The organism is Halorubellus amylolyticus, from assembly GCF_034808145.1.
Taxonomy (GTDB): Archaea; Halobacteriota; Halobacteria; order Halobacteriales; family Natrialbaceae; genus Halorubellus.
In genome coordinates this window covers 1-56309 of sequence record NZ_JAXHGM010000016.1, presented here as the reverse complement: position 1 = coordinate 56309, position 56309 = coordinate 1, and the positions used below count along the sequence as shown (strand labels likewise).

General features: G+C 65.4%; 54 protein-coding genes, 4 tRNA genes and 1 other RNA gene (1 of these 59 running past the window's edge). 36 read left to right on the top strand and 23 right to left on the bottom strand.

The features are described from left to right. Positions 1-1346 carry the 5' portion of a CCA tRNA nucleotidyltransferase gene (gene cca / locus SM754_RS20055; RefSeq protein ID WP_323677915.1) on the bottom strand. The gene continues 43 nt to the left of window position 1, outside the view, so the window shows 1346 of its 1389 coding nt (coding positions 1-1346); its start codon is at positions 1344-1346; its stop codon lies beyond the left edge, outside the window. Between the two features lie 152 nt (positions 1347-1498). Here cca and SM754_RS20050 point away from each other — a divergent pair. From SM754_RS20050 to SM754_RS20030, 5 genes are all read left to right on the top strand, one after another. After that, positions 1499-1571: transfer RNA gene (locus SM754_RS20050), tRNA-Asn, on the top strand. Positions 1572-1736: 165 nt separating this feature from the next. Beyond that, on the top strand, positions 1737-2474 hold the full coding sequence (locus SM754_RS20045) for a homing endonuclease associated repeat-containing protein (RefSeq protein ID WP_323677914.1): 738 nt from the start codon (positions 1737-1739) through the stop codon (positions 2472-2474). A 67-nt stretch (positions 2475-2541) separates the two neighbouring features. Beyond that, a tRNA-Ile gene (locus SM754_RS20040) sits at positions 2542-2669 on the top strand. 73 nt (positions 2670-2742) lie between these two features. Further along, on the top strand, positions 2743-2877 hold the full coding sequence (locus SM754_RS20035) for a hypothetical protein (RefSeq protein ID WP_323677913.1): 135 nt from the start codon (positions 2743-2745) through the stop codon (positions 2875-2877). Positions 2878-2971: 94 nt separating this feature from the next. After that, the gene (locus tag SM754_RS20030) at positions 2972-4075 is read left to right on the top strand and encodes an aminopeptidase (RefSeq protein ID WP_323677912.1); all 1104 of its coding nucleotides are present in this window, start codon (positions 2972-2974) and stop codon (positions 4073-4075) included. Between the two features lie 9 nt (positions 4076-4084). Here the strand turns inward: SM754_RS20030 and SM754_RS20025 are convergent, their stop codons facing one another. Beyond that, positions 4085-4663, bottom strand: a complete 579-nt coding sequence (locus tag SM754_RS20025) for a class I SAM-dependent methyltransferase (protein WP_323677911.1) — start codon at positions 4661-4663, stop codon at positions 4085-4087. 115 nt (positions 4664-4778) lie between these two features. Further along, positions 4779-5151, bottom strand: an RNA gene (gene rnpB / locus SM754_RS20020) — RNase P RNA component. A gap of 94 nt (positions 5152-5245) precedes the next feature. Here rnpB and SM754_RS20015 point away from each other — a divergent pair. Then, positions 5246-5851 carry a TIGR00296 family protein gene (locus SM754_RS20015; RefSeq protein ID WP_323677910.1) on the top strand — a complete coding sequence of 202 codons (606 nt, stop codon included), beginning with the start codon at positions 5246-5248 and terminating at the stop codon, positions 5849-5851. A gap of 213 nt (positions 5852-6064) precedes the next feature. Here SM754_RS20015 and SM754_RS20010 read toward each other — a convergent pair whose 3' ends face one another. The 3 genes from SM754_RS20010 to SM754_RS20000 all read right to left on the bottom strand — a co-directional run bounded on the left by SM754_RS20010 (position 6065) and on the right by SM754_RS20000 (position 10230). Continuing rightward, positions 6065-7210 carry a nicotinate phosphoribosyltransferase gene (locus tag SM754_RS20010; protein WP_323677909.1) on the bottom strand — a complete coding sequence of 382 codons (1146 nt, stop codon included), beginning with the start codon at positions 7208-7210 and terminating at the stop codon, positions 6065-6067. A gap of 83 nt (positions 7211-7293) precedes the next feature. Further along, the gene (locus tag SM754_RS20005; protein ID WP_323677908.1) at positions 7294-8634 is read right to left on the bottom strand and encodes an Hvo_1808 family surface protein; all 1341 of its coding nucleotides are present in this window, start codon (positions 8632-8634) and stop codon (positions 7294-7296) included. A gap of 63 nt (positions 8635-8697) precedes the next feature. After that, positions 8698-10230: an Hvo_1808 family surface protein gene (locus tag SM754_RS20000; RefSeq protein WP_323677907.1), complete on the bottom strand. Its 1533-nt coding sequence runs from the start codon at positions 10228-10230 to the stop codon at positions 8698-8700. 235 nt (positions 10231-10465) lie between these two features. Between SM754_RS20000 and SM754_RS19995 the strand changes: the two genes are divergently transcribed. Next, on the top strand, positions 10466-11035 hold the full coding sequence (locus tag SM754_RS19995; protein ID WP_323677906.1) for a cysteine hydrolase family protein: 570 nt from the start codon (positions 10466-10468) through the stop codon (positions 11033-11035). 45 nt (positions 11036-11080) lie between these two features. Here the strand turns inward: SM754_RS19995 and SM754_RS19990 are convergent, their stop codons facing one another. The 3 genes from SM754_RS19990 to SM754_RS19980 all read right to left on the bottom strand — a co-directional run bounded on the left by SM754_RS19990 (position 11081) and on the right by SM754_RS19980 (position 12602). Beyond that, entirely contained in the window at positions 11081-11533 is a 453-nt protein-coding gene (locus SM754_RS19990) for a DUF5807 family protein (protein ID WP_323677905.1), read from the bottom strand. A 104-nt stretch (positions 11534-11637) separates the two neighbouring features. Next, positions 11638-12075, bottom strand: a complete 438-nt coding sequence (locus tag SM754_RS19985; RefSeq protein ID WP_323677904.1) for a DUF7112 family protein — start codon at positions 12073-12075, stop codon at positions 11638-11640. Positions 12076-12197: 122 nt separating this feature from the next. Then, positions 12198-12602 carry a 30S ribosomal protein S6e gene (locus tag SM754_RS19980; protein ID WP_323677903.1) on the bottom strand — a complete coding sequence of 135 codons (405 nt, stop codon included), beginning with the start codon at positions 12600-12602 and terminating at the stop codon, positions 12198-12200. Positions 12603-12854: 252 nt separating this feature from the next. On the opposite strand from SM754_RS19980, the gene SM754_RS19975 reads away from it, so the two are divergent. Together SM754_RS19975 and SM754_RS19970 are read left to right on the top strand one after the other, a co-directional pair. Further along, positions 12855-13175 (top strand): WNWW family protein, encoded by a 321-nt coding sequence (locus tag SM754_RS19975; protein WP_501993833.1) that lies wholly within the window; start codon positions 12855-12857, stop codon positions 13173-13175. A 237-nt stretch (positions 13176-13412) separates the two neighbouring features. Beyond that, complete coding sequence (locus SM754_RS19970; RefSeq protein ID WP_323677901.1) at positions 13413-13985, top strand: DoxX family protein; 573 nt, start codon at positions 13413-13415, stop codon at positions 13983-13985. Positions 13986-14019: 34 nt separating this feature from the next. On the opposite strand, the gene SM754_RS19965 is transcribed toward SM754_RS19970, so the two are convergent. Both SM754_RS19965 and SM754_RS19960 read right to left on the bottom strand, forming a co-directional pair. Further along, positions 14020-14919, bottom strand: coding sequence for a diacylglycerol/lipid kinase family protein (locus SM754_RS19965; protein WP_323677900.1), 900 nt, complete (start codon positions 14917-14919; stop codon positions 14020-14022). A gap of 99 nt (positions 14920-15018) precedes the next feature. Further along, positions 15019-15540, bottom strand: a complete 522-nt coding sequence (locus SM754_RS19960; RefSeq protein ID WP_323677899.1) for a DUF21 domain-containing protein — start codon at positions 15538-15540, stop codon at positions 15019-15021. A 72-nt stretch (positions 15541-15612) separates the two neighbouring features. Here SM754_RS19960 and SM754_RS19955 point away from each other — a divergent pair, with 72 nt between their 5' ends. The 12 genes from SM754_RS19955 (at position 15613) to SM754_RS19900 (ending at position 29902) form a co-directional block, all read left to right on the top strand. Beyond that, on the top strand, positions 15613-16269 hold the full coding sequence (locus SM754_RS19955; protein ID WP_323677898.1) for a DUF502 domain-containing protein: 657 nt from the start codon (positions 15613-15615) through the stop codon (positions 16267-16269). A 109-nt stretch (positions 16270-16378) separates the two neighbouring features. Beyond that, positions 16379-17671 carry an MBL fold metallo-hydrolase gene (locus SM754_RS19950; RefSeq protein ID WP_323677897.1) on the top strand — a complete coding sequence of 431 codons (1293 nt, stop codon included), beginning with the start codon at positions 16379-16381 and terminating at the stop codon, positions 17669-17671. 154 nt (positions 17672-17825) lie between these two features. Further along, on the top strand, positions 17826-20768 hold the full coding sequence (locus SM754_RS19945; RefSeq protein WP_323677896.1) for a bacterio-opsin activator domain-containing protein: 2943 nt from the start codon (positions 17826-17828) through the stop codon (positions 20766-20768). A gap of 192 nt (positions 20769-20960) precedes the next feature. Next, positions 20961-21104, top strand: coding sequence for a rubrerythrin-like domain-containing protein (locus tag SM754_RS19940; protein WP_323677895.1), 144 nt, complete (start codon positions 20961-20963; stop codon positions 21102-21104). 1 nt (position 21105) lies between these two features. Next, positions 21106-22398 (top strand): glutamate dehydrogenase GdhB, encoded by a 1293-nt coding sequence (gene gdhB / locus SM754_RS19935; RefSeq protein WP_323677894.1) that lies wholly within the window; start codon positions 21106-21108, stop codon positions 22396-22398. 69 nt (positions 22399-22467) lie between these two features. Then, positions 22468-22863, top strand: a complete 396-nt coding sequence (locus SM754_RS19930; protein WP_323677893.1) for a hypothetical protein — start codon at positions 22468-22470, stop codon at positions 22861-22863. A gap of 138 nt (positions 22864-23001) precedes the next feature. Continuing rightward, on the top strand, positions 23002-23397 hold the full coding sequence (locus SM754_RS19925; protein WP_323677892.1) for a hypothetical protein: 396 nt from the start codon (positions 23002-23004) through the stop codon (positions 23395-23397). Positions 23398-23575: 178 nt separating this feature from the next. Next, the gene (locus SM754_RS19920) at positions 23576-23992 is read left to right on the top strand and encodes a CopG family ribbon-helix-helix protein (RefSeq protein WP_323677891.1); all 417 of its coding nucleotides are present in this window, start codon (positions 23576-23578) and stop codon (positions 23990-23992) included. 92 nt (positions 23993-24084) lie between these two features. Next, positions 24085-25581, top strand: a complete 1497-nt coding sequence (locus tag SM754_RS19915) for an FAD-dependent oxidoreductase (RefSeq protein ID WP_323677890.1) — start codon at positions 24085-24087, stop codon at positions 25579-25581. Between the two features lie 143 nt (positions 25582-25724). Next, on the top strand, positions 25725-28052 hold the full coding sequence (locus tag SM754_RS19910; RefSeq protein ID WP_323677889.1) for a nitric-oxide reductase large subunit: 2328 nt from the start codon (positions 25725-25727) through the stop codon (positions 28050-28052). 92 nt (positions 28053-28144) lie between these two features. After that, positions 28145-29347 (top strand): MBL fold metallo-hydrolase, encoded by a 1203-nt coding sequence (locus tag SM754_RS19905; RefSeq protein WP_323677888.1) that lies wholly within the window; start codon positions 28145-28147, stop codon positions 29345-29347. Positions 29348-29443: 96 nt separating this feature from the next. Then, complete coding sequence (locus SM754_RS19900; protein WP_323677887.1) at positions 29444-29902, top strand: hypothetical protein; 459 nt, start codon at positions 29444-29446, stop codon at positions 29900-29902. Here the strand turns inward: SM754_RS19900 and SM754_RS19895 are convergent. Beyond that, positions 29875-30867: an oxidoreductase gene (locus SM754_RS19895; RefSeq protein ID WP_323677886.1), complete on the bottom strand. Its 993-nt coding sequence runs from the start codon at positions 30865-30867 to the stop codon at positions 29875-29877. The two genes, SM754_RS19900 and SM754_RS19895, sit on opposite strands and share 28 nt — an antisense overlap. A gap of 124 nt (positions 30868-30991) precedes the next feature. Here SM754_RS19895 and SM754_RS19890 point away from each other — a divergent pair, with 124 nt between their 5' ends. The 4 genes from SM754_RS19890 to SM754_RS19875 all read left to right on the top strand — a co-directional run bounded on the left by SM754_RS19890 (position 30992) and on the right by SM754_RS19875 (position 33669). Further along, positions 30992-31414: a hypothetical protein gene (locus SM754_RS19890; protein ID WP_323677885.1), complete on the top strand. Its 423-nt coding sequence runs from the start codon at positions 30992-30994 to the stop codon at positions 31412-31414. A gap of 164 nt (positions 31415-31578) precedes the next feature. Then, positions 31579-32430: an aldo/keto reductase gene (locus SM754_RS19885; protein ID WP_323677884.1), complete on the top strand. Its 852-nt coding sequence runs from the start codon at positions 31579-31581 to the stop codon at positions 32428-32430. 33 nt (positions 32431-32463) lie between these two features. Next, a complete protein-coding gene (locus SM754_RS19880) occupies positions 32464-33327 on the top strand; it encodes a ZIP family metal transporter (protein ID WP_323677883.1) in 864 nt (287 codons plus the stop codon). A 108-nt stretch (positions 33328-33435) separates the two neighbouring features. After that, positions 33436-33669: a DUF8106 domain-containing protein gene (locus SM754_RS19875; protein ID WP_323677882.1), complete on the top strand. Its 234-nt coding sequence runs from the start codon at positions 33436-33438 to the stop codon at positions 33667-33669. A gap of 17 nt (positions 33670-33686) precedes the next feature. Here SM754_RS19875 and SM754_RS19870 read toward each other — a convergent pair whose 3' ends face one another. From SM754_RS19870 to SM754_RS19860, 3 genes are all read right to left on the bottom strand, one after another. After that, positions 33687-33983, bottom strand: a complete 297-nt coding sequence (locus tag SM754_RS19870; RefSeq protein ID WP_323677881.1) for a DUF6360 family protein — start codon at positions 33981-33983, stop codon at positions 33687-33689. Between the two features lie 34 nt (positions 33984-34017). Next, positions 34018-35811 carry a nitrite/sulfite reductase gene (locus SM754_RS19865; RefSeq protein WP_323677880.1) on the bottom strand — a complete coding sequence of 598 codons (1794 nt, stop codon included), beginning with the start codon at positions 35809-35811 and terminating at the stop codon, positions 34018-34020. A gap of 132 nt (positions 35812-35943) precedes the next feature. Further along, positions 35944-36258, bottom strand: a complete 315-nt coding sequence (locus SM754_RS19860; RefSeq protein WP_323677879.1) for a DUF8134 family protein — start codon at positions 36256-36258, stop codon at positions 35944-35946. A gap of 217 nt (positions 36259-36475) precedes the next feature. On the opposite strand from SM754_RS19860, the gene SM754_RS19855 reads away from it, so the two are divergent. The 3 genes from SM754_RS19855 to SM754_RS19845 all read left to right on the top strand — a co-directional run bounded on the left by SM754_RS19855 (position 36476) and on the right by SM754_RS19845 (position 37612). Then, on the top strand, positions 36476-36616 hold the full coding sequence (locus SM754_RS19855) for a hypothetical protein (protein WP_323677878.1): 141 nt from the start codon (positions 36476-36478) through the stop codon (positions 36614-36616). A gap of 149 nt (positions 36617-36765) precedes the next feature. Further along, positions 36766-36882, top strand: a complete 117-nt coding sequence (locus SM754_RS20660; RefSeq protein WP_501993834.1) for a DUF8595 family protein — start codon at positions 36766-36768, stop codon at positions 36880-36882. A gap of 40 nt (positions 36883-36922) precedes the next feature. Then, the gene (locus tag SM754_RS19845; protein WP_323677877.1) at positions 36923-37612 is read left to right on the top strand and encodes a DUF7119 family protein; all 690 of its coding nucleotides are present in this window, start codon (positions 36923-36925) and stop codon (positions 37610-37612) included. Positions 37613-37614: 2 nt separating this feature from the next. On the opposite strand, the gene SM754_RS19840 is transcribed toward SM754_RS19845, so the two are convergent. After that, positions 37615-38877 carry a M20/M25/M40 family metallo-hydrolase gene (locus tag SM754_RS19840; protein WP_323677876.1) on the bottom strand — a complete coding sequence of 421 codons (1263 nt, stop codon included), beginning with the start codon at positions 38875-38877 and terminating at the stop codon, positions 37615-37617. An 84-nt stretch (positions 38878-38961) separates the two neighbouring features. Between SM754_RS19840 and SM754_RS19835 the strand changes: the two genes are divergently transcribed. Beyond that, positions 38962-39035 (top strand) — tRNA-Lys (locus SM754_RS19835). Positions 39036-39433: 398 nt separating this feature from the next. On the opposite strand, the gene SM754_RS19830 is transcribed toward SM754_RS19835, so the two are convergent. Next, entirely contained in the window at positions 39434-40288 is an 855-nt protein-coding gene (locus tag SM754_RS19830; RefSeq protein WP_323677875.1) for a head-tail joining protein, read from the bottom strand. 170 nt (positions 40289-40458) lie between these two features. Between SM754_RS19830 and SM754_RS19825 the strand changes: the two genes are divergently transcribed. After that, complete coding sequence (locus SM754_RS19825; protein WP_323677874.1) at positions 40459-41703, top strand: site-specific integrase; 1245 nt, start codon at positions 40459-40461, stop codon at positions 41701-41703. A gap of 7 nt (positions 41704-41710) precedes the next feature. On the opposite strand, the gene SM754_RS19820 is transcribed toward SM754_RS19825, so the two are convergent. Further along, entirely contained in the window at positions 41711-41893 is a 183-nt protein-coding gene (locus SM754_RS19820) for a hypothetical protein (RefSeq protein WP_323677873.1), read from the bottom strand. 709 nt (positions 41894-42602) lie between these two features. Here SM754_RS19820 and SM754_RS19815 point away from each other — a divergent pair. Further along, positions 42603-42749, top strand: a complete 147-nt coding sequence (locus SM754_RS19815; RefSeq protein ID WP_323677872.1) for a hypothetical protein — start codon at positions 42603-42605, stop codon at positions 42747-42749. 24 nt (positions 42750-42773) lie between these two features. Here SM754_RS19815 and SM754_RS19810 read toward each other — a convergent pair whose 3' ends face one another. From SM754_RS19810 to SM754_RS19800, 3 genes are all read right to left on the bottom strand, one after another. Then, entirely contained in the window at positions 42774-43910 is a 1137-nt protein-coding gene (locus SM754_RS19810) for a DsbA family protein (protein WP_323677871.1), read from the bottom strand. Next, complete coding sequence (locus tag SM754_RS19805; protein WP_323677870.1) at positions 43894-44775, bottom strand: hypothetical protein; 882 nt, start codon at positions 44773-44775, stop codon at positions 43894-43896. Before SM754_RS19805 ends, SM754_RS19810 begins: the two co-directional genes overlap by 17 nt. 215 nt (positions 44776-44990) lie before the next feature. Further along, positions 44991-46412, bottom strand: a complete 1422-nt coding sequence (locus tag SM754_RS19800) for a hypothetical protein (RefSeq protein WP_323677869.1) — start codon at positions 46410-46412, stop codon at positions 44991-44993. Positions 46413-46558: 146 nt separating this feature from the next. On the opposite strand from SM754_RS19800, the gene SM754_RS19795 reads away from it, so the two are divergent. The 5 genes from SM754_RS19795 (at position 46559) to SM754_RS19775 (ending at position 53801) form a co-directional block, all read left to right on the top strand. Next, positions 46559-48124: a type I restriction-modification system subunit M gene (locus tag SM754_RS19795; protein ID WP_323677868.1), complete on the top strand. Its 1566-nt coding sequence runs from the start codon at positions 46559-46561 to the stop codon at positions 48122-48124. Next, positions 48121-49485 (top strand): restriction endonuclease subunit S, encoded by a 1365-nt coding sequence (locus SM754_RS19790; protein ID WP_323677867.1) that lies wholly within the window; start codon positions 48121-48123, stop codon positions 49483-49485. The genes SM754_RS19795 and SM754_RS19790 overlap by 4 nt, the downstream gene beginning before the upstream one ends. A 3-nt stretch (positions 49486-49488) precedes the next feature. Next, positions 49489-52461, top strand: coding sequence for a type I restriction endonuclease subunit R (locus tag SM754_RS19785; protein ID WP_323677866.1), 2973 nt, complete (start codon positions 49489-49491; stop codon positions 52459-52461). Then, on the top strand, positions 52458-53174 hold the full coding sequence (locus SM754_RS19780; RefSeq protein WP_323677865.1) for a M48 family metallopeptidase: 717 nt from the start codon (positions 52458-52460) through the stop codon (positions 53172-53174). The genes SM754_RS19785 and SM754_RS19780 overlap by 4 nt, the downstream gene beginning before the upstream one ends. A 90-nt stretch (positions 53175-53264) precedes the next feature. Further along, entirely contained in the window at positions 53265-53801 is a 537-nt protein-coding gene (locus SM754_RS19775) for a DUF1643 domain-containing protein (protein ID WP_323677864.1), read from the top strand. 259 nt (positions 53802-54060) lie between these two features. Here SM754_RS19775 and SM754_RS19770 read toward each other — a convergent pair whose 3' ends face one another. Further along, on the bottom strand, positions 54061-55695 hold the full coding sequence (locus tag SM754_RS19770) for a DUF7845 domain-containing protein (protein WP_323677863.1): 1635 nt from the start codon (positions 55693-55695) through the stop codon (positions 54061-54063). Positions 55696-55791: 96 nt separating this feature from the next. After that, positions 55792-55868, bottom strand: a tRNA-Cys gene (locus SM754_RS19765). Positions 55869-56309 lie beyond the last annotated feature (441 nt).

Genomic DNA, 56309 nt, shown 5'->3' with positions numbered 1-56309 from the left:
TCGTCGGCGAGCGTCGCGACCGCGTCGCCGGCGTGCACGTCGTACGCCTCGCGGAGTGCGGTCTCGACGTGCGTGCCGAGACGGACGTCGAACACGGCGTCGCTCGCGAGGAGGTCGACGGCGGTCGTGAACTCGCGGTCGCGTTCGACGACGTACCGGTCGTCGTCGACGAACGGCCCGTACGCGTCCTCGTCGGTGACGTACGTCTCGTAGAATCCCTTCGCGTGCGCGTCGACGTGCACCGGCGGGCCGTCGTGGCGCGTCACCGTCGGGCGCTCGGCGACCTCGAGTTCCGCGAGCAGCGCCGCGGCGTCGCGGTCCTCGGTCGCGAACGCCGCCGACCGCAGGACGTCGAACCCGCGACGGTCCAGTTCGTCGACGACGCCCGCGAGCGACCGGCGGAGCTGGGGCCAGAGCTGGTCGTCGACGAGGTCCGGCGGCGTGAACGCGAGCGCGACCGGCGTCGTCCCGCGGCGTGCGACGTGCTCGCGGACGCCAGCCGCGTCGAGCGGATTCGGGTCGTTCGACCGGAATCGGTCGACGGTCGGCTCCGCGAGGAGCGCTCGCGCGTGATGCTGGAGGCGCGCGACGTTCCGCGTCGAGCACACCGCGGCGACGTTCCGCTCCGGGTCCGTCGGGTCGACGACGACGAGCGCGTCGTCGAACGACGCCGCCGCGTGCCCCTCGGGGTCGAGTTCCACGGGCGGCCGCCAGTCGGCGGCCGCCGCGACGAACTCGCGGAACCCGCCGTACTCGAGGACGAGCAGTTCGGTGACGTATCCCGAGAACCCGCGCGTCTTCAGGTCGCTCCCGTACACGCCGACGCCCTTCAGGAACTGCTTCGTGACGCGGACGTCCGCGGCGAGGTCGTCGTCCAGTCGCGCTTCGAGGTACTCGTTGTGGAACGGCGTCCGGTCGACCGCCGACCGGATGTCCGCCGCCGACGGGACGCGATAACACGGCACGCAGTCCACGTCGAACCCCTCGTACTCGCCCTTGACGTACGGATGCTCGGCGAACTCCTCGCGGCCCTCCGGCAGGACCGCGTGCCCGACCTCCAGCCCCCACGCCTCGAGGTCCTCGCGAGCCACGTCCGGCGGGAACCGCACGAACAGGTCCACGTCACGGTCACCAGCGATCCACGTCCCGCGCGCCGTCGACCCGACCTGCATCACGTCCGGCTCCGGGCACAGGTCCGCGACCGCGCCCTTCGCGCGCGCCACGAGCGCGTCCGCGACCTCGCGCATCCGCGCCCACTCCGCGTCGTCCGGATCCACCCACTCGCGCACCTCGCCCACCACCCGCTCGAACGCGTCGTCGCCAGCAGCCTCGGACTCGTCGCTCATACACCACCACTCGCCGCGTCCCACGGAAAACCCATCGAAACCACCCCATCCACCCACGGAGACCACGCCCAAACCGCGCGACACACCCCCACACGCCCGACGGCGAAACGAAAGCCCTATACAGCGACCCGCGACAACACAGTATTGCAGAAGCCGTCGTAGCTCAGATGGTAGAGCACCACGCTGTTAACGTGGTTGTCCCAGGTTCGAGTCCTGGCGACGGCGCTTCTCCCACACCAACCACCACGTAGCTACCGGTCTCTCCCTCGCAGCACACTCGACGCCACAGATACGCGCTCCCGAATCGACCGACGCTAGTGGCGACATCAATCGAACCAACATGTTCTTAATTTGAGTAGTTTATGCTCGTCTGGTACGAGAGTACGGTCGATGGGTGAGTTCTACGGGAACCAGCATACTGCGGCAACCGACGAGGCGAAGTACGCGAGTCTACGGGAGGCGGTGCTGGCGTACGCCGCCGAGAACGGCGAGGCGCCGACGACCGAGGAGGCGGCGAACGACGACCGCTTCCGGTCGATCAAACCGATCTACAAGCGACTCGATGGCAGCTGGAACGACCTCCTCGAAGACGCCGGACTGGAACGAGGGGAGGTGGGAGAGTACGGGCCGGAGGAGACGTGGAAGATGCTGCAGGACCTCCGTGCGGTCCAGCAGGCGGTCGAGAGCGAGCATCTCACGTCACGCCAGTACGCCGAGCGAGGGGCCTACGGTGACGATACAATCAAGGAGCGGTTCGGGTCGTGGTCCGAGGCCTGCGAGCGTGCGAACGTCGACGCTGGCGAACGGTACGGCGAGTCGTGTGAGGGCCCGCAGGGAGCGACCCTTGACAGTCGTCTGGAGCTGCAGGTCGCGGCTGCGCTGGACGACAGGGGCGTGGCGTACGAGGTCCATCCGGAACTGCCGGAGACGAACTGGCGCGGCGACTTCTACCTGCCCGAGTTCGACCGCTGGGTGGAGGTGAACGGGTTCGCTGACGGAGAGCGTCCGAACGAGGCGGACTTCGAGCGGAAACTCGAACACTACGCCCGGGCGGGGCTGGATTGCGTCGTCGTCGAGAGTGCGGACGACCTGCTCACCGAAATCGGTGCAGACCGTGGCGAACGGTGACTGCTCGGACAACGGGGTTGTGCGTATCCGGCAGACTCAAGAGGGTCTGTCCGCAATCGCCGATAGAGGGCCCTTAGCTTAGTCTGGTTCAAAGCACCCGGCTCATATCAGTTGTTTGACACAAACGGCGCGGTGGCGTGGGTGTCAAGACTGTGGGACACCGGGCGATCGGTGGTTCAAATCCGCCAGGGCCCATCCTCGTCGTGCTTCGATTTCTTCGCGCACTGAGCCGTGAGACTCTTTGTCGTGGGATGGATAGGGGGGGTCGATGAGCGAGTACTACGTGATGGTGGGTTCGCGCGAGGTGGAGGGGCCGTTCGGTGACCGGAAGTCGGCGAAGCGGCGGGCTGACGAGTTGAACATGAACGAGGTGGGGACGAACTACACGGTCGCGAAGGCGTAGCGCGAGCGTCAGCGCTCGGTGGCGGTGGTGCGGGGTCGTGCTCGGGAGTGCTGGATGCGGACTGGTTTTGTGGATGGCCTGCGCGTGGTCTGGTATGGACGACCGAGTTCGCGAGCACGCGGAGGTACTGGTCGAGTGGAGTGCGCGCATCGAGGAGGGCGATGACGTGGTGGTGTCGGTGAGTGAGGGTGCGCACGAATTGGCGGTGGCGGTGGCCGAGGCGGTGGGGGAGCGTGGTGCGAACATGGTGCAGTTGTACTCGTCGGCGGAGGCGAGTCGTGCGTATCTGCGAGCGCATCCGGGGGAGTTCGAGGTCGGTGAGCACGAGCTGGCGCTCGTGGAGAACGCGGACGTGGGGTTGCGGTTGAGGGCGAGTCGGAACGCGAGTGCGTCGGTGGACGTGGACGCGGAGACGCGTGCGGCGAAGTCGAAGGCCGAGGAGGCGGTGCGGGAGGCGTGGATGGATCTGGATTACGTGTCGACGCTGCATCCGACGCGAGCGCTCGCGCAGCAGGCGGAGATGTCGTACGAGGCGTATCAGGACTTCGTGTACGACGCAATCCTCCGGGATTGGGAGGCGCTGGCGGATGAGATGGCGCGGATGAAGGAGCTGCTGGACGAGGGGAGCGAGGTGCGGCTGGTCGTCGGCGACCACACGGACGTCTCGATGTCGGTGGAGGGGCGGACGGCGGTGAACTCGGCGGCGAGCGTCGCGTACAACTCGAGTAACCTCCCGAGCGGGGAGGTGTTCACGGCGCCGTACGATACCGAGGGCGAGGTGTCGTTCGACGTGCCGATGACGTTCCGCGGGAAGCAGGTGCGGGACGTCCATCTCGTCTTCGAGGACGGCGAGGTCGTGGAGTACTCGGCGGGCGTGAACGAGGACGTGCTCGGGGACATCCTCGACACCGACGACGGCGCGCGTCGCCTCGGCGAGCTCGGCATCGGGATGAATCCGGGCATCGATAGGTTCACCGACAACATCCTGTTCGACGAGAAGATGCGTGATACGGTCCACATGGCGGTCGGGCGTGCGTACGACGCGAACCTGCCCGAGGGCGAGTCGGGGAACGAGTCGGCGGTGCACGTGGACATGATCACGGACGTGAGCGAGGAGTCGCGGCTCGAGGTCGACGGCGAGGTCGTCCAGCGCAACGGCGTCTTCCGGTGGGAAGACGACTTCGACGCGCAGGCGTAGGACGGCGCGTTAGGCGTCCGTCTTCGCGGTGAGTTGGAGCCAGCGGTCGCCGCTCGGTTCGACGGTGACGTCGGCGAAGCCGGCGTCGGTGGCGAGGGCGTGGACGTCGTCGCTAGCGTAGCGTTCGAAGTACCGGTCGTCGTCCGCGTGCCGGTCGGTGCCTTCGCGTTTGAGGGTGGCGACGAGCGCGCCGGGTGCGTCGAGGACGCGACGGAACTCGCGGAGCGTCCCGGGGACGTCGCGGCGGGGGACGTGGAGGAGGCTCGCGCACGCCCAGACGCCGTCGAAGGTCGAGTCGGTGAACGGGAGCGTGCGCATGTCACCGCGGACGAGAGGGGCGTCGACGGTGTCGTGGGCGCGTTCGACGAACGCGCGGGTGAGGTCGATGCCGACGACGTCGTAGCCGCGGTCGGTGAACGCCGCGGTGTCAGACCCCGGACCGCAGCCGACGTCGAGGATGCGGTCGCCGGGGAACTTCGGGTCGACGTCGTCCCAGAAACGCGCGGCGATGGATTCGGTCTCGTACTTGTCGACGAACGCGTCGCTGTCGGTCTCGTACGCTCGACTGGTGCGAGCGAGTTCGTCCATGACAGCGCGTTCCCGGCGGACTGACAGGTATCTTTCGGGTGGCTGAGACGGGGTCGGTTCACGTCACCGCGACCGCACCGCGAGTCGCACAGCCGTCGCTCGACGAAAGGTCGTAGGTTGAGAGGAGTAAGCCCCCTTCTGTTCGGCCCGGCATTCGGCTGAGCGTCCACATCCGTGTCCGAGCTACCTTGTGGTGTGGACTTGCACCGGCGAGGATTCGCCGTTCCATCCGCTCTCGCCGGTCGAGGCTCGGTGGGTTAGCTCCCTTCCCTCGCGGGTCGGTTCGCGCGCTCACGGCTCGCGCCGTTCGCGCCGGGCGGTGACTCGCGTCACCGCTCGCACCTCATCGCTCGCGGCGAGTGGTCTCGTTTCTGTTCCAGCGCCAGCGGTCTCCCGCTCTGGACTTGCGTCCAGTCGCCTGCCCGGACGGTGGGGGGACTTTCCTCGCTCGCCCCGCGAAGGGCAGCGGTGGCCGGGCTCTCTCTACCGACTGGACGTAGACCACTGGCGTGGATAACTCCTGCGGTGACCGCTCGAACCGAAACGAAAGCGTTCAAGAGCGTTCCTCCCCGTGATAGGTGTATGTCGAAGGCGACAACCGCCAGTTTCTCGTACGATGACGGCGCGCGAGCCGTCGAGCTCGCTCGCGAATCCGTCGAGTCGTTCGTCGTCAACGGGCAGCGCGAACAACCCGGGAGTATGCGTGATGCCTTCTACGAGCGAACTGGTGCGTTCGTCCGCCTGGAATCCACTCGCGGCCGAGGGAGCCTCCGCGGGTGCGCGGGTGGCTACGAGAGCGACGAACGCGTCGGTCACGTCATCGTGGACGCCGCCATCGAAGCGGCGAGCGAGGACTCGTGTGGCTCCGAGATCACGCCCTCGGAGCTCGACAACCTCACCGTCTCGCTGTGTTACGTGAACAACGTCGTCCTGACGGACGACCCGGTCGCCGATATCGAGATCGGTCGCCACGGCGCCGCCATCGACACCGGCACCGAGTCCGGGTGGCTGTACCCGACCGTGCCCCTCGAGAACGGCTGGAGCGCCGAGGAGTACCTCGCTCGCGTCTGCCGGAAGGCCGGCCTGGCGCCGAACGCGTACGAACGCGAGGACGTCATGGTCACGCTCTTCGACGGCCAGGTGTTCCGCGAGCGCGAACCCAACGGGAGCGTGCAGGAGCTCCGCTAGCGGTCGACGGGAAGCGTGCAGGAATAGCGGTCGACGCCTCCGAGTGCTGGTTCTACTGCGAGCGTTCAAGTAGGGAGCCGCGGCGACGGTCGGCGTGCCAGACGCGTCGGTACGTCGACGTCCAGGCGGGAGTGCGACTCGCGTCGACGCCAGCGGCCGTGACGAGTCGCCTGCTCGCCATTCGACGCGAGCGACTGCCGTGAGCGACGGGAGTCAGTAGTCGACGCGGCGGGCGTCGGCGAGACACCGGTCGGTCGCGTCCCCGAGGTCGAACTCGCGGACGACGTCGCCGTCGTCGAGCAGCGGTTCGAGGAGCGGCGTGCCGTCGGTCGGGCCGGGGCGGTCCGCGAGCCCGACGTGATGCGCGCCGTCGTCGGTGCGGTACACTTGCTTGACGCCGCCGAGCTTCCCACGTTTCGAGATGGGCTCGCCGTCGACCGCGACGATATCGAGCGAGAAGTCCACGGAGTTCGCGTCCGTGATGGCGCTCCCGACGCCGAACCCGTCCACGACGTCCCGTAGCTCGCGGAGCGCCGCGGGGCCGAGCCCGCCCGAGACGAAGACGTCGACGTCGTCGTGCCCGCGGGCGTCGAGCGCCCACTGGACCTCGCGGACGATGTGCTCGAAGTCCCCGCGGCGACTCCCCGTGGTATCGAGGCGGACGCCGTCCAGGTCGTCGCCGAGCGCATCCACCGCCCGCAGCACCTCGTCCTTCTCGTCGGTGAACGTGTCGCAGAGCGCAATCCGCGGGACGTCCGCGGGCGCCGCGTCGTCGAACGCCCGCCACGCCGCCTCCTGGTTCCCGCGCCCGAAACACAGCACGAGTGCGTGCGGCATCGTCCCACTCGCGTCGCGACCGAGGACGTCGCCCGCGGCGACGTGACTGAACCCGTCCAGGCCCGCCAGCAGCGCGCTCCGTTCGACGACCGCCGCGATGCTCGGATGGACGTGGCGTGCGCCGAAGCTCAGCACGTTCGACTCGGGCGCCGCACGTCGCACGTCGAGTGCGGCGGACGCGAACCCGCTCGCGTGCGAGAGGTAGCCGAGTAGCGACGTCTCCAGGCGCGCGAACTCGAGGTAGTCGCCCGTGATCCGCATCACGGGGCCGCCGTCGAACAGCCGTCCCTCGCGGAGCGCGTGGACGTCGAGGTCGCGGCCTTCGAGGAGCGCCGCGGCGTCTCTCACGCCCGCGAACGCCTCGAACTCGCCGTCCGGGAACTGGTCCGCCGTCACCTCCGCGACGACGCGCGGGTTCCGCCCGGCGCCCTCGAGGGCTTCGACCGTCCGGTCGAAGTACGCGTCCGTCGCCCGCCCCGACAGCACGGCGTCGTCGGGGATCGTGTCGAACGTGTCGCTCATACGCGGGCTTCGAGCGGCCCGCCGAAAAGCGAGTCGGTCCCGTCGTGCACGACGAGCCGACGGTCGCGTTCGTCGTCGACCAGTCAGTTCCGCGGCTCGTGCACGCCGTCGAGCGCGCCGACGGTCGGCGCGTTCACGACGAGGACGGTGTCGCCGGTGCGGACGACGCGGAACGCGTCCGCGAACGCGCCCTCGCGGACGACGAACACGCCATCGCCGCGAGCCGTCGCGTCCTTCGACGCGAGGAGGTCGCGGTACGCGTCCACGAACTCGCGCGCATCGGCCTCCGTGTCCCACGTCGTCTCCCAGACGTAGCCGTACTCGCCGTCGTTCTCGTACGCGACCAGACGGTCGCCACCCCAGCCGGCCGTGATGGGGTGGTCGTACGTGAACCGCGAGAGCGGGTCGTCGTTGCTCGTGTAGTGAGCGTTCGGTATCTGGCCGTTGAACCAGAACATCGCGTACGTGGTCGCCTCCCCGACGACCTGCGGGCTGCCGACGCGACTCCACGCGGCGTTCGACCGGTCGTCGACGACGACCTCGTCGGGGCGTTCCTCGGGGTACGCGTCCGGGTGGATGACCTGTTCGGTGCTCTCGGGGTGTGCGTCGAACGCGGCGTCGACCGCGTCCCAGCCACCGCGGTCGTGGAGCGCCGCGACGAACGTCGACCCTTCCGCGTACGGGACGAACGTCGACGCGAACAGCCCGCGGTTGTACGCCGGCGCGCCACCGCCCCCCTCGCTGTCGGGGGCGTCGATGCAGTCGTACGTCCCGTTCGCGCACCGTTGCTCGTACACGTGCTCGACGTAGTTCGCGTCACCTTCGACGATGCCGCGGCCGGCGAGCGTCGCGTCGCGCGTCCGACCGTCGACCCGGAGCGTCAACTGCTGGTCCTGGAGCGCGTGCTCGAGTTCGTGCACGAGCGTCGCTCGCGAGATACCGAGGTCCGACCCGCTCCCGATGACGACGATCCGGCCGTTCGTGTAGTACCCCTGGACAGCGGACCCGTACAGTTCGTCGAACGCCGCCGTGACGCCCGCGTCCTCGCCGACGACGAACGTCGCCTCCCAGAGTTGCTCCTCGGTCGGCGTCCCCTGCGGGTCGTCGGTACCGCCCGACCGGTACTCGTCGCGCGAGAGCACTCGCACCTGGACGTCCTCGGTGAACTCGTGCCCGCGGATGCGCTCGATTCGCGCCGTCATGCGCGCACTCACGACCTCGAGTTCCGCCTTCGAGAGGCCGTCGTTCGCGGTGACCGCGACGGAGTCGTTCCACCAGTACCCGTCCTCCCACCCGATGACGTCCTCGTTCGGGTCCGGGCGATTCGACTCCGGTTCCTCGATACCGCCGACGTCGAGGAGTGCCGAACAACCCGCGAGCGCGACGACGGTGACGAGCGCAAGTGCGACGAGGAGACGACGCATCACGGGCACTTGGTGACGCGCGAACAAAACGATGCGGTGAATCGAGACCCGGGAGTGCGCGAGTCAGGCGCCGACCCGGACGGCGTTCGTCGGCGCGGTCGCGTTCGTCGCCCCGGACGCGTACTCGGGCTTGATGGCGTCGACGGCGTCGACGTTCGGGCCGTTCACGACGACGACGCGCGTCCCGTCGACGACGACGCGGAACGAGTCCGCGTACGCGTTCCCCGAGACCGTCCACGTGTTCTCGTCGACCCGTTCGGCGCCGAGACCGTTCAGGACCTGGAGGTACGCTGCCCGGAACTGTTCGGCGTCCCGCTGGGTGTCCCACTCGGTCACCCACACGTAGCCGTCCTCGTCGCTGTTCGCGGACGTGTACGGATACACGCGGTCGCCGGCCCAGCCGTCCGACGGCGGGGCGCTGTAGTTGTAGAGGTCGAACTCGCCGTCGGCGGTGAAGAGCGCGCGCCAGTCGACGATGTCCAGCCCGAGGCCGCCAGCGCGCTCGGGGTAGGACGCGTACCAGAACATCGAGTAGATCGACACCTCGCCGACGGTATCGTAGCCGTCGACGCCCTGTCCCTGGAACGTCCGCCAACCATCGGTCGCGGTGTCTTCGTAGTCGATGGTCGCAGGCGGTTCCGCCTCGTCCGACGTCCGCGCGTGGATGACGGTCTCGGTGGACGCGGGCGGGTTCCGCATCGCCTCGTCGACGAGCTCCCAGCCACCGGCTTGCTTCAGGCGGTCGACGTAGTTCGGGCCATCGGCGTACGGATTGAAGACCGTGACGTAGATACCGAAGTTGAACTCGCCGCCGCCACCGCCAGAGGACGGTGTTGCGACGCAGTCCCACGTGCCGTTCACGCAGTAGTCCTCGTACACGTACTCGACGTAGTTCGCGTCGCCTTCGACGATACCGTCGACGGCGAGTCCCGCGTCCTGCGTCGGTGCGCTGTACGTGGACTGACTCAGGTTGAAGTACTGGTCTTGGAGGGCGTGCTGGAGCTCGTGGATGAGCGTGGCGTTACTGATGACCGGCGTCTCCGGGTTGTCCGAGATGATGACGATGGCGTCCTCGGTCGAACTGTAGTACCCGCCGACGCCCGAGGAGTAGAACTGCGAGAGCTCCTGGGTGACGTTGCGTTCCTCGCTGGATATGAACAACGCCTCCCAGACCTGGTTGTTCCAGTCGGACTGCGCTTTCGGCGTGCCCGCGCCACTGGACTGGTTCGCGTACTCGCTGCGCGGAACGACGTCCACGGGCACGCGCTGCTTGAACTCCTTGTTCCGGATGACCTCGACGCGCGCCATCGCACGGGAGACGAACGCCTCGATCTCAGCGTCGGTGAGGCCGTCGGACTGGTCGACGTCGATGGATTCGTTCGCCCAGACGCCGTCCTCCCACCCGAGGACATCCTCGCTCGGGTCGGCGGGTGCGTCGTCGCCGCTCGTGGTCGTCGTGCCCGGCGCTGTACTGGTCGTGTCGGGGACCGTGGTCGCGTCGGTCGCACCGTCGGTCGTCGCCGCGGGGCCGCCCGGGGCGTTACAGCCGGCGAGGACGACGGCGAGGACCACGAGAACAGTTGCCAGTCGCTTCATGCGTAACAACCGGGACTACGAATTAAAGAAACGCCCGGTCGGAGCGACGTGAATGGGCTACCGACCGGCATCGCGGTCGTCGCGTCCGACGTGACGCATCCGGGTGGGCGTCTGGTGGAGCCGAAGGATTGGACGCATCCGGGTGGGCATCTGGTGGAGCCGAAGGATTGGACGCATCCGGGTGGGCGCCTGGTGGAGCCGAAGGATTAGGGGGGAGGCGGGCGGACGTTCGAGTATGCACGCAGATTCCGAGTCCGCCGCGCTCGTCGTGGTCGACATGCAGAACGGGTTCTGTCACCCCGACGGAAGCCTCTACGCGCCCGGGAGCGAAGCTGCCGTCGACCCGGTCAGCGCGCTCGTGGACCGGGCGCACGACGCCGGCGTCCGCGTGGTGTTCACGCGCGACGTCCATCCGCCCGAGCAGTTCGACGACGCGCACTACTACGACGAGTTCGAGCAGTGGGGCGAGCACGTCCTCGAGAACTCCTGGGACGCCGAACTCGTCGACGAACTCGACGTGCACGACGACGACCACGTCCTCGAGAAGCACACGTACGACGCGTTCCACGAGACCGAGCTCGACGGCTGGCTGTCCGCGCGCGGCGTCGACGACCTCGTCTTCTGTGGGACGCTCGCGAACGTCTGCGTCCTCCATACAGCCGGGTCCGCGGGCCTCCGGGACTACCGGCCGGTGCTCGTCGAGGACGCCATCGGCGCCATCGAGGACGGCCACAAGGAGTACGCGCTCGAGCACGCCGACTGGCTGTTCGGCGAGGTCGTCGACGCCGACGACGTCACCTTCTGAAACCGGTTCGTCGGGCGGGCCGTCGGTCGGTTCGTGGCGGCCGCGTCAGTCGTCGGCGGCGAGCCACTTGTCCGAGTACGACGTCCCGCACGTGCAGTGAGCGTACGCGTGCACGACGTCGCCTTCGGTGTAGAGCCCGTCGAACTCCTCGTCGTCCTTCTCGTCCTCGCTGAACGCGAACACGAACTCGACGACGTGCTCGGCGTCGGAGTCGTCTTCCGCGTCGGGACAGTCACCGGTCGTGAGGTCGTGCCCGATGGGGCTCTCGGTCCCCATGGCGCCCTGCGCGAAGTTCATCGCGTCCATCCCGGTAGCGGCGTGGAACGCGTTCCGGCCGCTCTCGCCGTCGACGACGATGACGATACCATCGGCGGTGCGAACGCCGTACTTCTCGAGACGCCCGAGGTCGTCCACGTAGTCGTCCGCGAGGTAGATCGCCACGTCGTCCGGTCGGTCGCCGGCGAGGAACGCCTCCCGGCGCGCTTCGACGTCAGTCATGGGACGTACTCGACGGCCGAGGCTGAAAAACTCCGCGTGTTCCCCGCGCTCGCAGGACGACCCAAGTCACGTCGACGACCACGCCACCGCCGGCGCGCCCGCAGTCACTCCCGGTTCTCGACCTGCTCCGCGATGTCAGATAGACTCTCGTCGGGCGCCTCGTGGTCCGTGTAGAACGACCGTTCACCTGGTGCACGCAACCCGTACAGGAACCCCTCCTCGACGACGTCCACGAGCACCGACCCGCCCGGCTGGCGGTTCACGTCCTCGCACCACGCCGCCAGTCGGTCCTCGCCCGAGCGGTCGCGCGCGCCGTCGGGCGTGTCGAACGCCCCGGCGAGCAGGTACGTGTCGTCGGTCAGATGTCGCTTGACCTCCGAGTGTCGGGTGTCGCCGTCGACGACGACCCGCACCACGTCCCCAGACGGGAACCTGTCCATCTCGTCGCCAGGGATCTCCACCCGCAACCGATCCATCGCACCGTGCTTCACGAGCGTCGCTCGTATCGTCGGCACGGCATCCGAAGAAACGCGGTCGGCCATACCCCCTATGAGTGACGCCGACGCCTAAACCCGTCGCTATCGGGTTCGAGAGACAAGAGCGCGGTGCGCGCCGAGGGCGACGCCCTCAGGAGAACTACGACGCACCGAACTCGGGACCGTCGTTACTCGTCGTCTTCGTCGTCCGCGAGCCCGAGGAGGGACTCGACGGACTCCTCACCGGCTTCGGCGACCGTGACGTTGATCTGGACGACCGCGTCACTGACCTCGCTCCCACGGACCGTCAGGCGCTTTCGCTTCCCGTCGCGGTCCTGGTTGTAGCCGACGCCGTCCTCCTTCATCAGGACCTCCTTGAGGTCCGGGCCGGCGACGTTCCCGCTCATCGGACGACCGGCCTCGTCGCTCCCGCCCGTGATCTCGAGCGTGTAGCCGTCGAGGCCGAGGGCACTACCGTCGACCTCGTCACCGATCGTCTTCCCGACGAAGCGATTCGCGTCCTGTCCATCGACCTCGAGCTGGTGCGCAAGCCCGGACTCGGGGTCTCCAACTACGACGTTGAAACTGGGCATACCGGGACCCACACGGAGCGCGTAAAAAACACCATCGAAACCCGGCTCGCAGCCACATCGACGCGAACCAACGCGCTACCCCCGTTCCCGCAGCGTCTCCGCGACCGCCACCGCACCGCGACTGCACCGCGACCGCTCCGCAACCGCCACCGCACCGTCACCGCACTGCTACCGTCACCGCACCGTCACCGCACTGGAACCGGCGGCCTGGCGGCCACCGGATGCTTCCGGAGTCGGGCAGCCGACGCACGTATGTGCCTAGTACTCGTATCTCCTGTCGTGAAACCGGGTCGCCTGGAGCTGGCGCTGGAACGCGAGTACGGCGGCGAGTCCCGCGTCGTCGTCCGGCAGGCCGTCGACCTCCGGGACAGCGGGTACTATCGCGAGGACGTCGGCGAGGACCTGACCGTCGACGCCATCGTCGACCATCTCTCTGACGCGCCCGCGAAGTGCACGGACGCGGTCGAACGCTGGAACTGGTGGGTCGGGTCGCTCGCGCTCGCGTACGGGAACCGGTACGCGCAGTTCACCATCCGCCGCCCGCCGGACGTCGGGAAGGACCCGTACCGGTAGCATGACAGTGGCGTTGCACGAGCGGTCGTTCGACCGGATCGACCACCCAGGTGAACCCGGGGACGACCGGCGCTTCCGACCCTGTTTGGAATCCTAACTCGTTCGGTTCCCCGGGTCGAGATTTCGTTCGTCAACACCTTCACCGAGTATTTCCGAGAGTTAGGACAGTTCTACCGCCCTCCCCGGATATGAAAGAACTGCATCAGTTATATCGTTGGTTGGTGACAGCCCACATGCATGGCAACTCAAGACAGACTCGAGACGGAGATCTTCGGTCGCGGCGTCACGTTCGAATACTCGGAGCACTGGGTCGGGTACTCGATGTTCCTGATGCGGGTCGTGATGGGATGGGTGCTCTTCCAGGGTGGCGTGACGAAGCTCGTCACGTACCTCGACGGGGACCCCGCGAACAACTGGACGGCGGCGGGCTACCTCCAGAACGCCGTCCCCGAAGGCAACCCGTTCATGGGGATGTGGGCGGACATGGCCGGGAGTGGCCTCATCGACATCCTCAACATGTGGGGGCTGACACTCGCGGGGGCCGCGCTCATCCTCGGCGCGTTCGTCCGATTCAGTGCGTTCTGGGGCGCGATCATGATGCTGTTCTACTGGGCGGCAGCGCTCGAAGGCGGCCTCATGGCCGGGCTCCCGCTCGCGCACGGCTGGGTCGTCGACGACCACATCGTGTACGCCGTCCTCCTGTTCGGCCTCGGTGCGTTCGGCGCCGGCCGCATCCTCGGGCTCGACAGCTACATCGAGGACACGAGCGTCGTCAGGAACAACCGCTGGCTGAAGTACCTCCTCGGGTAGTCGGCCGCGGCCACCGGTCGGCTACCGCCTCCGGTCAGACCGGGTCGGGGTCGTAGGCGTCGCCGACGCGGAGGTCGAGCGCGCGCTCGCGGACCGACAGGTCCAGCCCGTCGTGCTCGGCGAGCTCGCCGTCGCGACTGAACCGTATCGCCTGGTTCGCGGTGACGTGGAGGTCGCTCGCCTGCAGGTGCGTGACGCCGGGCGTGTCCTGTCCGAGCAGGCGCTGGCCGAGCGCTTCGGCGACGACGTTCGTCGCCGGCATCTGTTCGACGACCGCGACGTCGAACACGCCGTCCTCCATGTCGCCCTGGCCGCCCTCGGCGACGAACCGGCGTGCGTTCCCGACGAGCAGACAGAGGGCGTCACCCGTCCACCGCTCGGTCCCCGACCCGGTGACGGCCTCCAGTTCGATGTCGAGACCGTCCCACTCGAACGCCTCCTGGGCGCCCGTGACGACGAACGCGAGCGGCCCGAGGCGCGCCTTCAGGTCGCTGCTCGCGGAGAGACTCGCGTCCGCGGGGAACCCGGCGATGGTGGAGACGAGGAACGGTTCGTCGTCCGCGAACCCGACGTCGACGCTCCGCACCTCGCCGGTGTCCGCGATCTCGACGCCGCTCCGGACGTCGGCGACGCCGACGTTCCCAGCGAGGAGGTTCGCGGTCCCGACGGGGACGACCGAGAGCGTCACGTCCCCGAGTCCACCGGCGTCAGCGAGCCCGCGAACGACCTCGTTGATCGTGCCGTCGCCACCGCAGACGCACACCTCCGAGACGCCGTCCGCGACCGCCCGCCGGCCGAACGCGACCGCGTCTCCCGCTCCTTCGGTGCGTTCGACGTCGAACCCGCGGCCCGCGAGCAACCGCTCGACGTAGTCCGCGTGGTCGCCACTACCACTCACCGGATTCACGACCGCGCGACGCGACCCCTGGTACACGCACGACGACACGGCCGCCGCGGGCGTAATTCCATCGACTCTCGAACCCGACGGCGCCGGGAGCGAGCTGGAAGCAGTCGGTGCGGGTCGTCGAACCGGTCACTCGTCGAGGTACGGCTCCTCGATGCCCTGGTCGCCGCCGACGAGGCCCGTGAGCCAGCGCGTGCTCTCGTCGAACACGGTCACGACCGGGCCGAGCGCGCGCTCGACGAGCGCGAGCGGGCGGGCGACCCGGAGGCTCCACGTCTCCGCGTGCCCGAGCCCGTACGCCTTCGGGACGATCTCGCCGAACACGAGGACGAGGACGGTCGCGGCGAGCGTCGCGACGACGACCGCGACGCCGGAGGGCACGACCTCGACGACGAGGAGCGTGACGATGCTGGAGATGGCGACGTTCACGACGTTGTTCCCGACGAGTATCGTGACGAGCAGTCGGTGCGGGTCGTCGAGGAGCGCGTCGAGCGCGCGTTCGTCGGTCGATTCGCCGTCGGCAGCGAGTCCGGTCACCCAGTCGTCGGTGAGCGAGAACAGCGCGGACTCGCTGCTGGAGAACAGTGCACTGACGGCGACGAGCGCGGCGACGGCGAGCAGCGACGGGACGAGCGTCGTCACTTCGTTCATACCGGTCACCTCTCGCCCCGGCCGCATCAAAGCCCCCGGCACGGTTTACACTCCCGCGCGCTGAGACACGGTATGCGAATCACGAACGCGCTCAAGCGCAGTTTCGTCTCCGGGATGATACTCGTCGCGCCGCTCGTCCTGACGCTGTACGTGCTCCGGGTGCTCGTCGGCTGGTCGCTCCAGTTCGTCGACCCGGTCGTCCGCGGGACGCGACTCACGCAGTACACGGGCGACGTCGAGGTCGCCGCACAGCTCCTCGCGGTCGTCCTCATCGTCGGAAGCGTCGTCCTCCTCGGATTCGTCGCGAACAGGAGCGTCGGCCGACAGCTGTTCGGGCGCGTCGGCCGTATCGTGAACGTCATCCCGCTGTTCTCCACCATCTACGGCGGCGTCCGACAGGTCGCGGACTCCCTCGTGGAACGCAACACCGCCTACGAGAGCGTCGTGCTCGTCGAGTACCCGCGCGAGGGCGTGTACTCGATCGGGCTCGTCACGGGCGAGAGCCCGAACGCGGTCGAGTCGTTCGCCGGCGGCGAGGTGTACAACGTCTTCCTGCCGAACAGCCCGAATCCGACCGCCGGGCGACTCGTGCTCCTCCCCGAGAGTCAGGTCCACGAGATCGACATGAGCGTCCGCCGCGGGATGCGCCTCGTCGTCACGACCGGCGTCGGCGACGACGGCCCGACGCCCGTCACCACCGACCCGAACGCGTTCGTCGACGCGGACTGACCGGCGAGCGCGAGCGGTTCTCCGTCGGTCCCATCGATAGCTCACCGGGGCGGTGTCGTCCGCGCGGAAGCGACGCACCCAAGCGGCGCCGGGCGCTAGCCCCGTCAACATGGACGTTCGGTTCCTCGGTGGTGCCCGCGAGGTCGGTCGGAGTGCCATCCTCGTCGACGACTCGCTCCTGCTCGACTTCGGGCTGCTGACGGGGACGCCGATGCGGACGCCGGTCGAGACGCCGGACCCGGACGCGGTCGTCGTCAGCCACGGGCACCTCGACCACGCCGGTGCCGTCCCCGCGCTCCTCTCGGGGGCGGCGCGGCCGCCCGTGCACTGGACGCCGCCGACGCGCGAACTCGCGCTCACGCTCGCCCGCGACACCCTCAAGCTCCACGGTGGCACCCTGCAGTGTCCGTTCACGGAGACGGACGTCCAGCGGCTCACGCAGGTGTCGCGCACGCACGGCTACCGCGAGCCGTTCGACGCCGCCGGGTACGAGGTGACCTTCTTCGACGCCGGCCACATCCCCGGGAGCGCGCACGTGCTCGTGGACGACGGGGAGACGCGACTGCTGTACACGGGCGACTTCCACGTCGACGACCGTCGTGGCGGCGAAGCCGCCGCGGGCCGCGCGAACGGACGCGACGCGCCCGCGAGCGGACAGCGCCTCGTCCCGGGGACGACCGCGCGCCCGGACGCCGACGTGGTCATCTGCGAGAGCACGTACTACGGCGTCAGCCACGACCCCCGCGGCGAGGTCGAGGAGCGGTTCGCGCGGAGCGTCGAGGAGACCCTCTGGGAGGGCGGGACCGTCGTCGTGCCCGCGTTCGCCATCGGCCGCACCCAGGAGATGCTGCTCGTCTGCGAGGCGCACGACGTCCCGTGCTACGTCGACGGCATGGGGAAGTCGGTGACGCGGATGCTCGGGAACTACCCCGAGTTCGTCCGCGACCCGGACGCGCTCCAGCGCGCGACGAGCCACGCCCGGTTCGTCACCGGTCGCGACGGCCAGCGCAAGCGCATCACCGACCAGAAGGCCGCCATCGTCACCACGAGCGGGATGCTCTCGGGCGGCCCCGCGATGACGTACGTCCCCGAGGTCGCCCCGAACCCGACGAACGCGGTCGCGATGACCGGCCACCAGGTCGAGGGGACGCCGGGGCGCGACCTCCTGGAGACCGGGAGCGCCGAGTTCGACGGGCGCCGCATCCCCGTGAGCGCGCAGGTCGAGCAGTACGACTTCTCCGCGCACGCCGACGAGGCCGGCCTCCGCGCGTTCCTCGACGCCTACCGCGACAGCGAGATACTGGTGAACCACGGCGACGACTGCGAGCGCTTCGCCGACGACCTCCGCGCGGACGGCTACGACGCGAGCGCGCCCGCCGTCGGCGAGACGCACTCGACGTGACCGGCGACCACCCCGACCAGCAAGCGGTTCAATTCTAAACCCCCATAATCTCCGAGTGTTTCGATGTAAATCCCGGTGGTTATGGTCGCGTGACGGCTAGAGGGCACTCGACACGCGGTCGTCGCGACCGCACTCCCGAACGAACCCCGCTATCATGGACGACTCCACATCCGGCCGCGACGCCCTCCTCGACGCGTCGACGCTCCTCGTCGTCGGTACGACGACGTGGACGACAACGCTCGCGACCGCACTCTGCGAGCGGACGACCGCGGTCGTCGAGCGCGTTCGAACCCGCGAGGACGCCCTCGCCGCGCTCGACGCGACCGACGTCGACGCCGTCCTCGTCGACGACGCCATCGACGACGCGACCGCGGTCGACCTCGTCGACGCCATCCGCGAGCGGACGACCACCCTCCCCGTCGTCCTCGGTGCGACCGGCGGGAGCGAGGCGCTCGCGAGCGACGCGGTCGCCGCGGGCGTCACCGACTACGTCGCCGTCGACGACGGGGCGGTCGACGCGGTCCTCGAGCGGACCGAGCGCGCGATCCGCGAGGCGCGGCGGTCGCGGACGCGCCGCGAGCGCGCCCACCAGTTCGACGCCATCTTCCACGACGACCGGACCGCGACCTGGGTGCTCGAACCCGACGGCACGCTCGCCCGCGTCAACGGGACCGCTCGCGGCATGGTGGACGCGGACGTCGACGCCCTCGTCGGCGACCCGTTCTGGACGCTCCCGTGGTGGCGTGACGTCGCCGCGAGCGTCGGCCCGACCGACGCGACGAGCGCCGACGCCGACACCGGTTCGGGCGCGCCGACCGCGCCGGGCGACGCTCGCGAGGACGTCAGGCGGATCGTCGAGACCGCGCTCTCCGGGTCGTTCGGGCACGCCGTCGTCGTCCGCGACGACCCCGCGGACGGCCGCGTCATCGAGCTCTCTGCGCGACCCGTCACCGACGACCGCGGCGACCTCGTCTCCGTCGTCGTCGACGGCGTCGACATCGCGGACCGCGTCGACCTCGAACGCGACCTCCGGCGGTCCGAGGAACTGCATCGCGTCACGCTCAACAACATGACGGACACCGTCCTCATCGCCGACGAGGACGGCGCGTACACGTACGTCTGCCCGAACGTCCACTTCATCTTCGGGTACGACGCCGACGAGATCCGCGACCTCGGGACGATCGACGCGCTCCTCGGCGAGGACCTCTTCGACCGCGAGGAACTCGCCGACGAGGGCGTCCTGAAGAACATCGAGACGACGGCGACGGACAAGGCCGGGCGCGAGCACACGCTCCTCGTGAACGTCCGCGAGGTCGCCATCCAGGACGGCACCGTCCTCTACAGTTGCCGGGACATCACGAAACGCAAGCAACGCGAGGAGGCGCTCGCGACGCTCCAGGAGACCGCCCGGGACTTCCTGTACGCCGAGACCGACCAGGAGATCGTCCAGCACGTCGTCGACGACACCGCCTCCGTGCTGGACCTCGACGCGAGCGCCGTGTACGTGTTCGACGCCGACGAGAACCACCTCCGGCCGGCCGCGTACACGCAGGCGATGCGGGACGCCCACGGCGCGCTCCCGACCGTGCAGGCCGACGGCCGGGACCTGACGAGTCACAGTTTCGTCGAGAACGAGTCGCTGTTCTTCGACGACGTCCACGACGCCGACCGGCTCGCGAACCCCGCGACCGACCTCCGGAGTGCGGCGTACATCCCCCTGGGGAACCACGGCGTGTTCGTCGCCGGCACCACCGAGGTGGGTGCGTTCGACGACGTCACGCGAGAGCTCGCGGACCTGCTCGCGGCGACCGCGGAGGCGGCGCTCGACCGCGTGCGCCGGGAGTCCCGGCTCCGCCGGCAGGACCGCGAGCTGCAGGCGCGCAACGACGAGCTCACCGCGCTCAACCGGATCAACGAGACGATCCGCGAGATCGACCAGGCGCTCGTCGCCGCGGAGACCCGCGAGGAGATAGATCACACGGTCTGCGAGCGCCTGACTGCGGACGACCGCTTCCGGTTCGCGTGGGTCGGGCACGTCGACGCGACGACGGACACCGTCGAGCCGGCGGCGTGGGCGGGCGCGGACGACGGCTACCTCGACGCGAGGCCCATCGAGGTCGCGGACGCCGGCGTCGACCCGGCGGGTCGAGCCGCCGCGACGGGGGCGCCGTGCGTCGTGGAGAACGTCGCCGCGGACCTGCGCGCGGCCCCCTGGCGGAAGGATGCGCTCGCGCGGAACCTCCTGTCGGTGTTGAGCGTCCCGCTGGCGTACAACGACGCGACCCACGGCGTGCTGACGGTGTACGCGGAGACGCCGGACGCGTTCGACGAGACGATACGGACGGTGCTCGCGGAGCTCGCGGAGACCATCGCCGCCGCCATCAGCGCGGGCGAGCGCAAGCGAGCGCTCCTGACGACGTCGATGACGCGCGTCGAGTTCGCGGTCGCCGACCGGTCGTTCGTGCTCGCGGACCTCGCCGAGGCCGCGGACTGCACGATAGCGTACGAGGGCGGTGTCAGGCAGACGTCGACGGGGAGTCAGGTGTTCGTCACCGTCGACGATGCGTCGGTCGACGCGGTCGTCGACGCCGCGTCGTCGCTCGTCGGCGTGGAGGACGCCCGGCGGATGGCCGGTGGCGACGGCGGTGGCGTGGTGCGACTCGGGCTGTCCGGGCCGTTCCTCGCCACCGAGCTCGCGGACCACGGCGCGGTCGTCCGGCGTATCGACGCGACTCCGACGGGGGCGACGCTCACCGTGGACGTCCCGGGTCGCGTCGACGCGCGCCGGGTCGCGCGCCTCGTCGAGGAGCGGTTCGACGACGTGGAGCTCGTGTCGAAACAGACCCGCGACCAGGCGTCCGAGAACGGGTTCTACGCGACGGTCATCGACCGGCTGACCGACCGCCAGCTCGAGGTGCTCGAGACCGCGTACTACAGCGGGTTCTTCGAGTCGCCGCGGCAGGCGACCGGCGAGACGGTCGCGGACTCGCTGGGCATCTCCCCGCAGGCGTTCTACCAGCACGTCCGCGCCGTCCAGCGGAAGCTCTTCGCCGCACTCGTCGACGAGCACGTCCCGGTGACGCCCCCCGAGCCTTGACCGACAGACCGGTGACGTCGCCCGAGCCCTGACCGACACCGGGGCCGCGAGTCCGACCTCGTCCAGTCGGAGGGTTGAGTGGTAAACCCCGTTCTCGTCGTGGGGTTCGATGACCAACGGTCGAGCACTCGGGGGACGCGCCGGTAGGGTGGGGTAGAGCACCCGCGGCATCCGACGGTGCTCGGCGTAATCATGAAGGACGTATCCAAAGACCCGAACGACGCGTCGCCCTACGAGTGCTTCGAGTGCGGGAGCATCGTGGTCGCCGAGAGTAACCCCGGCACGTGCCCCGACTGCGCGGGCGCGTTACGGAATCGACGGACGCCTCTCGAGTGAGATGGCGTCGACATCAACCGCGAACGACGACCCCGAGCGCGAGTCCGAGGAGTCCGAGTCCGCGCTGGAGACCGCGCGACGCCAGCTTCGGCGAGCCGCGACGCTCCTCGACGTCGACGAGAACATCGTCGAGCGGCTCGCGCACCCGAAGGCCGTCCACGAGGTGACGGTCCCGGTCGAGCGCGACGACGGCACCGTCGACGTCTTCACCGGGTATCGCGCGCAGCACGACAGCGTCCGCGGGCCGTTCAAGGGCGGCCTGCGGTACCATCCGGACGTGACGCGCGACGAGTGCGTCGGGCTCGGGATGTGGATGACCTGGAAGTGCGCCGTCATGGACCTGCCGTTCGGTGGGGCGAAGGGCGGCGTCGCCGTCGACCCGAAGTCCCTCAGCGACGCGGAGACCGAACGCCTCACGCGTCGGTTCGCGGGCGAACTCCGCGACGTCATCGGACCGAACACGGACATCCCGGCGCCTGACATGGGGACGACCCCGCAGACGATGGCGTGGCTGATGGACGCGTACTCGATGCAGGAGGGGGAGACGACGCCCGGCGTCGTCACCGGCAAACCGCCGGTCGTCGGCGGGAGCGAAGGCCGGGACGCCGCCCCGGGGCGGAGCGTCGCGCTCGTCACCCGGGAGGCCGTCGAGTACTACGGCGACGACCTCGCCGGGACGACCGTCGCCATCCAGGGGTTCGGGAGCGTCGGCGCGAACGCCGCGCGCCTGCTCGACGACTGGGGCGCGGACGTCGTCGCCGTGAGCGACGTGAACGGCGGCATCTACGATTCCGACGGGCTCGACACGCACGCCATCCCGACGCACGACGAGGAGCCGGAGGCGGTGCTCGGGCACGACGCGCCGGCGACCGTGACGAACGACGAGTTGCTCGAACTGGACGTCGACGTCCTCGTGCCCGCGGCCGTCGGGAACGTCCTGACCGCCGCGAACGCCGGCGACGTCAGCGCCGACCTGGTCGTCGAGGGCGCGAACGGCCCGACGACCAGCGGCGCGAGCGAGGTGTTCGCGGAGCGCGAGATACCCGTCGTCCCGGACATCCTCGCGAACGCCGGTGGCGTCACCGTGAGCTACTTCGAGTGGCTGCAGGACATCAACCGCCGGAAGTGGAGTCTCGAACGCGTCCACGAGGAGCTCGACGCGGAGATGCAGTCGGCCTGGCGTCGCGTCCGCGAGGAGTTCGAGGCGCGCGACGTCACGTGGCGGGAGGCGGCGTACGTCGTCGCGCTCTCCCGGGTCGCGGAGGCGCACGCGACCCGCGGCCTCTGGCCGTAGCGAACGCTCGGGGACGCCCCACGCGTTCCAAGCAGGAGGTTTTCGACCCTCGTCGACGAACGGGCTGTCGTGCAGCCGATGGTTCGCGCCGCCGTGGTCGTCGCGGTCCTCGTCGCGCTCGCCGGGTGCGGGGGAGCGCCCGGCGGGTCGGCGGAGACGGGAGTTCAGTACGTCGTCTACGCCGAGCGCACCGACCTCGCGCCGGGGAACGCGTCCACCGTGGACGCCGGGGCCCCGGCGTTGGCGGACGCGAGTGCGATACAGCGTGCGCTGACAGAGGCGGCGACCGAGGGCAACGGGCTCGTCCGGGTGTCCGAGCGACGGTTCGCGAAGCTGAACCGAACGATTGCAGCGATACCGGGCGCCGCCAGCGCCCCCGACGACGACGCGGTCGCCGGGACGCTGTACGTCGAGTACGAGGGCGCCGTCTACGAGGTGACCGTCCGGAAACGCTGGCTGGTCTGACCGCCGTCCTCCCGAAACGCTGGCTGGTCTGACCGCCGTCGTCGCCCCGACCACTGGACTCCGCGTCGTCGGTTCGTGTTTCTCGGGCCGTGAGACCCGTACTCGGCGTATTTGCGCTCGCGGCGCGTCTCTCTAGGCATGATACTCCACCGTCTCCTCGTCGCCGCTGGCTCGGCCGTGGTCGCGTTCGGCGTCGTCGCCGTCGCGGTCATCGAAGCACTCGCGCCCACTGCGGACGTCGGCGCCGGCATCGTCGGCGTCGGCGCGGGCGCGCTCGCCGCGGTCCTCGCGTTCGTCCTCGTCGCGCTCCTCGCCGAGGCGCTCGCCGGCCCCGCGCGCTGGGCGGTCGACGCGGTCGGCGCGTTCGGCCTCGCACTCGTCGGCGTCGGCACCGTCGTCTACGTCGACTTCGTCTCGCTCGAGACGACCACCGCGGTCGCGCTCGGCGCCGTCGTCGCCTTCCTCGCGTTCGCCGGCGGCTGGCTGAGCGGCGAACGGACCGACGAGCCGCGCGACGGCACCGGTCCCGCCTGAACCGACACCGCTGGCACGCACGCCGGACCCTACCCGAACCGATATCGCTGGCACACACACAGCGTCCGGACCCCGGCGCTCGAACCGGGTCGTTCCCGGCGCTCGGTCGGTCGTGACCACCCCGGGACCGCGCGAGTATTACCAATCCTTATTAACTGAAGCAGTCTACGTTAGTATCATGACGGTTGCGAGCGTCTCGATGCCACAGGAACTGCTGGACAGAATCGACGAGTTCGCGGACGAACACGGCTACACCGGCCGCTCGGAGGTGCTCCGCGAAGGCGCGCGGAACCTCCTGGGCGAGTTCGAGGACAAACAGCTGGAGGACCGCCAGCTCATCGGCGTCATCACCGTCCTCTTCGACTTCGAGACCACGAACGCCGAGCAGCGCATGATGAACCTCCGCCACGAGTACGAGGGCCTCGTGAAGTCGAACTTCCACAATCACGTCGGCGACCATCAGTGCATGGAGCTGTTCGTCCTCGAGGGCAGCCTCGAACAGATCTCCGCGTTCGTCGGGAAGGTCCGCGCCACCAAGGGCACGACCACCGTCGACTACTCCGTGACGCCCGTCGACGACGACCCCGTCGTCTGAGCCGTCGGCAGCGCCGCCAACCCACCGCGGTCGTGCGCACTGCGGGCGATTCCGGGGATAACGTATTACCCGTGGCGAGCGACGCGTGTGGTATGTCCGACCCGTTCGTCGTCGTCGGCGGTGACGCCGCCGGCTTGAGCGCCGCGAGCAAGGCCAGACGCGAGGCGCCCGAGCGCGACGTCGTCGTCTTCGAGAAGGGGCGCTGGATATCGTACGCGCACTGCGGGACGCCGTACTTCGTGAAGGGCGAGGTCGACGGTCTCGACGACCTCCTGTCGCTGTCGCCCGACGCGGTCGCCGAGCGCGGCGTCGACCTGCGGCGCGAGCACGAGGTTACGGGCGTGAACGTCGACGCGGAGACGGTCGGCGTCGACGGCCCGAACGGCCAGTTCGAGCAACCGTACGACGACCTCCTCGTCGCGACGGGCGCGCACGCCGTCACCGACCCCATCGACGGCCACGAGCTCGACGCGGCGCTCCCGATGCACGGCCTCGACAACGCCGCCGCGACCAGGGCGCTCCTCATGGACCCGGACGCCGACCACCTCGGCGCGGTCGGCGGCGAAGCGTACGTCGACCGCGAACGCGTCGAGCGCTGTGGCGCGCTCGACCCGCCGGAGACCGTCGCCATCGTCGGTGGCGGGTACGTCGGCGTGGAGATGGCCGAGGCGTTCAGCGCGCACGACCTCGACGTCCACCTGTTCCAGCGCCCCGAGCACGTCCTCGAGTCCTTCGGCGAACCCATCGCCGAGCGCGTCGAGGAGACGCTGCGCGAGCACGACGTCACGCTCCACCTCGGCGAGGAAGTCACACGACTCGAAGACGACGGAAATGGCCGCGTCGGCGGTCTCACGTGCGCGGACGGGTCGACGCTGTCCTGCGAGCTCGCGCTCGTCGGCATCGGCGTCCGCCCGAACACCGACCTGCTCGCGGACACGCCCGTCGCGCTCGGCGAGAGCGGTGCGGTCGCGGTCGACGAGTTCGGCGCGACGACCGTCGACGGCGTGTACGCCGCCGGCGACTGCGCCGAGACGACCCACGCCGTCACGGGCGAGTCGACGTGGGTGCCCCTCGGCCTCACCGCGAACCGCGCCGGGCGCGCCGTCGGCACCACCGTCGCCCGCACCGACCACGACACCGAGAGCGACGGCGATACCGGCGGTCACGGCGGCGTGTCGCCGGCGGACCGCGAACCCGTCGGGACGGTCGCCGGCACCGCCGTCACGAAGGCGTTCGAGCTGGAGGTCGGCCGCACGGGCATCACCGACCACGAGGCGGCGCGCGAGCACGGGTTCGACGCCGTGACCGAGACGATCACGACGCGGTCGCGGTCGGGATACTACCCGGGCGCCGCCGAGACGACGGTGACGCTCGTCGCCGACCGCGAGAGCGAACGCCTGCTCGGCGGCGCCATCGCCGGCACCGACCGCGCCGCCGTCCGCATCGACACCGTCGCGACCGCGCTCGAAGCCGGGATGACCGTCGGCGACCTGGAACGCACCGACCTCGCGTACGCCCCGCCGTTCTCGCCCGTCTGGGACCCCGTCCTCACCGCCGCGAAGGTCCTCCGCGGGTCGCTCGACGAGTAACCGAACACACCACGGGCATACCGCGGCGGTCGACCGACCGCACGCCGGTCGACCGCGTCGAGCGTCCGAAGACGTTCGGTGGAGTTCCTGCACCATCGTAATTCGGTCTCCGTTTAAGAACCCTGGCGCGGCGACGTCGACGTATGCGACTCGAACGAGGAACCATCGCGAAGCTCCTCGTCGCGGTGTTCGTCGGGAACCTCGTCGTGATGGCGGCCGGTGCCGCGTACTCCTACCAGCACCAGCCGGCCATCCCCGACCGCATCGAGGGTCCCGACGGCGACGTCGTCCTCACCGAGACGGACGTCCGCGACGGGAAGGTCGCGTTCCAGCGGAACGGGCTCATGAACCACGGGTCGATCCTCGGGAACGGCGCGTACTACGGCGAGGACTACACCGCCGACGCCCTCAGCCTCAAGGTCGAGTTCATGCGCGAGTACCACGCCGAGCGGCGTCACGACGCCGACTACGCGGCGCTCTCGCCGCCCGAGCAGGCCGCCGTCGACAGCCGCGTCCAGCGCGACCTCGACTCGGGCGCGGGCACCGACGGCGTCGTCCGGTACTCCGCCGCGGAGGCGTACGCCCACGAACGGGTGCGCGAGGTGTACGTCGAGCGCTACCACGAGGGGAGCGACGAACGGGGCGTTCCCGAAGGGATGATCGCGACCGAGGACGCGGCGCGCGAGTTCGCGGACTTCGCGATGTGGACCGCGCTCGTCTCGCACACCGACCGCCCTGGGAGCGAGCACTCGTACACGAACGAGTGGCCGTACAACGAGGCCGCCGGGAACACGCCCGCGGGCGCGACGATGACGTGGAGCGTCGGCGCCATGGTCCTGCTCGTCGCCGCCGCCGGCATCGGCGTCTGGCTGTACACGTCCGTGGAACTCCCCGAACCCGAGGTCGACTCGATAGCCGTCCCCGACCCGGGCGACGTGGCGTTGCTGCCAAGTCAGCGCGCCGCCAGCCGGTACGTCCCCGTCGCCGCCGCGCTGTTCGTCGTCCAGGTGCTGCTCGGCGCGCTCCTCGCGCACTTCTACGTCGAGCGCGCCGCGTTCTTCGGGCTCGGCGACGCCCTCGGCGTGAACGTCCTCCAGCTCCTCCCGTTCGCGCTCGCGAAGACCTATCACATCGACCTCGCGATCGTCTGGATCGCGACGCTCTGGCTCGGCGCCGGCCTCTTCCTCCCCGGACTCCTCACCAACCACGAGCCGGCGAACCAGGCGCGGTACGTGAACGGGCTGCTCGGCGCGCTCGTCGTCGTGGTCGTCGGGAGCGTCGTCGGCGTCTACCTCGGCTCGCAGGGGTACTTCGGCGACCTCTGGTGGATACTCGGCAACGAGGGCCTCGAGTACCTCGAAGTCGGTCGCCTCTGGCAGGCCGGGCTCCTCGCCGGGTTCGTCGCGTGGGCCGTCCTCGTCGCCCGCGGCTTCAAGCCGCTGCTCGACCGCGAACCCCGGTACGGGCTCGCGCACATGATACTGTACGCCGGCGGCTCCATCGCGCTCCTGTTCGTCGCCGGGAACCTCTACACGCCCCAGTCGAACATCGTCATGACCGAGTTCTGGCGGTGGTGGGTCGTCCACATGTGGGTCGAGGGCGCGTTCGAGTTCTTCATCGTCGCCGTCGTCGGCATCACGCTCGTCTCCATGGGGCTCCTCAAGAAGCGTTCCGCGGAGAAGGCCGTGATGTTCGAGGCGCTGTTCGTGATGGGGAGCGGCGTCATCGGCGTCTCTCACCACTACTGGTGGGTCGGACAGCCCGACGTCTGGATCCCCTTCGGGAGCGTGTTCTCGACGCTCGAACTCGTCCCACTCGTGTTCATCCTCTTCGAAGCCATCAACGAGTACCGCGCGCTCGCCGCCGGCCCGGACGGGTTCCCGTACAGCCTCCCGTTCGCGTTCATCGTCGCCTCCGGCGTCTGGAACTTCGTCGGCGCGGGCGTCCTCGGGTTCTTCATCAACCTCCCGCTCGTCAACTACTTCGAGCACGGCACGTACCTCACCGTCGCGCACGCTCACGCCGCGATGTTCGGCGCGTTCGGGTTCCTCGCCCTCGGCATGGCGACGTACATGCTCCGGCTGTCCGTCGACCCCGCCCGGTGGGTCGGGCGCCGCATCCGCTGGGCGTTCTGGCTGTGGAACGCCGGCCTCGCCATCATGGTCGTCGTCAGCCTCCTCCCCGTCGGCTTCCTCCAGCTCGAGACCGCGTTCACCGAAGGGTACGCCGTCGCCCGCTCGCTCGCGTTCTACGAGCGCGACCTCGTCCAGCTGTTCTTCTGGGCGCGCTTCCCCGGTGACGTCCTCCTCATCGCCGGCACCGTCGTGTTCGCCTACGACGTCGTGAAGAAACGGTTCGTGCTCCGCGACGCCGCCAGCGAGGACGACGCCGCGACCGGCACCGGCCCGATCGCCGGCCGGGTCTTCGCCGACACCGACCCCGCCGACGCACGCGCCAGCGACGACGACTGACCGGTCGGTCGGGCACCCGGACCACGGCCGGCGACGACGCACCCGTTATTGTACGCATCGCACTTTTCTGTCTCCGTCGCCTTCGACCAGGTATGTCCGAGCAGTTCCCCACAGTCGACGCGGTCGTCCCCGAGATAACCGCGAGCACGCTGAAGGCGCGACTCGACGCGGGCGAGCACGTCGTCGTCCTCGACACGCGCCGGCCCGCGGACTACGAGACGTGGCACATCGACGGCGACACCGTCACCGCCATCAACGTCCCGTTCACCGCGTTCATCGACGGCGACGACCCCGCGACCACCGCCCCCGCGTCGTTCACCGACGCACTCCCCGACTCGTACGACGCCCCCATCGTGACGTGCTGCGCGAAGGGACTGTCGAGCCTGTACGTCGCGAAGTTCCTCGCGAACGAGGGCTACGACATCGTCGCGCTCGACGACGGCATGCGCGGCTGGGCCGGGCTCTACGAATCCCGCGAGCTGCCGGCCGAATACACGCCAGAAGGCGCGACCGTCCTCCAGTTCCACCGGCCGAGCTCGGGCTGTCTCGCCTATGTCATCGTGAGCGCCGGCGAAGCGATGGTCGTCGACCCGCTGCGCGCGTTCGCCAGCGAGTACGCCGCCGCGGCCGACGACCGCGACGCCACGCTCGTGTCCGCCGTTGACACGCACGTGCACGCCGACCACGTCTCCGGCGTCGCCACCGTCGCCGACGCCACCGGCGCCCAGGCGCTCGTCCCCGCCGGCGCCGACGACCGCGGCTACCAGGGCGACGCGGAGTACGTCGAAGCCGGCGACGAGAGACGGGTCGGCGACGTCGCCGTCGAAGCCATCGCACTGCCGGGACACACGAGCGAGACCCTCGGGTACCGCGTCGGCGACGTCCTCCTCACCGGCGACACGATATTCACCGACGCGGTCGCTCGCCCCGACCTCGAGGAGGGCGACGCGGGCGCCGAGGACGCCGCCCGCCGGCTCTACGACACCATCCAGACGCTCGCGGACGCGTCGCCTCGGGACGCAGACGACGTCCTCGTCGCACCGGGACACACGAGCGAGAGCGCGACCCCCCGCGACGACGGCACGTACGCCGCCACCGTCGGCGACCTGCGCGAGCGCCTCCCCGCGTTCGAGCGCGACCGCGAGGACTTCGTCGACGCCATCCTCTCGGGGATGCCGCCGCGCCCGAACAACTACGAGCGCATCATCGCCACGAACCTCGGGCAAGAGCACGTGAGCGACGGCGAGGCGTTCGATCTCGAACTCGGCCCGAACAACTGCGCCGCCGGCGAGTAGTCGCGAGCGCCGTCACCGACGAGCGCGCCGCACCGAACCCGTCGAGACGCCCTCCAGCCCGGGAACTCTTGTGACTGGCCACGGAACCGCTCGACGATGCGCGACGCCCTCCTCGCTCGCGAGACGTGGGTCGGAACCCCGGCCGTCCGGCGTCGCTGGCTCGCGGTCGGCGTCGTCGTCGGACTCGCCGTCGGCGCGTTCAACGTGCCACTGACCGCGTTCCCGCTCGCCGACCTCGGGCTCCCGACCGGCTGGGCGGTCGCGGGATACGCACACCTCGCGCTGTTGCTCGTCGCCGCCGGAAGCGGGTACGACCGCGCTGGTGCGCTCGTCGGGGTCGTCGCGGCCGGCGCGACGGTATGGTGGTTCGCCGTGCCGGGAATCAGTTGGGGACCCACCACGGAGCCGGCAGCCCCCGTCTCCCTCCTCGTCGGCGTGGCGACAATCGCCGTCGTCCTCGGTGACGTCGGCTACCTCGTCGGTGCCGGGGTCCGCCACCTCGTCGCGTACGCCCGCGCCCGGCGGGGTCAGGCCGCGAGCGCGTCGAAGTCGTAGCTGATGCCCGTGTGTTCCTCGCTGGCCTCCCAGAGGCGGCGCGCGAGGTCGTCGTCGAGCGCGCGAGCGCTCGGCTCCTGGCGCTCCGGGCTCCCGCGCATGTTCATCAACCCGCCGGGGCCGTAGTACGCGCCGCCCGCGACGTCGCTGGCGGTCGCGGCGTACAGCAGCGGGAGCGCACCGTCGGCCGCGGACTGCGCGACCACCGCGTTCGCAACCTCCATCGCGTACTTCCGAAGCACGGAGCCGCGCTGCTCGGGCCCGCGCTTCTGGAGGTTCGTCGCCGCGTATCCCGGATGCACCGCGACGCTCGTCACGTCCGCGACCCCCGCATCGTCGAGCCGGGCGTCGAGCTCCCGGGCGAAGAGGACGTTCGCGAGCTTGCTCTGCCCGTACGCCGCCCACTCGTCGTACCCGCGCTCGGGGTCGTCCGCGGGGTCCGCGCTCCGCGGCCGAACCCGGTCGAAGTCGATGTCGCCGTTCTCGTGCAGTCCGCTCGACTGCGTGACCACGCGCGCCTCCCCGTCGCTCGCCGCGAGGAGCCCGAGGAGCCCCTCGGTGAGCGCGAAGTGCCCGACGTGGTTCACGCCGAACTGCGTCTCGAACCCCTGCGCCGTCTCCGAGTACGGGACCGCCATCACGCCCGCGTTGTTCGCGAGGACGTCCAGTTCGTCGTACGCCTCGCGGACGTCGTCGACGAACGACGCGACCGAATCGAGGTCCGCGAGGTCGCACTCGCGGACCTCCAGCTTCCCCGGCGTGCTCGTCCCACGCGCCGCGATCTCGTCACGGATGCCCTCGGCGGCGTCGCGCCCGCGGTCCGTCGACCGGACCGCCATCACGACCGTCGCGCCGCGCGCCGCGAGCGCCCTGGTCGCCTCCCGACCGATGCCACTGTTCGCGCCCGTTACCACGACCGTCTGCCCGGAACAGTCCGGGACGTCCGCCTCGCTCCAGCCACTCATACCCGACAACAGGGGCTGGACGTTCAAGGGCACTCGCCTCGCGGTATCCCGAACGCCACGGCCGCGACGAAACGTTTCATCATATCTGACAAGACATTTTCCGGAGGGGTTCGGGCGTGGGAGTATGGTCCCGCGTACGAACCGACGCACGGTGCTCCTGGCGACCGCAGCAACCGCCATCCCGCTTTCGGGCTGCGCTGACCTCGGACACAAGACGCAGACGGCGACGGTCCACCTGGTGAACGAGACCCGCAGCGAACAAGAGATGTACACCGACCTGACGAAGGGCGAGGAGACGCACGTGTTCGGGCAACTCGCCACGGTTCCGGCGGCGTCCGCTCGACGAATCGAGGCGGACGTCCAGCCTGGAACGTACGAGCTCTTGGTGAACGTCGACGATATACGACCCCGCCCACGGGCGACCACGAACTGGGAGATCGCCGAGTCGGACTGCGAGAACAGCATCTACTGCACCCTGACGCGAACCGACGACCGGCATCGGTTGACCTACCTGGAGCACGAGTGCGTCGACAGGGGAGCGGTCTGAACGCTGCGCTCGCTCGCACCCGACGGACCGTCCACGAGACCATCGCTCACCGCGAGCCGCGACCCCCAGCCGACGATTCCGCGTCGCCGACCCCCCTCTTTCGTGAACCGGCGAACGCGTCCGGGTTGGGAAACCCATACGCGTCCGGCGAGTGACGTCGGAGTATGGTCGAGAATCACTCCGAGACGTTCGCGATCGGTGGCACAGACGAGGTGCATCGGCTCGGGTACGGCGCGATGCGGGTCACGGGCGAAGACATCACGGGGCCGCCGGCGGACGAGGACGCCGCGCGGGACGTCCTCCAGCACGCGACGGACCTCGGCGTCGACTTCGTCGACACCGCGGACTCGTACGGCCCCGGCGTGAGCGAGCGCCTCATCCGCGAAGCGCTGCATCCGTACGACGACCCGGACGTGTTCGTCGCGACGAAAGGCGGCCTGCTCCGGAATCGCGACGGCGAGTGGAAGCCGATGGGCGACCCGGACTACCTGAAGAACGCGCACTTCGCGAGCCTCGACCGCCTCGGCGTCGACTGCATCGACCTCTACCAGCATCATCGCCCCGACCCCGACGTCGACGTCGAGGACTCCCTGCACGCGCTCGCGGAACTCCAGGACGAAGGCGTCATCCGTCACGTCGGCGTGTCGAACTACTCCGTCGAACAGCTCGACCGCGCGAGCGACGTCGTCGACATCGCGACGGTCCAGAACCGCTTCAACCTCTCCTACCGCGAGGAGCGAGCGGTCCTGGAGTGGTGCGAGGACAACGACGCCGGCTTCATCCCCTGGTATCCGCTCGCCGCCGGCGACCTCGACGACGACGACGCCGTCGACGACGTCGCCAGCGCGCACGACGCCACACGCGAACAGATCGCGCTCGCCTGGCTCCTCCACACGAGCGACGTCACCCTCCCCATCCCCGGCACCTCCAGCATCGAACACCTCGAAGAGAACGTCGCCGCCAGCGCAATCGACCTCAGCGACGACGAGGTCGCGCGCCTCGACGACGCGGCATAGCTTGAAGGCCCGGGCGAGCGTCCCCTTCGACGAATGACCGCGGCCACGGACCTGTTCGTCGAACTCGTCGGTGACAGCGTGCTCGTGCAGGCGCTCGTCGGCGGGTTCGTCATCGCCGGCCTGAACCTGCTCGGGGCGTCCGCGATCCTCGTCGTCCGCGACCCGAGCGAGCGCACGCTCGACGGCGCGCTCGGGTTCGCCGCGGGCGTGATGCTCGCCGCCGCGTTCACGAGCCTCATCCTCCCCGGAATCGAGGCCGCCGGCGGCGACCCCATCCCCGTCCTCGTCGGCATCCTCCTCGGTGCCGCGTTCCTCGACCAGGCCGACCGGTTCGTCCCGCACGCGCACTACCTCCTCACCGGGAAGCGCCGCGACGACGTCGGCTACGACGCCGCCGGGAGCCCCGTCGACGAGTCGAAGGTCGCCGGCGTCGTCCTGTTCATCCTCGCCATCACGCTCCACAACATGCCCGAAGGGCTCGCCGTCGGCGTCGGGTTCGGGAACGCCGCGCAGGCCGCGAACGGCGCCGAACAGACGGCGGCGCTCGCGGACGCGCTCGCGCTCATGCTCGCCATCGGCATCCAGAACATCCCGGAGGGACTCGCGGTGTCCGTCGCCGCCATCAACGCCGGGTTCGACCGGCGCGCGTACGCCGTCTTCACCGGCGTCCGCTCCGGACTCGTCGAAATCCCGCTGTGCGTCCTCGGCGCGCTCGCCGTCACGCTCGTCGCGCCCCTCCTGCCGTACGCGATGGGGTTCGCCGCCGGCGCGATGCTGTTCGTCATCAGCGACGAGATCGTCCCCGAGACCCACCAGGGCGGCCACGAGCGCGTCGCCACCGCCGGCCTCATGGTCGGCGTCGTCGTCATGCTCTACCTCGACGTCACCCTGGGGTGAGGAGTGAGCGCGCTCGCGACACCCGTCACGTTCGTCAATCACACGTTTGGCATGGTGAAACAGGCTCAGAGTGAACTTATGCGCCTCCAGCCACTAGGCCCGTTCACCATGACCGCCCACGAGTCCCTCCAGCGACACGACACGAGCGACCCGCCTCCAGCGACGCCGGCGAAAGCGACGCTGTTCTGTCCCGACTGCGACCGAACCGCGCCCGTCGACGGCGAGTGGACCGAACGCCAGCGGAGTTACGGCGTCGCCGTCCACTGCCCGCGCTGCGACGCGCGCCTCACGCTCCGCCCGCAGTTCTCCGACGACGTCACCGACGTCATCCACAGCGACTAACCGCAGGAATCGACCGTTCAGTCTCCGTCCCGTTCTGCAGCCTGCGCCGCATCGACCTTGTCAGCGTGCGTCTCGAGCGCCGCGGCGAGCTCGCGCGCTTGCGCGGGGCTGAGTTCGAGCTCGTCGACGTGCCCCGCGACGCCCTCGGGCTGCCCGTCCGCCTCGAACTGGAGTTGCACGTGCTCGGGGTTCTCGCGGTCGCTCGTCGCGTTCGCCACGCCGAGGCCCGCGACCTCGTCCTCCGCGGTGCGGATACGGGCGTCGACGAGGTCGAGCGTCGTGTACGCGTTCACGCGCATCAAGCGTCCTACCATGCGTGTTCACCCGAGGGTTCGGTCGCGACGAGCATCAGTCGTCCGCCGGCGCCGAGTCGTCTCCGGCGCTCGCGTCGAGCGGGACGCCGTCGCCGTCCGTCGGCGCGGGCGACGCCCCCATGTCGTCGTCCTCCGCGTACGGATACCACGTGCGCTTGGTGTTGTGCATCATCGGGTCCTCGTAGTCGGTCTCCTCCGGTTCGACGAGCGCCTCCAGGTCGTCCTCGTCGTGCCGCTCGACGAAGTCCCGGAACGTCTCGCCTTCCTCCCGCTCCGCCTCGTAGGACGCGACGAGGTTCGCGATAGCGCCAGGCACCTCGTCAGCGGGGATGCGTTCACCGACCCAGTCCGCGAACCGCGGGTTCTCCCCGAGCCCGCCACCGAGCCCGAGGTCGAACGCCTCCACCGGCTCGCCGTCCTTCCGCGTCTTCATCCCCCGGAGCGAGACGTCCGCGATCTGGGGTTGCGCGCACGACGCCGTACAGCCCGAGAGGTGGACGTGGAAGTCCTCCACCGGCTCCGGGAGGTCGACGTTGTCCCGGAGGTATCGCGCGTAGCGGACCATCCGGTTCTTCGTCTCCACGATGGACAGCGAGCAGAACTCCGTGCCCGTACAGGCGATGGACCCACGCATGAACGGACTCGGCTCCGGCTCGTAATCCACGAGCAGGTCCTCCGCGAGGAGGTCGTCGACGTCCTCGTCGGGAACGTCCGTGACGATGACGTTCTGGCGCTGCGTGAGTCGAACCTCGCCGCTCCCGTACTCGTCGGCGAGGTCGGCGAGGTCGAGGACGTCGTCGACACCCATCCGCCCGACGAGGACGTTCAGCCCGACGTAGTTCGCGCCGTCGGCCTGCGAGTGCACGCCCACGTGGTCGTCGTGCCCGTCACCGTCGCGGCCCGCGTTGTAACTGTAGGACTCGCGGAACCCCTCACCAGCGGACTGGAGTTCGAACTCCACGAACTCCTCCTGCAGGACCCGCCGGACCTCCTCGGCACCCCACTCGTCGACGAGGAACTTGATGCGCGCCGAGTACCGGTCCTCGCGGTTCCCGTACTCCTCGAACAGCGCCGACATCCCGTCCGCGACCGCCGCCGCCCGCTCGTGCGGGACGAACACGTCGATGTCGCGCGCGAGCCGCGGCTCGTTACGCGCCAGTCCACCGCCGACGCGGACGTTGTACCCCTTCACGCCGTCCTTCGTCGCCGGCTCGAACGCCAGGTCGTTGATGTCGCCCTGCCCGCAGCCCTCCACGCACCCCGTCACCGCGACCTTCCACTTCCGAGGCATGTTCTTGTAGCGGTCGTTCTCCTTGAACTCGCGCTGGAACTCGTGCACAGTCTCCAACGCGTCCACGTGCTCGTGCGCGTCCTTCCCCGCGACCGGACACGACACGATGTTCCGCCAGGAATCACCGCACGCCTGCACGGTCGACAACCCCGCGCTCTCGAGTTCGTCCCAGACGTCGACGATGTCCTCGACCTTGATCCAGTGCAGCTGGATGCTCTGCCGGGTCGTGAAGTCCGCCCACGCGTCCCCGAACTCCGGGTTCGACACCGGCCCGGTCGCGTACTCCTTCGCGACCTCGCCGACGACCCGAAGCTGCCCGGGTTCGAGCACGCCACCGGGCGTCCCGATCCGCATCATGAAGTAGCTCTCCTGGCCCGCGCGCTGGTGGTACAACCCGTACCACTTGAAGCGCTCGAACCACGCGTCGCGCTCGTCCTCCGGGATCGACTCCCAGCCCTCCTCGGCGAACCGCTCGATGTGCTCACGGATGTCCGTCCCGTACACCTCGGCCTTCCACTCCTCGACGTCCGTCGCCATTCGTGCACGAACCCACGCGCCACGGGGTCATACCCGCAATCGTCGCGTCATACCTCCCCGGTACTCGCCGAAACCGGAGACACTTGCGCGACCCACACGCCACGGACGCACGGCGCATCGCACCACGCGGACTCAGACCGCGGGCTCGCTCCCAGACCGCACCGCATCCGGCGGATACGGCCGGAACGACCCGTCCAGCACGCGACCGACACCCAGCCCGGAGAACGCGTGCTTCTCACCGCAATCCACGCACCGCCCCACGCCGTCCACCGTCACCTCGCGTCCCGCGACGCCCACGCGCGTGAACGCCTCCAGGAGCACGAACGCCGTCGTGCACGAGCAGAACTCCGTCACGGCGAACCGCCAGATGTCGCTCGTCGGCACCCGCCGCTCGTTGTCCACGGACACCCACGCACCGTCGTCGAGCACACGCAGTTCCGTCACCATACCCCTCCTCGGACCGCCGCGGGTTTGGGCGCATCGGGCCGCGCAAACCTCCGTGTCGTCCACGACACCACGAACCACCACGAATCCACTCACTGCACGCGATTCCCCGTCGTTTCGACCGACCGAGATACCGGGCAGATGCTCCGGTACCCGGGAGCCCCGGTCACGATTGAAGCCACGGACTCGTTTAACCACACCCGCCACATACGAGGAATCGATGACCCCCTCGTACGCCACGGACGACGACCCACCCGACGACCACACGCCGTCCCAACGCCCACCCACGGGCACGGGAACCACGACCGTCGCAGCGCCAGCAGACGTCGCACCAGAGCTCCACGACCCCGAGGACGCATGACGATGGCCGACCCCGAAGTCGACACCACCGAACCCGACCCCATCGAGGACAAGCCGACCACCGTCGACGACACCACCGAATCCGAACCCACCGAGGGCGACACCGCCGAACCCGACGCCGTCGACGACGACACCGCCGAATCAAACACCATCGAGGACGAGACGGCCACCGACGACGACCGCGACGACGCACACCTCCAGAACGTCGAACCCGGTGCCGGCTGCACCGAGATCTGGGAGCACCTGTCGGAGACGCGCGACCAATAGCACCCACGACTTTTCTCCACCCGCCCCGAAGGACCACTCGATGCCAGACGAGGACGCGCCCCGCGCCGACCGCCAATCGCCCGTCGGGGAACCCGTCATCCGCGGCGACCCAGACATCACGGGGCAGACGCCCGAAGAAGCCGTCAAGTTCGACCCCGACAACCCAGAGAGCGTCGCACTCGCCGCCGAGACCGTCGCCCGGTTCGCGACGAGTAGCGTCGGCGACGACGACCACGTGTACGTCCTCCGCGGCGCCGCCGCCTGCGCCGCACTCGTCCGCGGCGTCGGCTCGTACAAGACCGCCGCCGAACGCACCGACGGCGCCGCCAGCGTCTCCTTCATCCGGAAATGGGCGCGCGTCCACGACCTCCCACGGTCCGTCCGCCTCCACGTCGCCCGCGGCGACATCGCACCGACCGCCGCGAAACACGTCGCGCGACTCGCCGGCGAAGCACGCTTCCACCTCGCCTGGGCGATACTCGACGCCGACCTCACCGTCCGCGACGTCCGCACCATCGCCAGCGCCGTCGACGACACCACCACCATCGAGGACGCCCTCCGCGACCACGGCATCCGCCCAGGGCACCTCGACGTCGACCTCCCCGCGGACACCTACTTCGAGCTCCGCCGCCAAGCCGCGCTCGAAGACCGACCCCCCGGCAGTGTCCTCGCAGACGCGCTCGCCGCGTACGCACCCGACCGCTACACGCCCGACGACACCCGCAACTGACCCTACTCCTCTGCGAGGAACTCCACGATCGCGTCCGCGAGCACGTCCGCAGCCGCTCGAACCTCCGAGAGCGAGATCGTCTCGTCCGGGAAATGCGCCTGGTCGATACTTCCCGGGCCGAACAGGACCGTCGGAATCCCGGCCTCGACGTAATGCCGAGAATCAGCGCCGTACGTCACCCCGCGCGGCTCTTCGTCCAACCCCCTAGACCGCATCGCCCCCCGGAGCGCATCGACGATCGGTTCGTCCGCATCGACCGCCGCCGCCTCGAACTGGATCCCCTCCCGCTCGAAGACCGGCGGACGCTCGCGCGTCCACGCATCCGCCTCCGCGACCAACCGAAGGCGCTCGCGGAGCGCACGCTCGACGTCCGCAACCGACTCACCGGGCGCAACCCCCACCCGGACGCCCGCCGACAACGCCGCCGGCACCGACGACGCCCACTCGCCCGCGCGCACCGTCCCGACGTTCACCGGCCACTGAATCGGGAACCGGTCGTACCGCGCATCCGTCACCGCCTCGTCGCGCTCACGCTCGAACGCCCGAAGCGCCTCACGAACGCGCTCGAAGTGGTCGAGAACCGACTCGCCGCGCCACCGCGTCGCCGCATGCGCACTCCGCCCCTCCAGCGTAATCTCGCCCATCAAGCTCCCCTCCACGGCCGTGACGCACGCCAGTTCAGTCGGTTCCGCGACGATACACGCATCCCGATCGAACTCGTACGGCGACGCCAACGCCGCCATCCCCGCACCGATACCACCCTCCTCCTCGCCAGCAACCGCCTCCACGACGACACGACCGTCGAACCCACGACCACGAGCGCGCTCGACAGCCCCACGCGCAGCGAACGCCGCAGCCACCAACCCACCCTTCATGTCCGCCGCACCACGCGCCGTCACCTCGTCGCCATCCCACGTCGCCTCGAACGGCGGACTCGACCACGACCCCTCGCCAGCAGGAACGACATCCACGTGACCGTTCACGACGAGCGTCCGACCCGCATCAGCATCCCCGACCTCGAGGACACCCGCGACACTCGGCCGGCCATCGACGTCGATCTCCCCAGGGTCGTCCGGGAACGACGGATGACCCGCAAGAACAGTCGCATCAGCCTCCCACGTCACCGTCTCGAACCCCCACTCGTCCAATCGCTCCTCGAACCACGCAACCACCCCAGCCTCCTCGCCAGGCGTCGACGCGTACTCCACGAACGACGAGAGCGTCGACCGAACCGCCCCCTCGTCCGTCACCTCGAAATCGTCCATACCGAACGCTCACCCAGCACCATCCTAAGCGTTCTCCACTACATCGACAACCCTTAAATACGCGGGTCCGAAACTCAGAAGCGAGGGCCGGTAGCTCAGTTCGGCAGAGCGTCTGGCTTTTAACCAGACGGTCGGGGGTTCAAGTCCCTCCCGGCCCGTTCTACGCGACGCAACACGACGAGCACCGCGAGGAGTCTGCGTCGCGGAGAACACCAGAGGGACTCGAACCCTGCCAGTCGCGCACAGCGAACGAACGTGAGCGAGCACGTCTGGCTTCGGTTCAAGTCCCTCCCGGCCCGCTCCTCCAGCGAACGAACGCGAACAGCGCAGCAGCCATCCAAACACCGACCCCCACAAACCACGCACAGCGAACGACCCGCCGCGAACACGTCCAGAACACAGTTCGGACCGCCAACCCGTCACGTCATCAACGACACCACACCACACGAAGCCAACCAAGAACACGAAACACGACGAACAGCTCGAACACCACAAGTCCACGAACCAAACCCGCGAAGAACGGCCAGCGACCCCCGACGAACAACGAACTACCGCGTCAGTCCTTCCGAGGGAGGAACGCGAGACCGAGAAGGAGCACGAGCGTACTCCCACTCCCGATCGTGATACCCCAGACACCGTTGATACGATCGTGGAACCGATTGTTCTTCCGAATCGTCTCACGAAGCTGCTCCCGCGCATCCTGACCCTCACCGAGCAGGACAGTATCGTTACTCTCGAAGTGAACGACGTACGGCTGCTCGTTCAGCGAGATATTCTGATTGTTCGCCGTAGACACGGCGTTCGTCCGGGGCGCCGTCCACTCAAGCACGACACTCGTATTCGACACGCTCGCAATCGTCGTCCGGTTCCCAGCACGCTCGAAGGAATCACCCTCCGAGAACAGGACCGGCTGTACCGACTCGTTCGACGAGTTCGCGATGTACGACGTCACCGCAACGTCCTGCCGTCCACCCTGGTCAGGCTGACTATCGATGTACTGGACACCATCACTCCACGCCGGCTGGAACTGCTCCGTCGGCTCCCACCGAAGCTCGAACCGGTCCGTCCCATTCTCAACCAGGACACGACGCGTCTGATTCTCGAACTCGACAGTAGAGTTCGCCGCCCACGTCTCCGTATACCGCGCAGAATCGTTCGTCCACTCGAAACGGACGGTGTACTTGAGACCACCACCACTACCATGGCCACCACCCTCCTGCTGTTCAGCCTTCACCTCAGCGGCCGTATACGTCCGACCATCGACAGTGACAGTGTCACCCGCCTGGACCTCACGAACGTCGTCACCGCTAATCGTGATCGCGGGAGCGTCCGCCGTCGCGATGAACGCGTACGACCCGGCAGCGATCACGAGGAAGAACGCGATGTACGCCGCCGCTGCTCGTCGTTGCATAATCGAAGCGAAGTACGCACTCGGTATAACGGTTTCTAACTCACCACGACAAACCCACCACACGACCACCGATCACACAGCTCGCAATCGAACACGAACACAGAGAGAAGCCAAGGGCCGGATGTGAACATCATCTTCATAATCTCTGGTGTCATTGTGAAGTTATCGGTATGAGTAAGACACGAGCAAAAGTTGGCTCTCTGCGAGACCGTATTCAGGACTCCCCCGACCTCAACGATGAGGACCGCGAGTTGCTTCTGAAGTTCAGTGACAAACTCTATCTTCTGAAGTCTGAATACAGCGACTACCGTCACGAGAAGCTCCTCCGGCACTGCACTCGGATGGGCGAAATCGTGGGTGGCCTGGGTGACGCACTGGAGGACAAATCTGCGGCTGAGGACATCGTCCGCTGGATTAATCAGGAATACGACAACGAATACACGAATCAAGACTATCGGTCGGCACTCCGGACTTTCGGGAAACGAGTGTCTGAAGGCGACGAAACTCCGCCCTCTCTGGAGTGGATCCCGACTGGGACCTCGAACAGCCACGATCCGATTCCGAATCCTGCCGATATGCTCCGGTGGGAAGAGGACGTCATTCCGATGATCGAAGCTTCTCGGAACTCTCGCGATAAGGCCCTCCTCGCCGTCGCATTTGACTCGGGAGCCCGAAGTGGCGAAATTCAGGACCTGACCGTTGGAGACGTCAACGACCACAAACACGGCCTGCAGATTATCGTTGACGGGAAACAGGGGCAGCGTTCGGTCACGCTGATTCCTGCCGTCCCATACCTGCAACGCTGGCTCTCCGACCATCCGACCCCGGAAGACCACGATGCCCCCTTGTGGTCGAAGCTGGACGAGGCCGAAGACATCTCGTACCGGAACTTCCGAAATATCTTCCAGCGGGCCGGAGACAAGGCCGGTGTCTCGAAGCCCAATACACCGACCAACTTCCGGAAGTCCAACGCGACATATCTCGCTGAGAAGGGCATGAACGAGGCGTTCATCAACGACCGCCAGGGACGAAGCAGAGGTAGCGAAGCGACAGCTCACTACGTCGCCAAGTTCGGTGGCCGGGCAGAGGACGAGTACGCACGCTTGCAAGGAATCGAGGTCGATGCCGATGAACCCGAGCCCATCGGCCCGGTCAAATGTCCCCGATGTGGAAACGACACGCCGCGTCACGAACCCGCATGCGTCCACTGCCAGCAGGCTATCGATCACGAAGGGATTCAAACGATAAGCCAAGATGAGAAAGCCGTCCGTGACGCACTGTTGCGGTTCGCTAAGGACAATCCGGAACTCCTCGACGACTATCAAAGCGCTAGAAACCTCACCGAACTCTTCGAGGATCGACCCGAGCTCTTCGAAGACGTCCAATCGTACATCGACGCCGTCGGAGACGACTAGCACCGACTCACCTGAGTTGGACCTTGACCCTTTGAAGTTCTCTCTCGACGTCTTCGACTCCTTCGAGGTCGCCGCTGTTCATCAAGAGGGCCAACGCGTATGCTCGTGCCTCGTCACTACCACACGCGAGAATCCTGCTGAGCATATCGCTGTTATCTCGGACGTACTGTGGGAGGTCCGACGTACTCATTTCCGTCCCTCTGAGGCCTCAAGTCGCCCAACCAGCGACGGTGCTGCGTTTCTTTGAGAGGTTTCCTTCATGTGTCGAGACGGGCTTTCGTAGGGGGATTTCATTCTACAAGAGCAAGGACTCCCGAAGACTGTATTAAACTCCGGACTAGGACTGCACTTGTTAAAGAACAATCTGACTTGCGTTATCCTTGGATTCTCCGGGACCTTCATCCAGTTGTTGGATTGTCACTTTCCCAGTCAAAGAAATGCAAGAGCATCAGGACTCAAGGAGACCCTTAGAGGCTATTCGAACTCTATGCGGGTGGAAAGTTGGAAGCCACCAATCACCAATTATTGGCCGGCTATATGTTCCTCAGCCTCAAATCAGGATTCGAACATGCCGAAAACTTACAGTTGCAGGCTATCTGATGAAGAATCCGAACTCATCGAGACCATTGTAGAAGAGACGGAGCTAACTCGGGCAGGATTACTCAGAGGAGGCCTCTGGTTTTACCTAAATGAAGACCCAGACGGGGTGTTAGAACTTCTCAGAAGCGGCCCTCACGCATAGTGCCAGACATAATTTGCTAAAGATAATTGGAGAATGGTTCTCGGCTTATGCTTGGAACATTTGTAAAACAGGGCTCTCACTTCTAATGAAACGTTGTAAATAGAATCTAAGAATTATGAGATAGATATATGTCCGTTGGACTGTCGTATTCAGTCCCATGCCCAACATCTCCGAGAACGATGGCGCAGTCACATTAACTGTTTCCGGCCGACGTGGACCGGTTCACAGGTCAATGACTGTTGAAGATGCCGAAGAGTTCCTTGAGGACCTAAAGGAGGCCATCGAAGAGGCAAAAGGAGAGTAATCGAGAGCCAGCAAATCGCCGTTTTCAATTTACCGTCGTCCAGAGTGTCGCGTCTCCATATTCAGCAGTCCTGACCCTTCCGTTGTTTCGTAATCGCTCCATGGCCTCATTCCTACTCAAGCCATAGACCTGCTGAACTTCCTTAGTTGCGACAGGCCCATATTCATCAACGAACCCCACAAGGTCCTGTGGATCACCTTCATCCAGCCCGGCTTGTTCGAATATCATCTTGAGGTCATCAATATGAAGGTAGCCCTGTTGAGAAACAGTTCGACCATCAATATGGATGGTCGTTTCCGGCACCTCTACGTCACGTCTACTCTTTTGAACGTCAACTTCGTCCCAATCGTCCTTCAGTTGGTCCGGGTCAAGTCCGACCTCCGCCGCAAGTTCGAGAGCGGTGCTTCGATTCTCGATGTTCCGTCCCTCTACAATGGCGGCAATTCGGAGTCGCCTCATATATTCGTCAGCAAGTGAGAGACTCTGTATTCGAGCTGCAGCGAATGCACGGTTGGAGACTTCGGTTGATTCAGGTGGATCACGAGACCAGATAGATGAGTCAACAGGCATTCCGTGCCGTTGTGAACCGAGCCCCCATTTCTCCGGCATTGATTGGGGGGACTCAAAACTCCGCATTGGGACTAAGCGGTCCTCGAACTCTATTTGATCCCCGTATTCTTCCTGAAGTTGATAGCGAATCGGATAGAGGCCGAGTCCGACGTTATCCCAAGCGTCTGAATGGATAACTACCGACGCTTGTTGTTCATCCTCTTCGTCGTCGTCATCGTCTTCCTCGGAGTCGTCAACGTCTTCGGGTTGTTCAAATTCCGGTTCCTGCGTCTGTTCCTCTGATGTAGGTTCGGGGGGTTCCGACTCTCCTTCCTCGCATTCTTCCGGTTCTTCGGGAGGAGATTCCGGAGTTTCGGTCGGTGGCGGGGTGACTGGTGGATCCCCCGGCGAACCGCCGCCCGTACTAACGCTAGTCGGTGGAGTCGAGGGCACTCCTGACTCCTCGTCGTCGGACTCGTCAGGGTTTTCCTTAGGAACTTGCTCCGGGAGTCCTGTTTGCTGAGATTCCTCATCCTCGTCGACGGTTGCTGGACCTTCCTCATCGGAAGAAGGTGTACTGATTGGTGGTTTCCCCTTATCTCCCCCGCCCATCAGTTCTCACCTCCTTTTGAAGCACAGTGTTTAGTCCGACCTGTCGGTTCGTCCGTCCATTGCGCAGTTTCTGTTTGACCTTGTAGTGCCATTTTGCTAGTTCCTCTGAGGAATAACCGTCTTTTGTTAGGTTGCATGCTTGAGTCCAGTTCCAAAATCCCGCAACGCCATCGACCCGCATCGGGAGTTGACCGACATCTGGCGGAGATTGCTTGCCGATGACGAGTATGCCTCCTGGGTCAAAGACATCAATAGCAGACTCGGTTCTCCTGACGAATTTCTTTAAACTCGGAGTTTGGACGCCATACATGCCGATTCTGTCGACGCCGATATCTTCGAAGACATCTGCCGCTTGGACGTAATGCTCCCTCCGTAGCCCTTTCGCGAGAGGGATGAGTTCAACGTGAGACAGACTTCGTGCTTCCATTCTATCGTGGAACCACTTGACCCGGTCCACGTAATGGCTAATCATGTTCTCCTGGTCGACCCGGCCCATGCTAGGATAGATCCAACCGTAGTCCGGGATGTACCGCACTTCGCGGTCGATATCTGCCAGAAAGTCGATTGCCTCAAACCGCGACCGTCGAAGAGTCTTTTCGTCACTCTCAGTCCCGGTAATGGTGAGGGTTTGGTGTGGTTCAAGGATGCTCTCGAACCCACTGTCTCGGTTCTCAAAAGCTCGCTTCGCCTTGCTGTAATTCACCATGAGGTGTTGAACGAGCTGATTTCCCTTGTTGAATCGGAGGAACTTCCCGTGTGGGTCCCAGCGCAAAATAACCTCACTCCGTCGCTCGAAGTCTTCGAGAGAACTGGCTGTTGACGAACGGTCATCGACAACGCTGTCTTCTGGCGAGGATTGGTGCATCAAACGTTCACCTGGTCTCCGGATTGTGTTCAGATGGAGACATAGAAAACAAGGAGGCGGAAGAACTTAAATCCTTCTAGCAGGAAACGGATTTATTAGGTTTTGGCCAGCCTAGACCGCGGAATTCTATGTCCTTCGAAATCCAAACCGAAAGCCGTCTTTAGAGTATTTCAAGACACATGTCACAAACCAATGAGCCGACGGATGCACAGAGTTCAATGAGATTTTTCGAGTTCTCGGTACAGATCCTCATCAAGCACCTGTTGTAGACCCTTACTATCCCTACTGGTGGACTCGGCAGTATATCCACCAAATAGACCAACGGTCCCACCGAGGAGACGACCAGAAGTCGGGTTTCCACCTTCACTCATCGCGAACTTCGCGCCTTCGTTTGCACCTTGCATAATAGCCTCTGGGTCGGCCTGGGTGATCCACTGGGCATACTCCTCAGGTGCAAGAGTCTCGCCGAAGTACGATGACGCACCGAGCAACATCCCGACGGCTTCACCGTTGATTTCGTCGAGTTCCTCACCGGCATTCGCTATTACTGTGGCGTGTTCAAGTAATTCAGAGGCATCCAGTTCCGCTAATGGCCCATCTTCCACGTCCTCTAAGAGTGTACCACCCACGCCTCCGCCGATAAGACTCACCGCAGTCCAGAGGTACGGATGTCCAGTGTATGCCGCAGCGATTGGTTGGACGATCCGACCTGTTGTTCGCGCCCAATCCCCCACCGTTTCCGGGTCTGCCTCTTGGAGTTTCTTGCCAACTTGGTCAGCCCCGGCTGCAAAGCTATTGCGCGCCTCCTCCGCCTGGCGTTCGACCGGGCTTCGTACCGCAGCCCGTAGCTCCTCGACGCTCTCGGCGTCCGAAACGGTCTCGTGAATCGTTTCCTCCGAGCGTTCTTCCTCATACTCCTCCAGCAGGTTCGAAAGCTGTCTGAGGAGGTCGTCGGCGTCGTCAGATTCAGCCACCAATTGGTCCGCTTCGTCGAATGCCTCGGGAGGGAGGTCGTCCAAGACTGCACGGATGGACTCGTTGGTCGGGCTGTCCCGCCGGGCTCCCGCCAGCGTGTACCCACCCTCGTCTGGATCCAGGGAGGCAGTTCTCGGTCGGACGTCGAACCGTTCTCGGAGGTACCCGGAGAGGGCTACGAAGTCGTCCTCGTCGTAGTCCTTCGAGACGGGAATCTCGTAGTAGAGTTGCTCCGTTTGCAGGATGATTCGGTTGTTCGTGAGCGATTCGGGGATGTGAGACGAAAGACGGCTCTCCGTGTCGTAATTCGATGCTTCAACCGCGTCAAGTTCAAGCGTCATTTTGTCGTCTCCATCCTGGGATCCGACTACAGTCAGCCAGCGTTGGTCCGTGACGACGTGGATGACTTTTCCGAGCTTCGACCGCTGCGGAACCAGTGGTGCCTCCTCTCCCTCAACACGCGGTGTCTCGCGCTTCGATGTGAAAATGAAGTGCGGTTGCTCTCCATCCTGAAGGTGGTACAGGATGCTTCGACCATCTCCCTGGCCAAATTTGGACGTGATGTTGGAGACTGCGCTGAGTTCGAGTTTGTCGGCTGTCACCGAGTCGTGACGTGCGTTTTGAACCAACAGGCGGATTTTCTCTTGTCTCGACTCGCTCATCCCCTGACGGATATCTCGCTGTATTCTTATAGATTTGGCAAGTTTCGTCGGAGGAGTTAGTTTCGCCAAGAGGTGTCGAGGTTCGGTTTGCTCTGATTCGATTTGCACCAGCAAACGATAAGGAGGTGAAGGGATTGGGTAGGCGTATGGCTTCTGAGAACGAGGATGTCCTCCGATATACTGAGGGTGGGCAAACTCTCGACCTTGACACGCTTGAATCCCATCTCTGGGAGGCAGCTGATATTCTGCGCGGAAGCATCGACGCTGCGGACTACAAGAATTACATTTTCGGGCTGCTGTTCCTGAAGCGCATCAACGACCGGTTCGACGAAGAAACGGAGGAGATTGCGGAGGAATACGACGTCGACGAGGGGACAGTGCGTGGCGACCGCGACCTCCACGAGGAGTTCTGGGTTCCGGACCGTGCACGCTGGGATCACATCGCCGAACAGGACACCGACATCGGTGCTGCACTGAACAAAGCGCTCGAAGCGGTTGAGGACGAGAACGACGCCATCGCCGACCGCGTGCTCACCTCTGTCGACTTCAACGACAAGGAACGCCTGAGTGACGCCACGCTCGACGAGCTCGTCACTCACTTCACGAAGCATCGCTACCGCAACGCTGACCTCGAGGACCCCGACATCTTCGGACGGGCCTACGAGTACCTCATCCGGCAGTTCGCCGACGACGCTGGGAAGAAGGGCGGCGAGTTCTACACACCCCGCGAGGTTGTCCAGCTCCTCGTCGACTGTGTCGATCCCGAACCCGGCGACCGTGTCTATGACCCCGCGTGTGGATCCGGCGGGATGCTCATCTACTCCGCCCAGCACGTCGAGCAAGAGGGCGGTGACCGTGACGACATCGCGCTGTACGGCCAGGAGAAGAACCTGAATACGTGGGCAATCGGGCAGATGAACGTCCTCCTGCACGAGTTGCAAGACGCCAAGATCGCGAAGGGCGACACCATCACCGATCCGAAGTTCGTCACCGAGCACGACGAGCTGGAGGTCTTCGACCGGGTCGTCGCGAATCCACCGTGGAACCAAAAGAAGTGGAGCAAAGAGTGGGTCCAGGAGAACGAACCGTACAACCGCTTCCAGTATGGCCTGCCGCCAAAAAATCGCGGGGACTGGTCGTGGATTCAGCTCATGCTCGCATCGCTCTCGGAGACCGGGAAGGCGGGCATTATAATGGACAATGGTATACTGTTCCGCTCACGCTCGGAGAAGAAGATTCGAAAGCCGGTTCTGGAAGCGGACCTTATCGAGGCCGTCATCGCGCTGCCTGAGAATCTCTTCTACAACACCGGATCGCCAGGGTGCATACTCATCATGAACAAGGACAAGCCCGAAGAACGCGAGGGGAAGGTTCAGTTCATCTACGCCGAGGACCAGACGCTCAGGGAGTCCGGTGTGCAGGTGTTCGAGGAACTCTCGAACCAGAATCAGCTGACGGAGGAGGGCATCGAGTACCTGGCCGAGACGCACCTCACCGGACGCGAGGAAGGCCATCACAGTCGGTTAGTCGACATAGAGGAAATCAAGGAGAACGACTGGAACCTGAACGTCCCGCGCTACGTCGACACCACAGAGCCGGAGGAACCCATCGATGTGAGTGATAAACTGCAAGAGTTGGATAAGCTATCTGAAGAGCGCCGGAAGACCAATGAGGAACTGCAGCAGTATATGGAGGAATTGAACTACCGATGAGTGAGACCGTGAAAGAGCGTCGTGAGGTACCCGAGGGGTATTCCGAAGTGCAACTCGGACCAAAATCAGATATCATCCCAGAGGACTGGGGAATCGAATCCCTTTCCAATTGGTTGTCCAGTTTGGAGACTGGTGGTAGACCAAAAACCTCAGAGAGGTCCGAGTCAGATTCGGTGCTGAGTATTGGGGGGGCACACATATCAGATGGGTCGTTCAATCTTGAGGAACCAGTCTATATTTCAAATGATTATTATGAGGGATTGAATTCCGGGAAAATCAGCCGAGGCGACATTCTGTTGGTGAAAGACGGTGCGACTATTGGGAAGTCGACGTATGTGAATAGCGTTCCAGAGGGAAACGCAGCCGTCAACTCACACGTGTATATCCTGCGTGTAGAACCCCAGAAGTACGATTCACAATTCCTATACAATTTCATCAATTCCCGCATAGGTTTAGACCAGATACTCCGACTCACGACGGGGAGTGCCCAAGCAGGATTGAATCGAACATTCCAACAGGCAGTGAAGGTTCCAACTCCACAACTCCCCGAACAGCGCCGAATCGCCGACATCCTCTCGACGGTCAACGAGCAGATTCAACAGACGGACGAGATTATCGGGAAGACGAAGGAACTGAAGCGGGGACTAATACAGGATCTGTTTGAAAAGGGAATCAGCTCTAGTGAATTCACGGAAGTCCACGTTGGCCCACGAGAATATCGATTGCCGAAAAATTGGACTATCAAACAGATATCTGATGCAATTGATGAAAATATAATCACCGGGCACCAAGATGGGAACCATGGGAACCAATATCCTCGAAAAGATGAATTTGTCGACGAAGGCGTTCCGTATCTATCAGCAAATATGCTCACGGGTGGACGAGTGGACTTCTCCGAGGCAAAGTTCCTCACACCTGAGCGTGTAAGCCAGCTCCGAATAGGCTTCGCGGAAGACGGGGATGTCCTCCTTGCTCATAACGCCACTGTTGGCCGCTGTGCAATATTAGAAACAGATGCAGACACTACGATAATTGGAACTTCCCTAACATATTTCAGATGCAACAATGATGAGTTGCACAACAAGTACCTGATGGCGTACTTCCAGAGTGAACTGTTCCAAAATCAGTTAGAAGACGTGATGGGTCAATCTACTCGAAATCAGGTGCCGATTACGAGACAACGGAACCTCGATCTGGTACTGCCACCTGTAGACGAACAACGCCGTATCGCAGATATTCTGTCTTTGGTCGATGAAAAATTACAGGAGGAGAAATCCACACGTGATGACCTCCAAGAACTCAAGCGCGGCCTCATGCAGGATCTCCTCACCGGCAAGGTCCGCGTCAACACCAACGATTAAGCCATGCCAAGCGAGTACGCCGAGTCCGAACGCCCTGCCCTCGACACCCTCCAGAAACTCGACTGGGAGGTCGTCGATCGGCAGCGAACCACTTGGAATGATCCCCGTCAAACGGAGTCATCTGCTGTACTCGAACCCCGCCTTCGCACCGCAATCGAACTCCTGAATCCGTGGATTGATGAGAATAACCTGAACAAGGCCGTCCGCGAGATTCAGCAGGTGGCTGGGCCGAGCATAATGGCCGAGAATGAGCAAATACACGAGAAGCTCGTCCGACACACCTCTGTCAAGCAAGACCTCGGCTACGGGCTGAAACACCAGACGGTCAAGTATATCGACTACGAAAATCCCGAGAACAACGACTTCTTCGCGCTCAACCAGTTCCGCGTCGAGGGGCCGATGGAGGTCATCAAGCCCGACATCGTCCTGTTCGTCAACGGTATTCCGCTCGGCGTCGTCGAGTGCAAGGCCCCGACCATCGCCGAACCTCGGAGCGAGGCACTCGAACAGCTCCAACGCTACCAGAACGAGCGAACCGAGACCGGCAAGGAGGGCGCAGAAGAACTTTTCCGGTACAACCAGTTCTCCGTCGCGACGTGGTACGAGGGCGCAGTGATGGGTACGTACGAAACCCCGAAAGGACAGTACAAACCCTGGCGTGACCCTTACCCGCTCGAAGACGACGACCTCGCGGGCCTACTCGACGTCGACTACGTCTCCCCGCAGGACCGGATGCTGTACGCCCTCTTCGACCACGAGCGCCTGCTTGACCAGCTCCGTCACTTCACTGTCTTCGACAGCGACCAGAGTGGCACCGCGAAACTCGTCGCCCGCTACCAGCAATACCGCGCCGTCGAGAAAGCCCTCGAACGCATCCAGCGTCGCAGTCGTCGCGAAGCTCAAGGTGGCGTCGTCTGGCACACGCAGGGGTCGGGGAAATCCCTCACGATGCTCTTCCTCGGGCTGAAGCTTCGTCGAGCCAAACCCGACCCGACACTCGTACTCGTCACCGACCGAACTGCGCTCGACGACCAGATTCACGCCACGTTCGAACGATGCGGGTTCCCCAACCCGAAAAAAGCCGAGGACATGGACGACCTCCGCGAGAAGCTCAGCACCAACGCCGGAGAAACCATCACCACGCTCATCCAGAAGTTCCAGTTACACGACGACGAAGAGGGGGACTTCCCGGTGCTCTCTCGCGACGACGAAATCTACGTGATGGTCGACGAGGCCCACCGAACCCAGTACAAGAAGCTCGCGAACAACATGCGGACGGCCCTCCCGAACGCCTACTACGTCGGGTTCACCGGCACGCCCATCGAGAAAGACGAGAAGGACACCCGCCGCACGTTCGGAAACTACATCGACACGTACACCATCGACCAATCGCTCGAAGACGACACGACCGTCGAAATCCTCTACCAGGGCAGACTCGCCGACATTCACCTCGAAGGCGCGAACATCGACCGCATCTTCGACCGCGTCTTCGACGACAGAACCGACGAGGAGAAAGCCGAAATCCAGAAGCGCTACGCGAAAGAGCGCGACCTCGCAGAAGCCGAGTCCCGAATCGAGGAAGTCACGCTCGACATCGTCGAGCACTTTGAGAACGAGATTGCGCCACCGTTCAAGGGGATGGTGGTCACGACGAGCAAGCGGGCTGCAATCCGGTACAAGGAGAAACTCGACGAACTGAACGGCCCGGAGTCTCGCGTCGTCATCTCCCACGGCCACAACGACCCCGAGGACGTGAAGAAGTGGGCACCGAGCGACACAGAGCTCTCGAAGTACAAGGAAGAGTTCGTCGACCCGAACGGCGAGGTCGAGCTGCTCGTCGTGTGCGACATGCTTCTGACCGGGTTCGACGCACCGGTCGCCCAGGTCATGTACCTGGACAAGCCCCTCCGCGAGCACAATCTCCTCCAAGCAATCGCTCGCGTCAATCGCCCATTCCCCGAGAAGAATCACGGTCTCATCGTCGACTACTACGGCATCTCCGACGACCTGAAAGAAGCCCTGGCTATGTTCAGCGACGACGACGTCAAACACGCGATGGTCCCCCTATCGGACAAGAAGCCGGAGCTCGAAGCAGCCCATCGCAAAGCCGTCTCGTTCTTCGACGACATCGAGGACATGGAAGCGTGTCTCCAGACGCTCGAACCGGAGGATGTCCGCATTGAATTCAAGAACGCGTACAAGCGCTTCTCGCAACTGATGGACATCGTGCTGCCGGATCCGATGGCGAACCCCTACAAGAGCGACCTCGACCGGCTCAGTGAGATTTTCGCTAGGGCCAAGCAGCGCTATCGCGACGACTCCATGAACCTCGAAGGATGCGGGGAGAAAGTCCGGGAACTCATCCAGAAACACATCCGGTCGAAAGGCATCGACGTCCTCAACGAAGACCCCGTCTCCATCATGGACGAGGGCGAGTTCGGCGCGAAGGTTGAAGGCCTGGAAAGCGACGAAGCACGAGCGAGCGAGATGCAACACGCAGTGAAACACGAGCTCTCCGTCCGCTTCGACGAAGACCCCGTCCAGTACGGGTCGCTCCAAGAACGCGTCGAGGAACTCATCGAGCAGTACAAACAGAAGCGGCTCAGCGACCAGGAGGTCATAGAGGAACTAAACAAGATCCTCGACGAGATGAGGTCCCGAGACCAGAAGGCACAGTCAAAAGGACTGTCCGATGGGACGGAACTCTCGTTCTACCACGCCCTGGAGGACGTCCTCGATGAAGAGGACTCGTCCGTCGACCCTGAGAAGTTGGTCGAACTGACGGGAGACATCGTCTCCGAGGTGGAAGACGTGGCGAGCGTCGTGGAGTGGCAAAAGAAAGTTGCTCTACAGCAGAAACTCCGGAAGAAGGTGAAGCTCCGCCTCATCAAGGCAGACGTCTCCATGTCGGAGGACGAGCGTACCGAACTCACCAACCGCATCGTGGAGTTGGCGCGGGCACACTACAAGCCATGAGACAGTACCATATCGGCCAGACGGTCGTACCGTATGAGATAGAGTGGAGTCCAGACCGCTCTACAATCGGGCTGTCGATGGACGGGACGATGGAATTGGCTGTTCGAGCTCCCGTAGACGCGACACTCGACGACGTAGAGGCTGTTTTAGAGGAGAAACAGCAGTGGATCCTCGAGAAACTGTACGGACTCGCCGAGCAGGACGACCCGCCACTCGACAAAGAATACCTGAGTGGCGAGAAGCTCCTCTACAACGGGCGTCGCTACCGGTTGAAAGTAGCGTCTTCCGATGTCTCGGAGCCGAAGCTCGAATTTGATGGAAGCCAATTCAATCTAACCGTCCCAGAACACGACCACGTCAGTACCCGTCGGAAACAGCAGGCCGTGGTCGACTGGTACATCCGCAGAGCCGAAGAAGAACTTCCAGAACGAGCAAACGACTACATCGACAAGCTCGGCCTCGACGAAGTAGAAATCGACATTCGACCACTCCGTCGCAGCTGGGGCGAGTACCAATCGGGCCGCATTGCCCTGCACTGGCGGCTGATTCTCGCACCCCGGAAAATTCAGGACTATGTTGTCGCCCACGAGTTGGCACATTTCAAGCACGGAGACCATTCAGATTCTTTCTGGAATACGGTGGGTACACTCGTCCCAGACTATCGAGAGAGGCGGGAGTGGCTACGAGTAAAAGGCGGGACTCTGACTGTTTAGAACTCCAGCCTCTCGCCACCTAACCGGTGACAGTAATCAAGAGCTGCCACCATACTTATTTGTCTAATAGCAGTCGGGACAAACTGCACAATGACAGGAGACGATCCCTACATCCATCGCGGTGATGCAGATGAATACACCGACATGGGGGCAGTTTTGAGCAACGATGAAAATTATCGCTATCAGCTTTGGCGTGAATGGGACCCCAAGAAGGGAACGGTTGGCTTCGTGATGGTCAATCCTAGCACTGCAGACGGGATGGAAGACGACGCAACAATCACACGGATTGTCAACTATGCAAAGCGGTGGGGCTATGGAAGAGTCGTAGTCGCGAATCTATTTGCGCTACGGAGTTCTGACCCGTCGGATCTTGGCGAGCACGAGGACCCTGTAGGCCCGAAAAACGACGAATATCTTCAGGAGACGTGCCAAGAGGCCGAAAAGGTCGTTGCAGCGTGGGGAACAAACGGCACGAGACAGAATCGGCACCGAGAAGTCGTGGAGACGCTTGACTTCGAGCTCTATGCCCTCGACACAACAAAACATGGTCACCCTGTCCACCCCCTGTTTGAGAAGAAGGACCTAGAGCCCTCTCCGTTCGATTACGACGACGACGACGAAGAATAGTCGACCGAGCGACCCCCGTTTCGGGTGCTTCAATTGGAACGTTGCGGAGGGCGGCGCGGAGTATTTTGATTTTGTGCCCTTAGGCACACCTCTAACTGGAATCACAACCCCCTGGGTTGGATTCCAGTCAGTCGACTCTTCGTCGGCTCTCGAGGAAGGAGAGATTGAACTCTCAGTAGGGGCAGAACATGCGAGAATGCAGTGAAAAACAGCTGTTTTAGACTACTTCGATAGTGTTGCCACTCAGTCGGCCGATCGGTTAGCCGGTGTCGAGGTACCGCCAGGCTTCGCCAACGCTACCGTCCCCGAATCGAACTTGAGCCGACCGATATCGCTCTGGAGGCATCCCGGCGTCCTTCCAGATTCTGAAGCCTTCACGAATCGCACGCTGGGCTTCCAGCCCTGGTTTCCCGAACCTGAGGGTCATCCGAGCTTCACGCCTGTTCAGTGCATCATCAATCTCGACACCATGACGGGCTGCCCAAGCAACGAAGACGCTCATCGTTTCTCCCAACCCTCGTTCAGCGGCGCTCAGTGCTTTAGCACCAGCCTCAGCTGCACGACGGACAGCTTCGTCTGCGTCCTCTACAGCCTCATGGACGAGTTCGGCGATGTAGCTCGACCGAACACTGACCTTCCCGTACTCACGCTCTACGAGGTCATCTATTCCTCTGAGGGCTCTTCGCACACTCTCAACATGCCGACCGTGCTCCTCGGCGATGTTCTGTGGAGCGACTTCTCCCCCGTCAGTGACGAGAGTCTGGAGGCTTTCCCACTGAACCGGACTCAACCCTCCCCGCAGGTGCCTAACGACTACGCACTCCTGAGAGGACCTGATGGTCGTAAGGTCCAGAACGACCGGTTCAGACACATCGGGAGCCGTCTCGCCCTCGAAATACGCATCAGGGACATACGGTCCCCTACCCTGAGTAGGCGATATATCGAGACCAGCATCAGCGAGAACAGACAGAAGCGTCTGGTCGAGCTCATGCTGAAGACGATCTAAATCTGTTTCAGACACGCCCAGCTTCCCATCCCAGCGACTCACCTGGTACGAGACGCCAACCTTGGGATGCGCAAGGGGCGAAGAATCGGGCTGGTTCGCCGCCTCCCTCGCGTAATAGTGTTTGACCTCTTTCGGGAGCGAGTGGTCGGGGAATGCTTCACGAACGCGACGTGGGCCGAGTGTGACGGTGTGGTAGTACCCCGGGAGGTTTCGACCGTAGTCGTCGTCATCGTTCTGGACGGTCTTGCGGTAGCCCCGTCGGTCCGTCTCCAGGAGGTGCCCCATCGAGGCAATTGGACCAGAACGTCCGTGAACCGGGCCACTTGCGTCCTTGTGAACCCTCACGTAGCGCTCCGCGTCTTGGACGTTGCTGTGTTCGTGGGGATCTTCAAAGTACTCACCTCGAATACCAACCGCTATCATCGCGTCTCGAAGCAATGATTGGTACTCGTGGAAGTGGATGTTCGACCCCTGGATTCGAATATTGATGGCCTCCAGGATTCCCTCAGGGATGGAGATTTCCGTTCGCGTGCCGTTGCTCTTTTCGGCCTGCATTCCTTGCCAGCGGGGAGTGAGATGAGCATAGAACTTCTGCTGCCCAACCGAATCCTCGTCTTCGTGGCGAGAAACTTTCATCTTGAATTCTCGCATCTTCTGGAGTCTCCATTCCGTTCCACCAGGTAGTCTCGACCCTGGGTGAATGATATTACTCGGCCGGAAGGAGAGAGTCACCCGCCACTTCCCCCCGCGGTGCAAAAATGTCGCCGTCTGACTACCATCAGCCGCTTTCACTACGGAGTCAGCAGCGAAGAACGGGAGGAGGCCGTTGCTGTCGAAGATATAATTCGCAGTGAACTCGTGCGGGGCTGGTTCTATACGCTCCCTCACACGCACCACCTCCACCCACCCAGCGCGCGCACCAATTCATTAGTCGAATACGCGTAGCTGGGGGTAGTGAAAGTCGGATGTGAAGGTAAACTTCCAAGCCAAGGGCCGGATTTGAACCGGCGGGGGTGCGGCTCTGCAGGCCGCTGCGTTCGGCCGGACTCTGCCACCTTGGCGCACCCACACCTACCGACTCACCGGATTTAAGCATAGCGGAACACCCTCACGAAACCACCCCCACGGCGCGCAAGCGACCGCTACCCACGACCACCGAGCACACACACGCGAGGGACACCCCAGGCATCCGGCCAGCACCACCAGCCCGGTCCCCCCAGCCTCGCCTGCGGAGGCTGTCACCCGAAACTGTCCCACCCCACGCCCTCCGATAGCGTCGCCACTCACCAAACACACACAATTCACAACACACCAGCTCACAGCATCGCCACTCCCCAAAAACACACGCATGCACAATCCACGACACACCGTCACCACTCCTCAATAAATACGAAAAGCCCACCACCCCCGAAGGGGTGGCGGGCCCAACTATGAATAGCGAGGCAGCGAACCGCGTTTCCCAGAGGCTCGCGCACTCCAGTACTCCCCGGTACGCAGATGGG

What these genes read in the sequence shown, in the direction of transcription:
- SM754_RS19990 (WP_323677905.1), bottom strand. Translation starts at nt 11,533, where the DNA reads ATGACTGACGTCGAAGCGCGCCGGGAGGCGTTCCTCGCCGGCGACCGA.
- SM754_RS19995 (WP_323677906.1), top strand. Translation starts at nt 10,466, where the DNA reads ATGCACGCAGATTCCGAGTCCGCCGCGCTCGTCGTGGTCGACATGCAG.
- SM754_RS19840 (WP_323677876.1), bottom strand. Translation starts at nt 38,877, where the DNA reads ATGGACGATTTCGAGGTGACGGACGAGGGGGCGGTTCGGTCGACGCTC.
- SM754_RS20035 (WP_323677913.1), top strand. Translation starts at nt 2,743, where the DNA reads ATGAGCGAGTACTACGTGATGGTGGGTTCGCGCGAGGTGGAGGGGCCG.
- SM754_RS19920 (WP_323677891.1), top strand. Translation starts at nt 23,576, where the DNA reads ATGACGGTTGCGAGCGTCTCGATGCCACAGGAACTGCTGGACAGAATC.
- SM754_RS19845 (WP_323677877.1), top strand. Translation starts at nt 36,923, where the DNA reads ATGCCAGACGAGGACGCGCCCCGCGCCGACCGCCAATCGCCCGTCGGG.
- SM754_RS19975 (WP_501993833.1), top strand. Translation starts at nt 12,855, where the DNA reads ATGTGCCTAGTACTCGTATCTCCTGTCGTGAAACCGGGTCGCCTGGAG.
- SM754_RS19870 (WP_323677881.1), bottom strand. Translation starts at nt 33,983, where the DNA reads ATGGTAGGACGCTTGATGCGCGTGAACGCGTACACGACGCTCGACCTC.
- SM754_RS19785 (WP_323677866.1), top strand. Translation starts at nt 49,489, where the DNA reads ATGCCAAGCGAGTACGCCGAGTCCGAACGCCCTGCCCTCGACACCCTC.
- SM754_RS19970 (WP_323677901.1), top strand. Translation starts at nt 13,413, where the DNA reads ATGGCAACTCAAGACAGACTCGAGACGGAGATCTTCGGTCGCGGCGTC.
- SM754_RS19925 (WP_323677892.1), top strand. Translation starts at nt 23,002, where the DNA reads ATGATACTCCACCGTCTCCTCGTCGCCGCTGGCTCGGCCGTGGTCGCG.
- SM754_RS20045 (WP_323677914.1), top strand. Translation starts at nt 1,737, where the DNA reads ATGGGTGAGTTCTACGGGAACCAGCATACTGCGGCAACCGACGAGGCG.
- SM754_RS19875 (WP_323677882.1), top strand. Translation starts at nt 33,436, where the DNA reads ATGACCGCCCACGAGTCCCTCCAGCGACACGACACGAGCGACCCGCCT.
- SM754_RS19820 (WP_323677873.1), bottom strand. Translation starts at nt 41,893, where the DNA reads ATGAGTACGTCGGACCTCCCACAGTACGTCCGAGATAACAGCGATATG.
- SM754_RS19895 (WP_323677886.1), bottom strand. Translation starts at nt 30,867, where the DNA reads ATGAGTGGCTGGAGCGAGGCGGACGTCCCGGACTGTTCCGGGCAGACG.
- SM754_RS19915 (WP_323677890.1), top strand. Translation starts at nt 24,085, where the DNA reads ATGTCCGACCCGTTCGTCGTCGTCGGCGGTGACGCCGCCGGCTTGAGC.
- SM754_RS20005 (WP_323677908.1), bottom strand. Translation starts at nt 8,634, where the DNA reads ATGCGTCGTCTCCTCGTCGCACTTGCGCTCGTCACCGTCGTCGCGCTC.
- SM754_RS19860 (WP_323677879.1), bottom strand. Translation starts at nt 36,258, where the DNA reads ATGGTGACGGAACTGCGTGTGCTCGACGACGGTGCGTGGGTGTCCGTG.
- SM754_RS19955 (WP_323677898.1), top strand. Translation starts at nt 15,613, where the DNA reads ATGCGAATCACGAACGCGCTCAAGCGCAGTTTCGTCTCCGGGATGATA.
- SM754_RS19810 (WP_323677871.1), bottom strand. Translation starts at nt 43,910, where the DNA reads ATGGGCGGGGGAGATAAGGGGAAACCACCAATCAGTACACCTTCTTCC.
- SM754_RS19830 (WP_323677875.1), bottom strand. Translation starts at nt 40,288, where the DNA reads ATGCAACGACGAGCAGCGGCGGCGTACATCGCGTTCTTCCTCGTGATC.
- SM754_RS20000 (WP_323677907.1), bottom strand. Translation starts at nt 10,230, where the DNA reads ATGAAGCGACTGGCAACTGTTCTCGTGGTCCTCGCCGTCGTCCTCGCC.
- SM754_RS19905 (WP_323677888.1), top strand. Translation starts at nt 28,145, where the DNA reads ATGTCCGAGCAGTTCCCCACAGTCGACGCGGTCGTCCCCGAGATAACC.
- SM754_RS19805 (WP_323677870.1), bottom strand. Translation starts at nt 44,775, where the DNA reads ATGCACCAATCCTCGCCAGAAGACAGCGTTGTCGATGACCGTTCGTCA.
- gdhB (WP_323677894.1), top strand. Translation starts at nt 21,106, where the DNA reads ATGGCGTCGACATCAACCGCGAACGACGACCCCGAGCGCGAGTCCGAG.
- SM754_RS19825 (WP_323677874.1), top strand. Translation starts at nt 40,459, where the DNA reads ATGAGTAAGACACGAGCAAAAGTTGGCTCTCTGCGAGACCGTATTCAG.
- SM754_RS19780 (WP_323677865.1), top strand. Translation starts at nt 52,458, where the DNA reads ATGAGACAGTACCATATCGGCCAGACGGTCGTACCGTATGAGATAGAG.
- SM754_RS19885 (WP_323677884.1), top strand. Translation starts at nt 31,579, where the DNA reads ATGGTCGAGAATCACTCCGAGACGTTCGCGATCGGTGGCACAGACGAG.
- SM754_RS20015 (WP_323677910.1), top strand. Translation starts at nt 5,246, where the DNA reads ATGTCGAAGGCGACAACCGCCAGTTTCTCGTACGATGACGGCGCGCGA.
- SM754_RS19910 (WP_323677889.1), top strand. Translation starts at nt 25,725, where the DNA reads ATGCGACTCGAACGAGGAACCATCGCGAAGCTCCTCGTCGCGGTGTTC.
- SM754_RS19945 (WP_323677896.1), top strand. Translation starts at nt 17,826, where the DNA reads ATGGACGACTCCACATCCGGCCGCGACGCCCTCCTCGACGCGTCGACG.
- SM754_RS19865 (WP_323677880.1), bottom strand. Translation starts at nt 35,811, where the DNA reads ATGGCGACGGACGTCGAGGAGTGGAAGGCCGAGGTGTACGGGACGGAC.
- SM754_RS19950 (WP_323677897.1), top strand. Translation starts at nt 16,379, where the DNA reads ATGGACGTTCGGTTCCTCGGTGGTGCCCGCGAGGTCGGTCGGAGTGCC.
- SM754_RS19855 (WP_323677878.1), top strand. Translation starts at nt 36,476, where the DNA reads ATGACCCCCTCGTACGCCACGGACGACGACCCACCCGACGACCACACG.
- SM754_RS20025 (WP_323677911.1), bottom strand. Translation starts at nt 4,663, where the DNA reads ATGGACGAACTCGCTCGCACCAGTCGAGCGTACGAGACCGACAGCGAC.
- SM754_RS19960 (WP_323677899.1), bottom strand. Translation starts at nt 15,540, where the DNA reads ATGAACGAAGTGACGACGCTCGTCCCGTCGCTGCTCGCCGTCGCCGCG.
- SM754_RS19940 (WP_323677895.1), top strand. Translation starts at nt 20,961, where the DNA reads ATGAAGGACGTATCCAAAGACCCGAACGACGCGTCGCCCTACGAGTGC.
- SM754_RS19890 (WP_323677885.1), top strand. Translation starts at nt 30,992, where the DNA reads ATGGTCCCGCGTACGAACCGACGCACGGTGCTCCTGGCGACCGCAGCA.
- SM754_RS19980 (WP_323677903.1), bottom strand. Translation starts at nt 12,602, where the DNA reads ATGCCCAGTTTCAACGTCGTAGTTGGAGACCCCGAGTCCGGGCTTGCG.
- SM754_RS19900 (WP_323677887.1), top strand. Translation starts at nt 29,444, where the DNA reads ATGCGCGACGCCCTCCTCGCTCGCGAGACGTGGGTCGGAACCCCGGCC.
- SM754_RS19985 (WP_323677904.1), bottom strand. Translation starts at nt 12,075, where the DNA reads ATGGCCGACCGCGTTTCTTCGGATGCCGTGCCGACGATACGAGCGACG.
- SM754_RS19795 (WP_323677868.1), top strand. Translation starts at nt 46,559, where the DNA reads ATGGCTTCTGAGAACGAGGATGTCCTCCGATATACTGAGGGTGGGCAA.
- SM754_RS19775 (WP_323677864.1), top strand. Translation starts at nt 53,265, where the DNA reads ATGACAGGAGACGATCCCTACATCCATCGCGGTGATGCAGATGAATAC.
- SM754_RS19815 (WP_323677872.1), top strand. Translation starts at nt 42,603, where the DNA reads ATGCCCAACATCTCCGAGAACGATGGCGCAGTCACATTAACTGTTTCC.
- SM754_RS19800 (WP_323677869.1), bottom strand. Translation starts at nt 46,412, where the DNA reads ATGAGCGAGTCGAGACAAGAGAAAATCCGCCTGTTGGTTCAAAACGCA.
- SM754_RS19790 (WP_323677867.1), top strand. Translation starts at nt 48,121, where the DNA reads ATGAGTGAGACCGTGAAAGAGCGTCGTGAGGTACCCGAGGGGTATTCC.
- SM754_RS19880 (WP_323677883.1), top strand. Translation starts at nt 32,464, where the DNA reads ATGACCGCGGCCACGGACCTGTTCGTCGAACTCGTCGGTGACAGCGTG.
- SM754_RS20030 (WP_323677912.1), top strand. Translation starts at nt 2,972, where the DNA reads ATGGACGACCGAGTTCGCGAGCACGCGGAGGTACTGGTCGAGTGGAGT.
- SM754_RS20010 (WP_323677909.1), bottom strand. Translation starts at nt 7,210, where the DNA reads ATGAGCGACACGTTCGACACGATCCCCGACGACGCCGTGCTGTCGGGG.